The organism is Geobacillus zalihae (assembly GCF_030414215.1).
GTDB lineage: Bacteria > Bacillota > Bacilli > Bacillales > Anoxybacillaceae > Geobacillus > Geobacillus zalihae.
In genome coordinates this window covers 3,090,531-3,147,429 of sequence record NZ_CP129217.1, presented here as the reverse complement: position 1 = coordinate 3,147,429, position 56,899 = coordinate 3,090,531, and the positions used below count along the sequence as shown (strand labels likewise).

The following is a 56,899-nucleotide window of genomic DNA, read 5'->3' as shown; positions in this document are numbered from 1 at the left end:
TTTCGCAAAATGGTGCGTTCGGCTTTGTCCGAAGTGCGCCGCATCATTTACGATTTGCGGCCGATGGCGCTTGATGATTTAGGATTGGTTCCGACGCTAAAAAAATATTTGCAAACGACCGAAGAATATAATAACGGAGTCCATATTTCCTTTGTACATATCGGCGAAGAAATTCGGCTGCCGTCGCGGATGGAGGCGGCCGTGTTTCGGCTTGTCCAAGAATCGGTGCAAAACGCCTTGAAGCATGCCGAAGCGCGCCATATCGACGTCAAAATGGAAGTGACGTGCCACCATCTGCTTGTCAGTGTCAAAGACGATGGCAAAGGATTTGATCCATCGGTCAAAAAAGAAAATGCGTTCGGCTTGATTGGCATGCGGGAGCGGGTGGAGCTGCTCGGCGGCACGCTCGACATCCGCTCAAAGATTGGCAGCGGAACGACCGTGTTCATTCGCGTTCCGCTCGACCGTTCGACTGACAAAACGAACAAGGAGGAAAGGAAACGATGAAAACACGCATCGCGATTATCGACGATCACCAGCTGTTTCGCGAGGGCATCAAGCGCATTTTGGAATTTGAGGGCGATTTTGAAGTCGTGGCGGAAGGAAGCGACGGAAGCGAAGCGCTTTCGATCGTCGAAACATACCGCCCCGATTTGGTGCTGATGGACATCAATATGCCGGACATCAACGGCGTGGAGGCGACGAAACAGCTGATCGAAGCTTACCCTGATACGAAAGTCGTCGTGTTGTCGATCCATGACGATGAACACTATGTCATGCGCGCTTTGCAGACCGGGGCGACGGGGTATTTGCTGAAGGAGATGGATGCCGATACGCTCATTGAGGCGGTGAGAATCGTCGCGGAAGGCGGATCGTATTTGCATCCGAAAGTGACGCACAACTTGATTCGCGAATACCGCCGCTTGACGACAGAAAAAGGCGGCGCAGTGGTTAAGCAGGAGGTGCGCCGTCCGCTTCATTTGCTGACGCGGCGCGAGTGCGAAGTGCTGCAGCTGTTGGCCGACGGCAAAAGCAACCGCGCCATCGGCGAAGCGCTGTACATTAGCGAAAAAACGGTGAAAAACCACGTCAGCAGCATCTTGCAAAAATTAAACGTCAATGACCGGACGCAAGCCGTTGTGGTCGCGATCAAAAACGGTTGGGTGGAAGTGCGCTAATGGCAATGCCCCCTTCGTTTCCGCCTATTGTCAGCGGATTGGATGGGCGTCTGGCGGCTGGTGTTGAGGGGATCGAGGCAGCGATGCTTCGTTGTTGGTGTGTCCGTGGTGAGGACAAGCTGTTTTGTAGTTGGCGGCAAGCGGCTTTGTTTAGGTCCTTGCGGTGCGCTATCCCCCATTTGGATTCGTAGTGGTGGGCGGTTTGTCTTTTTGGTATAATGGAAGAAAATTTGAAATCAGGAAGGAATGGCGTTCGTGAAAACGGCAATTGTCACCGACAGCACGGCCTACTTGCCGAAAGAGGTGCGCGAGAGGTTGGGCATTCGCCTGATTCCGCTCAGCGTCATTTTCGGGAATGAGACGTACCGCGAAGAGATTGATATGACGGCCGATGAATTTTTTGCCAAAATCAAGCAGCATCCGACGTTGCCGACGACGTCCCAACCGTCGGTCGGTGAGTTTGTTGACTTGTTCACCGCCATTCGCGAGGAAGGATACGAGGCGGTCGTCAGCATCCACCTCTCAAGCGGCATCAGCGGCACGTACCAAGGGGCGGTCACGGCAGGGACGATGGTGGACGGATTGCGTGTTTACGCATACGACTCGGAAATCAGCTGCATGGCACAAGGGTTTTATGCGATCGAAGCGGCGGAAATGGCGCAGGCGGGGAGGTCTCCTGAGGATATCATCGCTCGCTTGGATGAAATGAAACAAACGCTGCGCGCCTACTTTATGGTCGATGACTTGGCCCATCTGCAGCGGGGCGGACGGCTGACCGGGGCGCAGGCGTTCATCGGCGGCCTCTTGCAAATCAAGCCGCTTCTTCGCTTTGAAAACAAAGTGATCGTGCCGTTTGAAAAAATCCGCACGCGCAAAAAAGCGATCCACCGCATCGAAGAGCTGTTCGCCGAAGATGCGGAAAAGGGTGTGCCGCTCAAAGCCGCCATCATCCACGCCAACCAGCCCGATGAAGCGCACCGCTGGCGCGATGAGCTGTCCGCCCGCTATCCGCACGTCGAATTTTCGATCAGCTATTTTGGCCCCGTCATCGCCACGCACGTCGGCGAAGGCGCGCTCGGGTTGACGTGGTATCAGCCTTAAGCCGAGGCCGCAAAGCGCCGTCTCGAGGCTCCACAGCCAAGCGCAAGGCGGAACGGTGCGCTCCGCCTTGCACGGCGGCGGATTCTCGTTTCCGCTGTATGGTCGATCAAGATGTTTCCGTCTTCCCGTTTGGCGTTCATGGGACGAAATGATCCGAATGAGTTTTGGGCCATGTTGATGCTATTCATAGTGGATGCTATTTCATATAATGTTTTTATCGATTTCCTCATCCAACTTCAATGCGCTTGCCATTCTCCTTCGGCGGTATTCTCTATAACTGCCCGCAGTTGACGAATTCATCCGTGACAAACATAAGAGCGAGAAAGCCTATTCCCTTTAGGTGTGGGGAATGTCAAATTCGTCAGCTGCATCGTCTTCCTCTCCTCTCTCCACTTTATGAAACGGGCGGAGATGTGGGGCTGGCCAAACTTGTCGAACCGTTTTCCTTTCCTGAAAAATTTGTCGCTATTTCCCTGGGAATGTTGTCGAAACACGTTATTGATCGGCTCCATGACTCTCCTGTGAATCTTCGCTGGCGTCATGTTTCGCCGCATCCATTTCTTTCGAAGGCCGATATGTCGTGAAAAAGACGGTCAAACCACATCCTTATTCCATTTGGAAAGGCCTTTTCATCTCCACTTTCTTTTCTAGCGGAATGTTGCTGTTTTGCGCATGACGCCCATTTTTCACCATCTTTCTAACTTTTTACGAAAAAGAACGCCGTCGATCGCTCTTCCTGTACCTTTATGCGCTTCAAGCCTCTCAACTTGGGGAGAGAGGGTTTTTGCCGCGTCATCTGCTCTTCTTGCCTCTCAGCTGGGGAACGTGCTTTTCATACGTTCAAAAGGAGTGATGCTTCTTGTGCATCCAACAACCATCTTGTGTTCCACACCTCGTTTCATGGTTGAACGGCCAGCGCCTCCCACGCGAACAACTGCCGTTTTCTGATGAAGAAATCAAAGCCGCGGTGCAAGCCGGTTGGGTTCACGAACATCCCGGCCTCATCAAAACATCAAGCGGCTGGCGCTGTGTGCGCTGCGGGAATGAAGACGCGCGTCTTTTTGCATCGTTTCCATGCGCCCGCTGCGGATCGGATTGCGCGTATTGCCGCAAGTGTCTTGTGATGGGGCGCATCAGCTCCTGCACTCACCTTGTGCACGTGACGATGCCGCTTCCGTCCGAGCGGCACGAGGCGCCGCTTGTTTGGGATGGGACGCTGTCCGCCGCTCAGGAGGATGCCGCTATGGCTGTCAAACAGGCCGTGCTCGATCGAAGCGAACTGCTCGTTTGGGCCGTATGCGGCGCAGGGAAAACCGAGATTTTGTTTCCCGCCATCGCCGCCGCGCTCGAGAAGGGCTGGCGCGTTGGCCTCGCCACGCCACGGACCGATGTCGTCCGCGAGCTTGCTCCCCGCTTTCGCCAAGCGTTCCCGCGCGTTCCGCTCGCTGTTTGGCACGGCGGAAGCGAAGAGCGCGGGCGGATCGCTTCCTTGGTCCTCTCAACCACCCACCAGTTGCTGCGGGCTTACCGCGTCTTTGACGTTATGATCGTGGATGAAGTCGATGCCTTTCCATATTCTGCTGAGCCGATGCTCCAATACGCCGTCAGTCAAGCGCGGAAAGAACAGTCGAGCCTCATTTATTTAACCGCCACCCCGTCCCGCGCTTGGCAGCTTGACATCACAAGAGGCAAACGGAAAGCTGTCGTCATCCCCGCCCGCTACCACGGCTTTCCTCTCCCTGTCCCGTCCTTCGAATGGTGCGGCAATTGGCGCAAACGGTTAGAGCGCGGCCGCTTGCCCGAAAACGTCCTTGCGTGGGTTCTCCATCGTTTGGCGCAGGGAAAACAAGCGTTTTTGTTCGTTCCCCATATCGATGAGCTTGAAGCTGTCACCCGCCTCTTGCAGCGCGTCGATCCCCGCATCGTCGGCGTTCATGCCGAAGCCCCAGACAGAGCCGAGCACGTTCAGGCATTTCGCGATGGGCGCGTGCCGCTGCTCGTCACAACGACGATCCTTGAACGGGGAGTGACGGTGCCGAACATCGATGTCGCCGTTCTCGGCGCCGAAGACCGCATCTTCACGGAAAGCGCTCTCGTGCAAATCGCCGGCCGTGTGGGCCGCCACGCCGTATTTCCGGATGGCGATGTCCGCTTTTTCCATCACGGGAAAACGAACGAGATGGTGCGGGCGCGCCGCCACATTGTACGCATGAATGAGACAGCAAAGAAAAGGGGGTTGCTGCATCGATGAACTGCCTCCTTTGCCATTCTCCGTACAACCCGATCGCGAGCTGGCGCCAGCTTCTTTTCCTCGAAGACCTTGACGTCCTTTGCCCACGCTGCCGCGGGTCGTTCAAACTCATTGACGGCCGCCTTTGCGAGATGTGCGGCCGCCCGCTCGAGGAGTCAGCGCCATCCGTGTGCGCCGACTGCCTTCGGTGGCAGGAAGATGAACAATGGGGGAGGGCGCTCGTGAAAAACCGATCCGTGTATATATACAACGACTGGATGAAAGACGTCGTCACCTTATGGAAATTCCGCGGCGACTATGTCATCGTCGAGGCATTCCGCCGTCCGTTTTCCCAAGCGTTTCGCCGACATTTCGGCCGCGATTGGCACATCGTCCCAATCCCGCTGAGCCCCGAACGGCTGTATGAGCGCGGCTTCAACCAAGCGGAAGCGCTCGCCCGCTTGCTTCCATCCCCGTATTTCCCTTGGCTGGCCCGCCGGCATTCCGAGAAGCAGTCGAAAAAATCGCGCCGCGAACGGCTGAAGACCGACAACCCATTTTTCCTTGCCGATCATCCCCCGCTTGACGGAAAACGAATCGTGCTGATCGACGACATTTACACAACGGGCATCACCATCCGCCACGCGGCCCGCGTGCTGCTTGAGGCGGGGGCGGCGGAGGTGTGGGCGTTGACGCTCATTCGCGCGTAACAGTGTAAACATTGGAAGCCTACGTGCCGATATAAAAAGTAGGAGAACAAAGAGCGAGGAAGAATAATGATGCGTATTCGTCACGATCAACTATCCAATGAGGTCGCCGCACCGGCTGTTTCATTGCAGCCGGGGAGCGTGCAGATGGCGGTAATGAAAGAAAGGTTCAACGATCAAGAGGCCGTGGTCGCCATCGGCCAACAGGATGTACGCGTCCACTTTGTGGATGGCGTCCCAAGCGACCGTTCGTTTATGGTGCGGCTTGTGAAGCAAGAAGGTGGAACTTGGATGGCGCAAGCGGTGCCACTATCGTCTATAGGGCGGTTTCTGCCATCTTCGTTGGACGATGGAATCGATTCATGGCTGTCGGCCCGTGGCATTCGCCTGACCGAAAAGGAAAAAGAAGCCGTTCGTCGTTTTTGGGAGACGGAAGGCGGCTCGATAAAGAAAAAACAGGAAACCGTCGCTGCTTTGGCGGCGAAACAGCTCGAGGTGACCGAGACGCATTTGCGCCTAGCGCATGAAGCGCTCCATGGCCCGCCGCTCGGAGACCTGTTGGCGCCGTTGTTGACGAAAACGGAACCGGAAGAAACCCATGAAGCAAAAGCGGCGCCTGTTCGTGAACAAACGGAGCGATTGGAAGGTTCGCGTGCGTATGCGGTTGCATCGGAGCTGGTTCTTTCGACGGCAGAGGCCCGGACGTTTGCCGTGACGGTAGTGACGGAAAAAATGGTGCAACTCGTGCACGATTTTCGTGTTTGGCAGCGTGATATGGTCCGTCAGCTCGAACAATTTGCGCATGCCGCTGCCCAACAGTCGACAGAGCGAGCCGCGCCGCTTGTTGAGTCGCTCATTCATTCACTCGACCGCATGCTGTTGCACGGGGAATGGTTGTTGTTTACTGACATGAAAACGGAAACGAAGTTGCTTGAGGCGGGGGCGAAATTGGCAGAAGCGAAACGCGGCCTTGCTGAAGGAAAGACGGACGAAGCGGCCAAGACGGCGCGTGAAGTGAAAGCGTTGTTGGAGTCGCTCCGCTTTCAGCCATCTGAACAAAAAGTACAGCGGTTTTTCATGGAATCGGAAGCGTGGCAGGGCACGAAGCCGCACGAGCAGCTGTCGCGCCTTCTGAAACATGTGGACCAAGCGCCCAACGATGGCGCATTATCGGCGAGAGGAGTCTTTGAATCGCTGCGCCGCCTCGGCTTTTTCCATGAACAAGAGACCGCCCGTGCGCTCTTGAGCGGAGAGCGATTACAGCCGGTCGAGAATTTGAAGGCGATGCTGCTGTCATGGGTTGAGGAAGGAACGGCTCCTGCGCAGGCGGAACGGCTGCTCATGAATCTTACCGGCCAACAGTTGCTCAACAAATTTACTGTTGACAGCCACACCCAAACTATGTTGTACCAGTGGCCACTCTCGCTTCATGGTGAGATGGCGACCGTACATGTGCACGTCAACGCTCGCAGCGGTGACGGACAGCTTGACTGGCAAAACTGCCGCCTCTACTTTTTGTTGGACACGAATCAAGGCAAAGTCGGCATTTCCTTGCAGTCGGTCGAACGGCAGCTGTCCGTGACGGTGGAAACAGAACATGAGCGGTTGGCGGCGGTGTTGCAGTCATGTGCGGCGACAGTCAAAGACCATTTGGAACAGATCGGTTATCGGGTGCAACGCCTCACTTTCCAACCGATGAACACCCAAGACCAAGAGCGGGCGGCGACAGACAGAGTGAAGACGGAAAACGAAACGAGCCAGTGGGAGTGGACGATATGAACAGACACCGTTACGCCCCTGCTTTCAAATCATATGAGCAACATCTTGGCCGACAGCCGCGGCAGCTCGCTGATGAGGTGGCCGACAAGGCGGGGCGGGCGGGCATTCCGCTGCCCCATGACCGGGAGTTGCTGAGACAGCTGGTCGATCCGGTGCCGCGCGTCCCGCCGCAGCTTTACGCGGTGATCGGGGAAGTTTTAAAATGGATTCAGAAGCTTGATGAACAAGGCGGTAGGAGCGAAGAAGATGGAGATCAATAAAATTGCCAACACCCCATCGGTTCCAATCGGCAAAAAAGCGGCGGCTTCTTTTTCGCCATCCGTGTCATTTGCCGAGCTGACCGCCAAGGAGCAGGAAAAGCTGCGAAACGAGCGGCTGAGGCAGCTGGCGGATGAAATCGAACAGCAAGGAAAAAAACTGGCCAAGTTGCGGACGGTTGACGATTTGCGGCGGTATAAACAGCTCGTCAGACAATTGCTCGATGAAGCGGTGAACCATGGCTTGAAACTGACGGAGCAGTATGGGTTCCATTGGAGCGGCCGTTCCCGCGTCTATCATATCGTCAAAACGATCGACCAAAAGCTGCTGGACGTCACAAACGCGGTGCTCGAGCAAGAACGGCCGAGGATTGATTTGCTGCAGACGTTGGGGGAAATTCAAGGGTTGATCGTCAATTTGTATACGTAATGGGCACATTGGGAGGGGAGAATGATGAACTTAGAAAATTGCCCGGTTTGCGGCCGTCTGTTTGTCCGCTCGCCGTTTCGCGATATTTGCCCGTCTTGTCATGAAGAAGAAGAACGGCAATTTCAAACCGTGGTCCAATTTTTGCGGCGCCGGGAAAACCGGTTGGCGACGATGGAGCAAATTGTCGATGCGACAGGGGTGCCTGAGACGCTGCTGGTCAAATTCATCAAAAGCGGCCGCTTAACGTTGGCGCAGCTGCCGAATTTAGGATATCCGTGCGACCGTTGCGGCAAGCTGATCCGCGAAGGCAGAATGTGCGCTGACTGTTCAAAAGATTTGCAAGGGCAGCTGGAAATGGTGAAAAAAGAAGAACAGAAGAAAAAACAGGTGTTTCGCACGTATTACACCGACAAAGAGCGAAATGGCCGCTAAACAAATGAATGGATTGACCGATAATAGTAGTAAGACAACAACGTGAGGAACGGATAGGAGGAATCGCAGTGAGAATCGATAACCGGTTTTCGATTGGCGTTCATCCCTACCGTCAGTACTCGGGCGCCCCACAAGGAAAAACAGGGCAAACCGGGCGGCGGGATCGCGTCGAAATTTCCGAGGCGGCAAAAGAGCTGCAGCAACGCTCCACTTGGGCCGCCGAGCGGGAAGAGAAAGTGCGCCGGTTGAAGGAACAAATCGACAACAGAACGTATGAGATCGATGCCCGCGCCATTGCGGAGAAACTATACAAGTTCTATAAGGGCGATGGCCAATGAACACAAGGGTAGAAAATCGCCGAACCGATGATGAACAGCGTGCGCCAGCGCTGCAGCTGATGGCGCTCCTTGACCGGCACTTGACGCTGCACCGGCATTTGCTTCAATTGGCCTATCAAAAAACGGACGTATTAAAACGAGGCGATATGGACGGATTAATGCAGCTGATCCAAAAAGAACAAACTGCTATCGCCGCCATCCAGCAGCTCGAGCGCGAGCGGGCACAACTCGTCGCCGCATGGTCCGATGGCGGGCATCCGCTGACATTGGCCGATTGCTTGCCGAAAATGGACGAGGAGGAGCGGCAAAAAGCCGAACAGTTGGCTAGCGAGTTGCTCGACGTGATCAACGAGCTCCAGGCAGTCAACGAGCTGAATGGGCAGCTCATCCGCCAGTCGCTGCAATGGGTGACGCTGATGTTGGACCAATTGATGCCGCAGCCGCCCAACGTGAACTATACCGCGCCAAACCAATCAACGAGACAATATGGACATGGACGAAGCCGTTCACTCTTTGATTCCAAAGCATAGCAGCACAAGTCACCGACGGAAAATAAGGAGAGATCGATCCATCCAACAGCCGTCAAAACGAAACAGAGCCGCTAGGCAGAAAACAGCGGACAATCATTAGAAGATGAAAAGGAGGGGCACGATGGGATCGACGTTTCACGGGCTTGAAGTCGCCAAGCGCGGCATGGCCGTGCAGCAAATGGCGCTATACACGACCAGCCATAACATTGCCAACGCCAATACGCTCGGCTATTCCCGTCAGCGTGTCAATTTTGTCCAAAGCGAGCCGTACCCGCCGGCGTCCCTCAACCGCCCGCAAATTCCGGGACAGATGGGGACGGGGGTCGAGGCGGGGTCGATTGAGCGGGTGCGCGACCGCTTTTTTGACTGGCAATACCGCGGCGAGAACAACAAGCTCGGCTATTGGCAAGCCCAAGCCGATGCATTAAAAAAAATGGAGGACATTATGAACGAACCGTCCGACAGCGGTTTATCCAAAACCATGGATCAATTTTGGCAGGCGCTCCAGGATTTAAGTGCAAACCCAGAAAATACAGGGGCCCGCTCGGTCGTGCGCCAGCGCGGACTGGCGGTGGTCGAGACGTTTCATTATTTGGCCGATTCGTTAACCTCTATTCAAAACGATCTCGCCAATGAAATTCAAGTGACCGTCAAATCGATCAACTCGATCGCGGAACAGCTGTATAAAATCAACCAACAAATCGCCGAAGTCGAACCGCACGGCTACTTGCCGAACGATTTGTACGATGAGCGCGACCGACTGCTCGATGAACTGTCTGCGCTCGTCAAAATCGAAGTCGAGCCGAAGCCAAGCGGCGGCAATGCGCTGAAAACGGCGGAGGGGTCTTATGATGTATATATTTTTGATGGCAACGGCCAGCGTCAGCTGCTGGTCAATGGCAACCAAGGATACCAGACGCTGTCCGTATCGCCGAGCGCCAGCTCCTCCCCGGAGATGCCGACCGGTCCGCTTACCGGACTTTCGCTTGGAGGCTCTTCCATCCCGTTTGTCGCCTCCGGCAAGTTGAAAGGGTTGATCGAGGCCTACGGATATGATGACGGAAGCGGTGTCAAAGGCATTTATCCCGATATGTTGAAAAAGCTCGATACGCTCGCGTATTCGTTCGCCAAACGGTTTAACGAAGTGCACCAAACAGGGTATACGCTCAGCCCGAGCAACCCGGGAGGGCTGTTTTTCAGCGATTTGACGCAAGTGGACGGGGCAGCGAAAGCGATCCAATTGTCATCCAATATTGATGATTTAAACAATATCGCCGCTTCATCAGCGCCGAACGAACCGGGGAACGGCTTAAACGCCATTCGTCTCGCCAATGTCAAAAACAGCAATTTTGCCAACCTGCAAGATCCGGCGCCGTCGGTCTCGTATCCGATCACAGCGGGCACGCTGCAGGCGTATTACGAAAGCATGATCGGCCAGCTGGCGGTCGACACCCAACAGGCGAACCGCCTCGTCAACAACTCCGAAGTGCTCCGCCAGTCGGTGGAGGAAAGGCGGCAGTCCGTCAGCGGGGTGTCGCTCGATGAAGAAATGACGAACATGATTCGGTTTCAGCACGCCTACAACGCGGCGGCGCGCACGATTACAACGATTGATGAAATGCTCGATAAAATCATTAACGGCATGGGAATTGTCGGAAGGTAGGTGAGCGATGATGCGCGTCACGCAATCGATGTTGACGCAAAATATGCTGCGCAACTTGAGCCAAAGCTATGAACGGCTCGGCAAAATTCAAGACCAGCTGTCCACCGGCAAAAAAATTGCCCGCCCGTCTGACGACCCGGTCGTGGCCATCAAAGGGATGGCGTACCGGACGAACTTAACTGAGGTGGAACAGTTTAAACGCAATTTCTCCGAAGCCCATAACTGGATCGATGCGTCCGACTCGGCGCTTAACGAAGCGACGCAAGTGCTCCAGCGCATTCGCGAGCTCGTCGTCCAGGCAAGCAACGATACGTATGAGCAATCGCAGCGTGAGCATATCGCGAAAGAGATCGATGAGCTAAAAAACCATTTAGTGTCCATTGCCAACACACAAATTGCGGGCAAATACATTTTCAATGGCACGGATACCCTTCGACCGCCGGTCAACTTGGACGACCCAGTGAACAAAGTGTCGACGAACACAGAACAAGTGAAAATCGAGCTGTTAAAAGGCATCCAGCTCCCGGTCAACGTCAATCCGACGCGCGTCTTTACGTACAGCGCGACTCCAGGACAAGGGCTGTTCAGCGATTTAGAAGCGCTTGTGAATGACTTGGAAGCTGGCAAGAGCGGCCAAGAGCTGAACGGTTATTTATCCTATATTGACAAGCACATCGACAACGTCTTGGCCGAGCGTGCCGAGCTTGGCGCGCGAAGCAACCGCCTTGAGCTGATGGAAGCGCGTGTCGATGAACAGGAAGTGATCGCCCAACAAATTTTGTCGGACAATGAAGACGCCGATATCGAACGGGTCATTACCGATTTGAAAACACAGGAAAGTGTGCACCGCGCCGCCCTTGGCGTCGGCGCCCGCATCATTCAGCCGACGCTGCTCGACTTTTTGCGCTAAGCGGATAAGGGGGAGATGACGATGCAGCTGCCGCAGATCCGCTTGCAGTCAACGATGGCGAAAATCGCCATCGAAACCGTTCCGGCGAAACTAGAAATCCAACAGCCGCCTGCCGAGTTGGAAATCGAGCAATCTCCGGCCCGACTCACGATCCGTACGACGCCGTCCAAGCTAACGATCGATCAGACAAAAGCGTGGGAAGACATGAACTTAGAACATATCTTCCGCCGCATCGAAAAGTTTGCTGAACAAGGATACAACGATTGGCTTGACGGGCTGGCCCGCGTCTCTCGCCAAGGCGACGAGCTCATGCGCATTGAGGACGGCGGCAACCCGATCGCCGAGCAGGCGAAAGAAAACAGCGAAACTCCGATGTACGAATTCAACATCGGCTGGGTGCCGTCCCCGTTCAGCGTTCACATATCCTATACTCCGGCGGATGTGGATATTCGCTTTGAGGCACGCAAACCGGTCATCCGCGCCCGCACGCATCCACCGGTCATTCGCTACATGCCGGGCGAGGTGGCGATCCGCCTCGCCCAGCGCCCGTCGCTTCACATTGACGTCGTCATTTGAGGAAACAGGAGGGACGATTCATGAATATCGACACCAAATACCACGGAACCGTGGCGGTGAAGGAAGAAGACATTATCCATTTCCCACATGGCTTGCCCGGATTCGCCGACGAAAAGCGGTTCGTCCTTCTTCCGCTCGCCGACACGCCGTTTGTCATCTTGCAGTCGGTCGAGACCCCTGCGCTCGGGTTTGTGCTGATTGAGCCGTTTTCGTACTTTCCAACATACGAATTTGAACTGGATGAAGCGACGGTCGAACAACTTAACATCGAAAGCGAACGCGACGTCGCGGTGTACGTGATCCTCACCGTCGCCGACCCGTTTCACGAGACGACGGCGAACTTGCAGGCACCCGTGGTCATTAACGTCCATAAGCGCCTCGGCAAGCAAGTGATCTTAACGAACCCCCCGTACAAAACGAAACATCGCCTCTTCCCGGAAAAAGTGGCGACGTAAAGGAGGCGGCTTATGCTTGTTCTAACGCGCAAACTGAAAGAAGCCATCCAAATCGGCGATGACATCGAAATCACCGTCCTTGCCATCCAAGGAGATCAAGTAAAGCTTGGCATCAACGCGCCAAAACATATCGAAATCCATCGCAAAGAAATTTATCTTGCCATCCAAGCTGAAAACAGCGCCGCCTCCCACGCCTCCAAAACATCGCTCGAGCAGCTGAACGAGCAATTAAAACATTGGAAAGGGGGGAAATAGTGATGAGCGTCAGCATCGGCGGAGTGCCAGTCCAGGGTATTGTCGCCCGCATTGTGCAAGATAATAAGGCCATTGCCGAACAAGCCTTAAACGAAATCATTAACAAACATAAAGACGATCCAGCACGCATCATCAAAGAAATCCAACAGCCTTCGCCATTTTCTCAATTTCTTGACATCAAAATCTAAAAAATTTGCGCCAACCTATTAAACTTCCAAAAAACAAACCGATATAAAAAATGAACGCGGCATAGCGAAGAAAGGCGGCCGACTTTCTTCCTATCCGCAAATCTATCATTCCACAAGGACGTGGAAGAAAAAATTTTCAAGGAGGAAGAGAATATGAGAATTAACCACAACATTGCAGCTCTTAACACGTATCGTCAATTAACGATGGGTACTAACGCTGCTTCAAAATCAATGGAAAAGCTATCTTCTGGTCTTCGCATTAACCGCGCAGGCGACGACGCTGCAGGTCTTGCGATTTCTGAAAAGATGCGCGGACAAATTCGTGGGTTGGAAATGGCTTCTAAGAATGCCCAGGACGGGATAAGTCTTATCCAGACGGCGGAAGGAGCTTTAAACGAAACTCATGCAATTCTACAACGTATGCGTGAACTTGCAGTTCAAGCTGCAAACGACACAAACACAGACGCTGACCGTGCAGAAATCCAAAAAGAGATTAACCAATTAACAGACGAAATCGACCGTATCGCAACAACAACAGAATTTAACACTAAGAAATTATTAAATGGTGATTTAAAAGGAGTTAGCGCTTCTACAACATCTACTTTAAAATTTGAACAGTCTAGCCAAGCAATTGGTTTTTCTGCTATTGCTTCAGCAGCTAAGGCATTCACTGTGAGTGATACAATTCGTATTCGCCGAATTGATACTACTGCTGCTACTAACTTCTCAATTTCGAATGCTTTAGGTAATATTACTTTAACACTAGATACTACTACTGGTGCATTAGACCATGCTACAGCAGGTACTTTAGCTAATTTAAATTTAAATAATTTCGAAGTCGGTCAAACTTTAACAATTACAATTACTGGCGGAGAAGCAAAACAAACTACTGACAAAGCTTTGCGTTTCCAAATCGGTGCAAATACTGCACAAGAAATGAGCGTAGATATTAACGATATGAGCGCTCAAGCTCTAAAAATTAAAAACGGTACAACTTACTTAGATGTATCTACTCAATTCGGAGCGGAAGCTTCAATTGCACAACTAGATGTAGCGATTGAAAAAGTTTCTGCTGAGCGTTCTAAACTTGGTGCGTTCCAAAACCGCCTAGAACATACGATTAACAACTTAGGTACATCTGCTGAAAACTTAACTGCAGCTGAATCTCGTATCCGTGACGTAGACATGGCGAAAGAAATGATGGAATTCACTAAGAACAACATCCTTTCTCAAGCTGCTCAAGCAATGCTTGCACAAGCAAACCAACAACCACAAGGTGTACTTCAATTACTCCGTTAAACAATAACATAATAAATATTGAGACAAAAGACCTTAGATCTTCTAAGGTCTTTTTTAAAATAATTAAATGGAAAGTTGTAGAATTTTGATAAGTATTTGGTTTGCTAGCGTAAAAAATGCTTATTTAGGTGAAAGGAAGAAAAGGCTGTGGTTGTATATAAAAATAGATTTGTCTTGTTTTTCTTTTTTCTAGTTTTAGTAGCTTCTTTTACGTTTGGATCTGATAAAAATGTAGCTAAGGCACAAGCGAGTGGAGGACCTATTATTTTAATGGGGATAGATGCTGAGGATGGTGGTATAGGAGGGCACGGTCCTATTTCCGTTTACCAAACAATTGTTAATTCAATGTTAGCTAAGGTAACAAACGGTGGATCAGGGATTTTAGTAATTGGAGCAAATTCTCAATGGGTCAAAGATTTTTGGAATGAAATTGGGAAAGGTACAGGTCAATCGATTACATTTGTAAATGGACAAAATATTGAAACTTACTCTTTCTCTGGATATGCTATGATTGCTATTTGCAGCGATGAATATAATACTTTTGGTGGTCTAAAGCAAGTAGAACATGATAGTTTAGTAAAACGTCAAAACGATATTGCTTCCTTTGTCAATAACGGAGGCGGCCTGTTAGGGTTTTCATCTGATTTTATAAATCCGTATGCCTATATTGGTGCAATTGGTAATGTTACAGTAAACATTAATCAAAGCTATATGGATATTACACCGAATGCTGAAGGTCAGGCAATTGGTATTACTGATGCACTTGATGTATGTTGTTGGCATGACGAATATATTTCTTATCCAAGTTTTCTAAAAGTATTGGCTACATCACCTACGGGGAAGGCAGCTGTTATAGGTGGTTTAGAAATTGCAGTACCGTCTAAATTAATTGTCAGTCCAAGCAATGTATCCATTGCACATGGGCAACAAATTCCCCTATCGGTTATTGTTGATGATGGTATAAATAAGCAAGATGTTACATCCACTTCAACTGGCACAGTGTATACAAGTAGTTCTCCTTATGTAGTTGTTGACGATAACGGTGTAATTACTCTTACGCCAGAGGCACAAATAGGAGATACGGCTATTATCACTGTTAAACATAATACTTTTTCAGCCTCTGTGAAGGTAACAGTTGATAAACCTGTTACGGAAGTATCATTAACGGAAATTAGTACAACTGACCAAGTAACATTAGGACCTGGAGAAAAACAGCAACTAAAAGTAATAGCTACATATTCGGATGGCACTCAAAAGGACGTAACATATGCAACTGCTGGTACTACCTATGAAAGCAGTATGCCAAACGATATTTTAGTAAGCCCAAATGGAATGATTACAATAAGCGAAAACGCCCCATTTGGTGAAGTTGGGACAATCACTGTAAAAAACCAAGACAAAACTACTACTGTACAAGTAAAAATTAGTGATCCACCTATTAAATTAACAGTTACCCCTACAAGTTCAACTAAAAAAGCCGGTAGCACACTGCAACTAAAGGTAGTGGCAGAGTTCTCGGATGGTACTCAAAAGGATGTAACAAAAAATACTAACTATATGAGTAGCGATACGGGATTAGCGATTGTCAACAATTTGGGTTTTGTTACCATTCCAAATACGGCACCAGATGGGGTTGTAACTATCCGAAGCAAGTATGCGGGATTAGAGGCTATGACAACCATTTCTATATCTTCTGTCCGAGAATTGGTAGATGTAAAAATTTCACCTAGTAACTTAACATTAAACCCAGGGGAAACAGAACATCTGCATGTAACAGCTGTTTATTCAGATGGAACGACAGAAGATGTTTCAAGTAAAGCGACATATAGCAGTAGCAATACAAATTTAGTAAGTGTGGATGCACATGGTATGCTAATGGTTCCTGACACATCTACCGGTGGAATTGTTTATGTATATGCTACCTATAATGGAAAAACAGTTTACTCAATTGTTAAAGTAGAGATACCGCAATTGTTGAGTTGGGAAATTAGCAACCCAAGTTCAACAACAATAACAATGAAGCCAGGGGATCAATTACAGTTGAGTGTAACGGGAAATATGTCGAATGGAACCACAGTGGATTTAACACCAGGGTCGACTGGAACGACATATGCAAGCAGCAATACGAGCCGCGCAACGGTCACAGCGGATGGATTGGTGCAAATCCCTGCCAATGCATCTAACGGTATTGTGTATGTAAGAGTAACACGTGGAAGTAATACAAAAGCGATTACCATTACAGTACAGTTGCCATCTACGCCAACTGTAAGTAGTTTGACGGTGAATCCAACTACGGTAAAACTAAAGCCAGGAGATAAACAGCAAATAGCGGTTACGGCAAAAATGTCAGACGGGAGTACGCAAGATGTGACAGCAGGCAGCAGTGGAACGGTATATACAAGCAGTGATGCGAACCGTGCGACAGTGACAGCGGATGGACTTATTGAGATTCCAGCAAACGCAACCAATGGGATTGTATATGTCCGTGCCACAAATGGGGGCAAGACAGTAGCGGTGACAGTAACGATTGAGGCACCGACACTAGTGAACTGGGACATTAGCAATCCAAGTTCGAAAACAATAACAATGAAGCCGGGGGATCAATTACAGTTGAGTGTAACGGGAAATATGTCGGATGGAACTACAGTGGATTTAACACCGGGATCGACTGGAACGACATATGCAAGCAGCAATACGAGCCGCGCGATGGTCACAGCGGATGGATTGGTGCAAATCCCAGCCAATGCATCCAATGGTATTGTTTATGTAAGGGTATATCGAGGTAGTGAGGTAAAAGCCATTACCATTACAGTCAGCTCTTCTTAGTTGTTAATGCAAATATTCTACAATACAATATGTAATAATGCAGTATGTATTGCTTATGATTTATAATAGAGACGTAGTAATTCTGCGTCTCTAAACTTTTTATTAAAAATAAACTTTAGGGTGATAAGTAAATGAACTTTCTAGAAACAAATATTGCTTCTTTAGCGAGAAACTCCAAAAATATGATTTCTGAAATTAAAGAGTCTGATTTGAAATTTTTGTATGTCAATAAGATAGGGGATTCAGAATTTTTTGTTGATAGAAATGAAAAGATTTACGAAATTCGAAACGAAATAATCGAGGAAGATAAGCCGAATAAGAAGATTAGACAACTTTATTTTATTATTGGGATATATAATGTTGATGAAATTAAATTTATGATTGAAAATGCGAACAAGAATACATTTTTCATTATTATAGAACCTGAATTATCTTTCTTATTAGCAGCGATGCAGAATAAAGATTTGACTTTTTTAGAAAAAGACAATGTAATGATTGTGGCGCAGCCTGTAAACCAATTACAAGCAATATTGGAGAAAATATTTACTACATTGATTGTTTTTTTAACAGCAAATGTAAAAATTTATGCGACTTATTATTATAGAACGTATGACTTAGCTACATATAAAGAAATAGTTAAGATTATATCAAATAGTATTAAATATAAACTTTTTACATTAGGAAATTCCGTAGAGGATTCTTTAATTGGATTAGCTCATAACCTTTTAAATATTCGTTATTTAAACGGTTCTTTAGATGTGAGGGAATTAAAGAATAAATTCAAAAATATTCCTGCTATTATTGTTTCAGCGGGGCCTTCACTTGATAAAAATATTCATCATTTAAAAAATGTAAAAGGTAAAGCTTTGATATTTGCAGTCGATACAATTCTTGAAAGGTTATTAAAAGAAGGTATTATCCCTGACTTTGTGTTATCGATTGAAAGGATTAACGAAGTGTACGAGTATTTTTATAAGAATAAGGAAATCCCACAAGATATAACTTTAATAGCTCCTCCAGTAATTAAACCAATAATTTTTCAAGAGTATAAAGGAAAGTATATTATCCCATTAAGAAACGAGGTTAGTGAGTATAGATGGCTTGATGGTATCTTGAACTTTGGGGAAAAAGCTTTTGTTACTATGGGGAGTTCTGTTGCTCATTTGGCGTTTGGTATGGCAGAACATTTCGGAGCTTCTCCGATTATATTAGTAGGTCAAGATTTGGCTTTTTCTGAAGATCTTAACAAAACCCACTCTTCCGGAACGATTTATGATAAAAATCAATTTACAATGCATGAAGAGCCTAAATATGAAATAGAAGGTTACTATGGCAATAAAGTTTTAACCCGTAAAATTTGGTTGGATTTTAAAAAATGGTTTGAAATACAAATATTAAACCGCGGTATCAAAGTAATAAATGCGACGGAAGGTGGAGCAAAAATAGAGCATACTGAATCTCTTCCTTTAAAAGAGGCAATAGAAACATATTGTACTCGAATTATTGATGTGCAAAAAGTTTTAGAGGAATGTCCAAAATATACAGTAAACATTAATGATGTTATAAAAAAGTTAGAAGAAGAAATAAAAAACATTAAGAAGATTAATCATCAAGCAAATGAACTGAATAGTAAGTTACGCAAAATATCATTACATGATAAGGCATCAACTGACGAATTGCTTAAAGTACTGAACGAAATGAAACAGGTTGATTTATTACTATCTGCTATATACAAACATAAATTAGTGGTCCATAATCTACAGTCACAAATTGTAAATTCTTTTCGGAAATTATATAGTTTGGAAGAAGTTTTATCAACAGAAGTTGTTCGACAAAATTTAAATATTCAATTGGAATTTACTGAAGTAGTTGCCAAGATAACAGAAAATATCATTAAAGTAATTGAAGATTGCAAATCACAATTAGCAACAAAATGATTTTAAAGGAATTGAGGTTGGAGATTATGCATTTGTCTGGAAAGGTGATATTAGTTACAGGCGGAACAGGTTCATTTGGAAGAAAATTTGTTAAAAGAGTTCTCGAGTATGATGTAAAAAAGGTTATTGTTTTTAGTCGTGATGAACTTAAACAATTTGAAATGGCTCAAGAATTTAACGATCCAAGGTTGAGGTTTTTCATTGGAGATGTACGCGATAAAGATCGTTTATGCCGTGCCTTTGATGGGGTGGATATTGTTATCCATGCAGCAGCAATGAAGCAAGTACCAGCTTGTGAATATAATCCGTTTGAAGCAGTTAAGACAAATATCTATGGTGCTCAAAATGTGATTGAAGCTGCTATTGATCGTGGGGTAAAACGAGTGATTGCTTTAAGTACTGATAAAGCTTGTAGCCCAGTAAATCTTTATGGAGCGACTAAATTAGCATCTGATAAACTATTTATTGCTGCTAACTCTTATGTCGGTGATAAAGATACGAGATTTTCGGTAGTTCGTTACGGAAATGTAGTTGGCAGCCGTGGAAGTGTTGTACCTTTCTTTAAAAAAATTCGTCATACAGGTAAATTACCGATTACAGATGAAAGAATGACACGTTTCTGGATTACTCTTGATCAAGGTGTTCAATTCGTTTTAGATAGTTTGCAACGGATGCGTGGCGGAGAAATCTTTGTTCCAAAAATTCCAAGTATGAGAGTAGTGGATCTAGCAAAAGCGATTGCTCCGGAATGCGAAATCGAGATTGTTGGAATTCGGCCAGGAGAAAAGTTACATGAAGCGATGATTACAGAGGATGACGCAAGACATACTGTTGAGTTTGACACATACTATGTTATCCAACCAGAATTTCCTTGGTGGTCAAAAGAGGCAGTTGAAGGAGGAAAACCTCTTCCAGAAGGATTTAAATATACAAGTGATACAAACACTCAATGGCTAACGGTAGAAGAGCTACGGGCATTAGTAGAAGAAATGTGAGTACATTTCTTCTACTGCTTTTTTAGGAGATGATAGAATGGAGAAAGAAATGATCTTTGAGCCAATCCGAGATTCATATTTGCCTTATGGAAGGCAATGGATTGATGATCAGGATATTGAAGCAGTTGTAGAAGTATTAAAAGGAGATTATTTAACAACTGGTCCGTATGTCTCAACATTTGAACAAGCGGTTGCGCAATATGTCGGTGCTAAATATGCCGTTGCTTTTTCGAATGGTACGGCAGCCCTCCATGGTGCTTGTTTTGCAGCTGGAATTGGTCAGGGAGATGAAGTGATTACAACTCCAATGACTTTTGCTGCGAGTGCGAATTGTGTGCTTTATCAAGGTGGAACGCCTATTTTTGCAGATATTGATGAAAAAACGTATAATATTGATCCAAATAAAATTGAGGAAAAAGTCACTGATCAAACGAAAGCAATTATTCCAGTTGATTTTACAGGTCAACCGGTTGATTTGGATCGCATTTTAGAAATTGCTAAAAAGTATAATCTTGTTGTCATTGAAGATGCGGCTCATGCCTTAGGAGCAACATATAAGGGAAGAAAAATCGGTTCCATTAGTGATATGACTATGTTCAGCTTTCACCCAGTAAAACATATTACATCGGGTGAAGGTGGTATTATTACAACGAATAATGAAGAGTATTATGAAAAATTATTGCAATTCCGCTCTCATGGAATTACACGTGAGAAAGACAAGCTAAATGAATATCACGGTCCTTGGTATTATGAAATGCAGTTTCTTGGTTATAATTATCGAATGACCGATATTCAAGCGGCGCTAGGCACAAGCCAGCTGAAGAAAATTGATAAATTTGTTGAACTGCGTCGGAAGTATGTTGCGATGTATAATGAAGCATTCAAAGATATGGATGAAATTATAACTCCATTCCAACATGAAGATGGAGAATCAAGCTGGCATTTATATATTATTCGATTAAAATTAGATAAATTAACAGTGTCAAGACGTGAAATTTTTGAAGCATTGCAACAACAAAATATTGGTGTCAATGTGCATTATATACCTGTTTATTTCCAACCTTATTATCAACGATTGGGTTACAAAAAAGGGATTTGTCCGAATGCTGAAAAACTATACGAAGAAATGATTACGTTACCTCTATTTCCTGCAATGAGTGAAGAAGATGTAAATGATGTAATCAAAGCAGTGAAGAGAACGATAGACTATTATAAAAAATAAGAAGGTGGAAGAGTGAAAGTTGCTGCTATTATTCAAGCACGGATGGGTTCAACAAGGTTTCCGGGGAAAGTGTTGAAAAAAGTACTGGGTAAAACGTTACTTGAATATCAAATTGAAAGGGTAAAAAGGGCGAAAACGATTGATGAAATTATTATTGCCACAACTACGAAAGAAAGTGATGACCCAATTGTTCAACTTTGTCAGCAACTTTCGATTCCTTATTATCGTGGTTCGGAAGAGGATGTGTTGTCACGCTATTATGAAGCTGCAACAGAATTCGGTGTGGATGTAGTTGTTCGTTTAACATCTGACTGTCCGATTATTGACCCAAATGTTATTGATAAAGTTGTTGAACATTATTTAGAAAACAAGGATCGATACGATTATGTTTCAAATACATTGACTCGTACATATCCGCGGGGATTGGATACAGAAGTGATGTCTTATGAAGTGTTAAAAAAAGCTCATGACGAAGCAAAAGAGTTGATATATCGGGAACATGTAACTGCCTATATATATCATCATCCTGATCAATTTAGACTTTGTAATGTTTCAAATGAAAAGGACGAAAGTAAGCATCGTTGGACGGTAGACACAGAGGAAGATTTTCTATTAATTAAAAACATATTAGAAACATTGTATCCACTCAACCCATTGTTTACTTTAGAAGACGTCATTCAGATTTTACGGGACAAGCCTGAATGGGTAGAGATTAATGCCCATATCCAACAAAAGAAACTATAGGTTGTGTTTTCAAAATGAATGTTGTATTTAGGGTTGACTCATCGGTAACGATTGGAACGGGTCACGTGATGAGATGTTTAACATTAGCAAGACAACTAAAACAAATGAATGCTAACGTTTCTTTTATATGTAGGGATCTTGAAGGAAATTTAATTAACTTTATTAAAGATCATGGTTTTACCGTTTATGTTCTACAAAAAATTAGGATAAATGAGACAGACAATAACGATACTTTTAAATGGTATAAAGAAAACTGGCAACAAGATGTGCGTGAAACTCTATACATAGTAGAATCATACATTCACTCAATAGATTTTTTCATTGTCGATCACTATGGTTTAGATGAAAAATGGGAATCTAAGCTTAAGCCCTTTACAAAGAAACTAATGGTGATTGATGATTTGGCAAATCGGAAGCATGTTTGTGATTTTCTTCTTGATCAAAACTTGTATTTAAATTATCAAGAGAGGTATAAAAATTTAGTTCCTCCTGAATGTAAGCAACTATTAGGACCCAATTATGTGTTGTTAAGGGAAGAATTTATCGAAGCTTCTCGTCAGAAACGCATTCGTGATGGGGAAATTCATAACATTCTTGTTTTCTTTGGTGGAACAGACCCTACAAATGAAACGATCAAGGCACTGAATGCATTAGCTTTATTAGAAAATAATATAAAAGTAAATGTTGTTGTTGGTTCATCTAATAACAGAAAAGCTGAAATTCGAGAATATTGTGATCGATATCCCAACTTCTTTTTTCATTGCCAAGTGTCAAATATGGCAGAATTGATGAATGAAGCGGATTTAGCAATTGGAGCTGGTGGAACAACAACATGGGAGAGATGTTATTTAGGGCTTCCATCCATTACAATTATTGTAGCGGATAACCAAATAGAGTTAACAGATGCTGTTAGCAAGTTTGGTGCGACTATTAATCTTGGATTTAGTCATGAAGTTACATCTGATCAAATATTTGAAGCTGTAAAGGATTTAATCGAGCATCCTAAAAAAGTTCAATTACTATCTGAATGTGCTTCTAAACTTGTCAATCACAAAATTGTAAATACTTATCCAGTTGCTAAGGCAATTATGGAGGAACTAAAATGAACTTATTAGAACGTGCAAGACTAGAAGATATGAATTCCTCACATTTAGAAATGGTATTAAACTGGCGGAATCAAGAACATATTCGGGCGGTAATGTTTCATGATCGGGTCATTTCGCTAGAAGAACATAGGAAATGGTTTGACAGAGTTAAAAGAGACAAACGAACCATTGTAAAGATTTTTTACTTAGAAAATGTTCCGGTTGGGGTTGTGAATTTTACTAATATAGATTTTGAAAATGGCAAATGTTCTTGGGGATTTTATATTGGTGATCAAAGCGCGCCAAAAGGTTCAGGAACTTTAATGGGATATTTAGCCCTAAATTTTATATTTGACGAGTTAAACATCCGTAAATTATGTGCCGAGATAATAGACTCCAATGAAAGGAGTATTCGTTATCATCAGCGGTTGGGGTTTAGAACAGAAGGTGTATTGAAAGAACATGTCCTTAAAAATAATCAATATGTAGATGTAATCTTAATGGCATTATTTAATAAACAATGGAAAGAACAAAAAAGTAAAATACGATATATGATAGAAGGAATGAGAGTATGAACGAAATTATTGTTGAAGGAAGAAAGATTGGACCAAATCATAAACCTTTTGTTATTGCAGAAATGTCTGGTAACCATAATCAATCTCTAGAGCGAGCTTTGGAAATTGTTGAAGCGGCCGCAGAAGCAGGGGTAGATGCATTAAAAATACAAACATATACGGCGGATACAATGACATTAAATATTGAAAATCCAGAGTTTAAAATTGAAGATCCGGATAGCTTGTGGAATGGAAACACTTTATACCAGCTTTATCAACAAGCTTATACTCCATGGGAATGGCATAAGCCGATTTTTGATAGATGTCGTGAGTTAGGAATAATTCCGTTTAGTACCCCATTTGATGAAACCGCAGTAGATTTTTTAGAGGAATTAGATGCACCGATGTACAAGATTGCATCTTTTGAAAATAACGATATTCCACTCATTAAGAAAGTAGCTTCTACAGGTAAGCCGATGATTATTTCAACTGGAATGGCGACTGTAGCTGAATTAGATGAAACAGTAAGAGCAGCGAGAGAAGCAGGCTGTAAGGATCTAGTTCTTTTAAAATGTACAAGCACCTATCCTGCCTCTCCTGAAAATACAAATATACTAACCATTCCGCATATGAGAGAATTATTTGACTGTCAGGTTGGATTATCAGATCATACAATGGGAATAGGTGTGGCTGTTGCCAGCGTTGCATTAGGAGCAACAGTCATTGAAAAACATTTCACGTTATCAAGAGCAGATGGTGGGGTAGACTCTGCATTCTCAATGGAGCCTGACGAAATGAGAGCATTAGTAATTGAAACAGAAAGGGCGTGGCAGGCATTAGGGGAAGTGAAATATGGACCAACTGAGAAAGAAAAGGCATCGTTGAAATTTAGAAGATCGATTTATGTTGCGAAAGATATTAAAGCTGGAGAAAAATTCACTAAAGAAAATATTCGAGTTATTCGACCGGGATATGGTTTAGAACCAAAGTATTTTGAAAGAATTATTGGATTAACAGCGAAGCGAGATTTAAAAGCTGGCACTCCTTTATCGTTTGATTTACTTTTTAAAGAATAAGGGGAATTTCCGTGTTATTGGACAAACAACATAAACATTCATGAGTGATTTTACTCCTCACTCAAGAATGAAAATCTATCCATCCTTCCCGTAATGATGCTTAAACACAAACAGGTGAGGAAGACGTGCTGTTTATTGCAAAATAAAAATGGCTCTTACGCATATTTGGTGAATAGCTTTCTCCCGCCTTATTGGAGATTTTTGTTGTTTTGTGAAATAACAATTAAATTCTATAGAGGCCCTTTTTTCTAACAAGTCTAGTCTATTCGGCCATACATCATTCGTTGAATGTTTTTTAACCGGTTTATTTGTCTTCCTAGTATCCCATTGATGTATGGGGAAGAAAAGCGTGTTCTACTGTCTGCAATTGCTGCGCAAGTTGATTATTGGTGCACAGGGGAGGATGGATATTTTTACGGATAAAGGCGATTTCATGCTTTTGAAAATGGAAAATAAGCATGAATGGATTTTGAATGAGAAGAAGCGAGTTGGATTGCATGAAAAGTGGGATGAAAAAACGTTTGTTGAAATGATGAGGCGGGCAGTCGCATGACGATGGCTTTATCCAAAGTCATGGATTGGTATGAAGCGATGGCAGAATTGCAAGCTCTTGCCAAAAACAATTATCAAAAGAAGTCATATAAAAAGATACAGTTTATAATCTCTTGAACCAATAGCATCAAGTCGATCTCCCCTCAACACTTTTACTATTATTTCCGTTCAGGGTGTTTAATAATGATGGATAGAAAATGGCTCTACCATATCACCCACTATAGCAACCTTTTATCTATCTTTTGCCACGGTGGATTAGTGGCAAATAACGTGGCGAAGGTGAAAAGTATATCATATGTCAATATTGCGCATACGCGTATACAAGCTAGGAGGTCAATCACATCAGTTCCGCTTCCTCCTTATGGCACCTTGCATGATTATGTTCCTTTTTACTTTGCACCTAGGTCACCAATGTTATATGCTATTAACAAAGGACGTGTAGACGGGTACACAAAAGGACAAGATGAGATTATTTATCTCGTGTCTAGGACAGATGTGATCCATCATAGAGGATTAGGTTATGTGTTTACGGATGGGCATGCCATTATGAAATTTACTGATTTTTATAATAATTTGAATGATTTGGATAAAATCGACTGGAACGTTATGCACTCTCAATTTTGGTTTGAAACGGAAGAGGACCCCGATCGGGAAAGAAGAGTCAGTCAAGACTTTGTGGAGAACATTTTTTCGGTTCACTACGGGCGTTGTCAATCACTAGTTAGCGAACCATTTTCAGGAATTGATATCGTAAGCGCTTTCGGACTCTCATCCCTCATCTTGAGGTGATGATATTGTATTCCATTTTTTTACACCCAACCAAAATCCCGAAGCGCCGACAACGCTTGATGGATCGGCGTCCCGGATGACCGCTGCAGACACGGTAGATTCTGACGCACCACATCTGCCCACAACCGTCCTGCCTTCCGTTTGGCCTGTTCAACCCGCTTGGACTTCGTCGAGGCCGAGGCTGCCGTTCGGGTCTCTTCTTCCTCCACCAACTGCCCATTTCTCCGCCAAATCCCGTCGATTCGGGCTGCCATCGCCCTCAGAAACGCCCGAAGCCCTTGGTCTTTCCAGCTGCGGCGGGATTTCACCCGATGCGCAAACCGGCTCATCACGCTCTCGGCGTGGCCCATCGGACGCATGCCGGTCGTCTCCACCCCTTGCTCCGACAGCCACTCCCGATAGTCCCGGATGCATCCCGGCATCGACTCGATCCGGCGGATCATGGCAGCCATCTGCTTCTCTTTCGCTTCGTCCTCCAACGTGCCGACCGCGCTGTTCAGCTCCACCAGAAGCCCCTCTTCGTCTTGTTTCGCCAGCTTCTTCCGCACCTCCCGCCAACGCGGATGGCCGGACAGACACTGACGCAGCTCCCGCGCCACATGAAATCGATCCAGCTGAAAGCACGCCCGCTTCCCAAAATACTCCCGGCAGGCCGTGATCCACGACGCCGCGTCGCCGTTGATGATCAAAAGGTCCCGGCACGGATCATAGGCATATTCGTTCATCAGCCACTCTTCAAACCGTTCCCACACGTCTCCCGCCCCTTCATGGAGGTAGTGGCGCCGGTTCACGAGCTCGAGCTGCGAACCGTTTCGTTTCCATCCCTCGTGAATCGCCAGGATTTTCTCTTCTTTCGCCCGTTTCCCTTTCCCCTGGCGGGAAATGAACAGCCCATCCGCCTCCACAAACAGCACTCGGCCGTGCCGTTTGGAAACAGGGTGGTGCAGCGAGACAGGGGCCTCCAGCACCAGTTGGCGAATCGCCTCGTGGCTCATGACCGCATACCCCACGATCGACTCCAACGTACGGGCCGCTTTGCGGTAGGAAGAGCACTCTACGGCCAACTCGACCGCCGTTTCCTCGAGGCAAGGGCTGATCGACTGCGCTCCATCAAAGCCCAGTTCGGCATCCAGCAAGAAGGTATACGCCCCCGCCTGCCGATCATAGTAGTAGTTCCGTCGAAACGTCACTTCTCCAAACAGCGTTTGGATCGTGGTCGGCCGTTTGTCTTTCAGCTGATACCGGCGCTTGTCCCGCGCTTCCGCCAGTTGTTGATCAATCTCCTCCAAAAGGGCCGCCAACAAGACAGCGAACACCTTTTGAAGAGTTCTGACTAATTGTTCCTCCAGCTCTTTTAATAAAGGCCATTCTGTGGTAAGATGTTTCATGGACTCTCTCCCTCCTGTTTTCGGTTGATGTTGACAATCACCATCATAGCAGGGAGAGAGTCCTTTTTGCATGACATTTGCTTTTTTCTACCGCGCTTCGCTTGGTGGCCCCGACGAGCGTCGCGAACAAAAGTTCGCAACCCTCGTCGGGGATCATTTCGGAATGTCACCCACAAATATTTTACTCACACGGGAAAGAAGAAGGCAAGCGGAGTTTTTAGTGTATCAATTTGTTCCTATTGATATGATTTCAGGCATTGGGGTTAAAAATGATAAAATGAAGCAAAAAGTTGAAGAGATTATGTACCAATGTCATTGCCATAAACCAATAGCTGTCCGGCCACATTGGTACTACTGAAGGAGGTGATGCAATGATCATCCTAAAACAAGGCAACCTCTTAGAAGATGAAGCAGAAGCTTTGGTGAACACGGTCAATTGTGTCGGAGTGATGGGGAAAGGAATTGCACTGCAATTTAAGCAAGCTTATCCAGAAATGTTTTCGGAGTATGAAAAGGCTTGCCGTCGCAAGGAAGTGCAGCCAGGCAAAATGCATGTCGTTTCCACTAAATCGTTGTTGAACCCAAAATATATTATTAATTTTCCTACAAAACGCCATTGGAAAAATAAATCCCGGATGGAAGATATTGAACTAGGGTTGGCGGATTTGATAAAGGTGGTTAAGGAGCTTAATATAAAATCGATTGCGCTTCCGCCGCTTGGCTGTGGAAATGGCGGGCTTAGATGGGATGAAGTACGTCCTAAAATTGAAGCGGCTTTTGAGCATTTAAAAGAGGTGGAAGTGCATTTGTATGAGCCTGCAGGGAGCCCTAACCCTGATCAAATCAAAATACGTACAAAACCTCCAAAGATGACAAGATCTCGAGCGTTATTGCTAATGTTAATGAATGATTATTCCATTCCGGGGTATAAGTTGTCATTGCTGGAAGTTCAGAAGTTGGCTTATTTTCTTCAGGTTGTCGGCGAGCCGATGAGATTGCGGTTTGAGAAAGGGAAATACGGTCCGTATGCGGACAACTTAAATCATGTGTTACTGCGTTTGGACGGTCATTTTATTCGAGGTTTTGGAGACCGCAATCGGGATGCGGAAATTTATTTGCTACCGAATGCGGTACAAGAAGCTGAACAGTATTTGCAGGGGGATTCCGAGGCTGACGAACATTTAGAAAAAGTGCGGAATGTCATTCAAGGGTTTGAAACTCCATATGGGCTGGAATTGCTTTCAACTGTACATTGGGTTGTGAAAGAAAATCCGAATATAAAAGACGATATTCATTCCATTATTAAAGAAATTCATAATTGGAACGAACGAAAGCGGAAGATATTTAAAGAAACGCATATCACAAAAGCTTGGCAACATTTGAAAGGAATAGGGATGCTTAATTAATAAAAAATGCTTGTTAGATTAAGCCTTGCTCGTTCGGGGAGTGAGGCTTTTATTATCAGTGTAAACCTTAATTAGATTCTTATCCCAATCAAATAAAGATACGTCCAGACCTTTTAAAGATGACAAAATCGAATGTGATATTATGCAATATTTGTAATTTTTTCATTATATCTTATTTGGCGGCTAACGGGTAGATGAGTCAGAAAATAACGATGAAACAAACGATATACGAAACATTTTCTGTAAATTGTATTCAGATGGTAGCAAGGACATGAAAATTTACTTATTACTGTGGGGATTAGTCAAAAATTTTTGTTCGATATCGAATAGGGTCCCGATTGAAAAAGCAGAGGACAAGCAAGCTCCCTTAGTGTCGTTTGTTTCTATCGATATGATGTTAGACGTTGGCATTAAATTGTACTCATACTGCTTGCCACGCTTAAATTTTAAAAATATTGCTTTATATATGTAAGGTGATTAGTGATAAAATGTAATAAAAAGAGATGGAGGCAAACAAATGAAATGGTCAGAGTTACGTAAGCAATGTCCGAATCAATTTGTTTTGGTGGAGGCTATTTCGGCTTATTCGCAAAATGGCAAACGGATCATTGAGGAAATGGAAGTGATCGATCGGTATCATAGTGCGTCCGATGCATGGAATGGTTATAAGCAACAGCACAAAACTTTTCCGGAGAAAGAATTATATATTTTTCATACAAGTAAAGAAGAAATAGAGGTAGAAGAACAATATTTTATAGGGATTCGGGGGAGAGTATGAATATAAGAATAGAAAATGGATTGCCTATTGTTTCCGTTGAAATAAAGCGTGGTGAAAAAGCGGTTCTTTTAACGGACGTGTTATTGGACACAGGTTGCGCTACGACCATTTTTGATACGGATGTACTCGCACAAATCGGTATAGAGTTAGATATTATTAATGGAAGAACAAAACGAATGTACGGAGTAGGTGGATACAGCGAACTTTGTTATGAACAAATAGTAAATAACTTCACAATTGATGGAAAGGAACTAGTATCATTTTTATTGCAATTAGGAATGATTAGGGAAATATATGGTTTTGACGGAATTTTAGGCGTAGACTTTATGGAGAGAACGGGAATGATTATTGATTTTAAAAATTTCATTATTAAATATGGATAAAAGCAATGTTTGAGTTTTGCCAAGAATGTTTTGTGCTTATATTCCTCATCTTGTTTTTTGTTTTAATGTGATTTTACTCTTTTATATTCCCCTTTTAAGTTTCTACTTCCCCCTCGTTAGTTTTTGCTTATGATACCCCCGCTATTTTCAACAATTGACAAGTATTATACACAAGAAATGAAATTATCATCATCCCCTGATTTTTATATGGATTGCATTTATTTTTCCTTCCCCCTTCACAACTCCCCATCTCCATCCGATATAAAACATAGATAGTGTTTATGCAAAGGAGCGAGCGTTTATGTCGGTGGAACGGGTCTCTTCCCATTCTCCTTCTTTTTTCTATGAAAGTATTCGCAATGAAAAGGAAAGCAGCATGATTGAACCACAGCAACAACATCACACGAACAATTCAGAAACAACAGCGCAAAACATCCCAAAAGAAAAATTGGAAGAAGTCGTAAAAGGTTTAAACGAATTCCTTCAGCCGAGCCATACGTCGTTAAAGTTTAAGCTACATGATGAGCTACAGGAATATTACGTGCAAGTAATCGATGAAAAGACGCATGAGGTGATCCGCGAAATTCCGCCGAAAAAGCTGTTGGATATGTACGCGGCGATGATGGAGTTTGTCGGGCTTTTGGTGGATAAAAAAATTTAACGGTGGTGAGTCGAAATGGCGAATACGTTGCGCATCAGCGGCCTCGCGAGCGGAATGGACATTGACAAAATCGTCAGCGATTTGATGAAAGCGGAGCGGATGCCGCTTGATAAATTGAAGCAGAAAAAGCAGCTGCTCGAGTGGCAGCGCGATGATTACCGAGCGATGAACACGTTGCTTCAGGGGCTTGACGACTATTTGTTCAGCAACATCACCCTCCAAAGCAGCATGCTCAAAAAAACCGTCTCGAGTTCGAACGAATCGGTCGTCACAGCGACGGCGGGCTCGAGTGCGGCGAACGTGGCGGCGGCGATTCAAGTCAATCAAGTGGCCACATCGGCCGTCTGGCTGTCCGATGCTACGAAAAGGGTGGATAAAGCGAGTTTCTCGGTAGACGCCGATGTCACGCTGACGATCAACGTGACAAACGGGGATGGGACGACGAAGCAGGCGGCGATCACAGTGAAGAAAGGAACGACGCTCGATGGGGTGATCGCCCAACTCAACAGCAACCTAGACCTTGGCGTCAGCGCGTTTTACGACGAGCAAACCGGGCGGGTTTCGATCATGAAAAAAGAGACGGGGGGGCGGGCGAGCCTTGTGCTCGCCGACCAGGCGACGGCTGACTTTTTTGCGCAAAAGCTTGGGTTTACGAATACCGTAGCGGGGCAAGAGCTCACGGGGAAAACGGCGGGGAAAGATGCGCAAGTGACGATTAATGGTCTAACGACGACCCGCTCGGCGAATACGTTTACGATCAATGGCGTGACGTACACGCTCAAAGGGACGGGCGCGGCGACGGTGTCGGTGGCGACGGATGTAGACGCGATGTTCAATGCGATTAAAGGGTTTGTCGACAAATACAACGACACAATCGCCAAAATCAACGCCGAGCTGAAAGAAGAGCGCTACCGCGACTATCCGCCGCTTACCGACGAGCAAAAGGAAGCGATGACGGAAAAGCAAATTGAGCTGTGGGAAGAAAAGGCGCGGAGCGGGATGCTTCGCGGTGATTCGATTTTGTCCAGCGCCCTCAGTAAAATGCGGATGAATGTGTACACGAAAGTGGAAGGGGCGAACATCCCAAGCGGGTTCTCGCAGCTCGCGCAAATCGGGATTACGACGTCGTCGAATTATCTAGACGGCGGGAAGCTGATCATTGACGAGACGAAGCTGCGGGAGAAAATCAAGGAAAATCCGGATGCCATCTATCAGTTGTTTAACCAAGACGGCGCGACCGATGCGGAGAAAGGCATCGCCCGCCGCCTGCGTGATACGATCAAAGCGACGATCGGGAAGATTGAGCAAAAGGCGGGGAAAACCGTTTGGACGAACCAGCAGTTTGCGATCGGGCGCGATTTAATCCAGATCAATGACCAAATTGACCGCTTCCAAGACCGTTTGAAACAAATTGAAGACCGCTACTATCGCCAATTCACCGCGATGGAAGAGGCGATTCAGCGCGCCAACCAGCAAAGCATGTATTTGATGAACGCCTTTGGCGGCGGGACGCAAGGGTAGGCGGATGAAGGGTCAGGCGCTGTCGCGGTGACGGTGGGGAAAAGCCCCCGCCCGCGGATGGCAACAGAGGAAAGGGGTTCGGCGCGGCCCGTTGAATCAGATGATGGCTTGGCGATGGGGTGGACATCATAGAAGAGGAGTGATCGGGATGGCAACGAACAATCCGTATCAACACTACCAAGCGAACGCCGTGCAGACGGCGTCGCCTGGCGAGCTGACGTTGATGCTGTATAACGGGTGCTTGAAGTTTATCAAGCTCGCACGCCAGGCGATCGAGAAGGGGGACATTGCGGCGCGCAATGAGAATTTGATTAAGGCGCAAAACATCATTTTGGAACTGATGAAGACGTTGAAGATGGAGTATGAGGTTGCGAAGTCGATGATGACGATGTACGACTACATCTACCGCCGCCTGGTTGAAGCGAATGTGAAAAGCGATGCGGCGATTTTGGATGAAGTGGAAGGGTATGTCGTCGAGTTTCGCGATACGTGGAAGCAGGTGATTCAGCTCCATCGGCAGCGCCAATACGCGGAAGGCGGGCAGGCGTAATGGGCGTGGTGCATGATGTATGGCGGGTGACGAAGGAGCTGCTGGAGGCGACGGCGCTGCCGTGGCCGTCTGAGGAGCGCGAAGAGCGGCTTCGGACGGTTGATCGATTGCTTCGGGAGCGCGAGGAGCTGCTTCGGGAGCTCCGTCCGCCGTACAGTGAGGAAGAGCAGCGGCTTGGCCGTGAGATCATCGCTTGGAATCAGGAGATTGAGAAGCGGCTTCATCAAGTGCGCGATGAGATTCGCGGCGACTTGCGGGTGGCAGGGGCGAAGCGGCAGGCGAACGCCCGCTACGTTCACCCGTATGAGCAGCCGCTTTCGTTTGACGGGATGTTTTACGATAAGCGACGATAGGTGGGATTTTTGGATGGCGAGGTTGACGGACGCGGCGCTCGACATCATCCGCCAGTATACCTCGCTGCTCGAGACGATCGAGGAAGGGCTCGACTATGTGGAGGCGAGCTTTTCCGATCCGCGGCGGATGCATGCCGATGTGTTGCTTAGGGATATTTTGCTTGCGCTTGGGAAAATCGGCGAGACGAACGTGTATTTATGCGAGCTGTTCGCTGGGGAGAGCGATTTGGTCGGCCATATCGAACGGTTTGCGGATGTGTTGGAAGCGGCCGCGGCGCTTGATGGACAGCTTTCCGATGCGGCGGCGAGGGAGCGCATTGTCTGCGGGCGGTTGTCGCCTGCGTTTCAGGCGTGGAAGCTCGCGGTTGAAGACGGCTTGCGGCGGTATGTCGTCCAATGAGGATGGATCCATTGGTGAGGTCATTGCTTAGGGGGAGATACAATCCATCGCCAGTCCATTCCAACGCAAGGTAGGGACGATCATCCGCCAGCCTTGTCTGTCGGAGGGAGGCATTGGGACCAGCGCAGCGCCACGCGACGGGAACGAATGACCGACGGGGTGGCAGCTGGCATGGAACGCGGGGCAGCGGCAGGGAACGTGCTGTCACGGTTTCGCTCGTTGTACGGGCGGCCACGGATGTTTAAGTAGAGAACGGAAAAAAAGCAAGGACAGCGCTGTGCTGTCCTTTTCGCTTCAAACCGCCTTCACAATCGTGATGTTCATCTCTTTCCGCAAGTCAATCTCATACGGACTTTTCAGCTCCTCGCCCGCGGGATTTTTGATGACGCGGACGATGGGGCGGAGCGGGAAACCCGGAAACACTTGCGAGACGACGCCGACTTCTCCGGTGTTGAGTTTGACGGTCGTGGCGACCGGGTAGACAGCGATGTAGGAAAGAAAGAGCTTAATGAGCTCGTAGTCCAAAATGCCGCCCGCCGCGGATAAGTATTCGGCTGCTTCGTGCGGCGAGTATTGTCTTCGGTGGTAGCGCGCTGACGTCAAGGCGTCAAAGACGTCGGCGATGGCGACGATGCGGGCGTATTCGTGAATTTCCTTGCCCGATAAGGCGCGCGGGTAGCCGCTGCCGTCGCACCGCTCGTGGTGCTGCAAGGCGCAGTGGGCGGAAAAGAGCGAGATGTTGCGCTGGCGACGCAGCAGTTCGAAGCCGAGATATGTATGGCGGCGGACGATTTCCTTTTCCTCTTCCGTCAAGGCTCCTTTTTTCCGCCAAAGACCGTCAGGCAGCTGGGTCATGCCGATGTCAAACAGCAGCGCGCCGATGCCGAGGTCAAGCAGCTGCTGGGGGCGATACCCTTTGGCGATGCCGATGACGCCGGCGATGGTGGCCACGTTGACCGAGTGGTGGAAAAAGTAGCCGTTCGAGATGACCAAATCCGACAAGTTGATGAGCAAGTTTTCTTGCTTCAATAAGTAGTCCAAAATGTCTTTGAACACTTTTTCATACTCTTTTCCCAAATCGAGCGAGGAGGCGCGGCTGAGCAGCTTTTTTTGCTCGATCAAGGCCGTCATCGTCTCGTACACTTTTTTCACCGCCTGCTGGCGCACGGTCGGGCTGATGAGCGGGCGCGGGCGGATGTCATATGTTTGTTTGTCGTCAATATAAATGTATTGAACCCCTTTTTGTGCTAAAGAACGGATGTAGCCGCTTGTCAGCCGCACGCCGCGCGACAAAAGGACGCTGCCGTTGGCGGCGAACAAGTCGACAGCGAGCACGTCACCGCTTTTCGCATGGGAAATATGGACCTTTCGCATCGTTCACACACTCCGTACCTTCCACATCATAAGAAAAAACACCTATGTCTATCTTACCATATTTTCCTGTGTTTTTCACAAAATCTTCAAAAATATTTTTGATTGAAACATGGATTGGATGGGTAATAAAAAAGTGTAGGGATTTACAGTTTTAAAGATAAGGAGTGGTCAGCGATGATGTATAACGTTCGCGGGGAAAACATCGAAGTCACGCCAGCGCTGCGCGAGTACGTGGAGAAAAAAATCGGCAAATTGGAGCGCTATTTCGATCGCACCGATGACGTGAATGTCCATGTCAATTTAAAAGTCTATAACGATGGACAAGGGAAAATCGAAGTGACCATTCCGATTCCGCATTTGTTGCTGCGCGCTGAAGAGCGCCATGAAGATATGTATGCGGCCATCGATTTAGTAACCGATAAGCTCGAGCGGCAAATCCGCAAACATAAAACGAAAGTCAATCGGAAGCTGCGCGACCGCGAGAAAGAAGCGAAGCTGGCTGCCCCTGTGCCAAGCGGCGCTTCCGCGGCGGAGAATAATGAAGAGGAGTTTGAAATCGTGCGCACGAAACATTTCAGCTTGAAGCCGATGGACAGCGAAGAAGCGATTTTGCAGATGAATTTGTTGGGGCACAACTTCTTCATTTTCACCAATGCGGAAACAAACCGGACGAACATCGTCTACCGCCGCAAAGACGGAAAATACGGATTGATCGAGGCGAATTAAACGGTTGCCTCTTGTGCGCATCCCCTGCTTTTTTTGGCAGGGGATGTTATAATATGCATGAGAAAAATCAAAATGGGGGAGAGCGATGGAGGAATTGTTGCGTCAAATTTTGTCCAAGTTGGACAACATGGAAAAAGGATTTTTGGTGTTCCAAGAAGAAACTCGCCAACGGTTTGAGCAGATGGATGGCCGTTTGACGGAGATGAACGGACGCCTCGTCGGCCTCGAACAGGAAATGGGCGCGGTGAAAGAGCGGTTAGACCGTGTGGAAACGCGGTTGGGCGGCGTAGAGACCCGGTTGGACGGCGTGGAAACGCGGTTGAATGGTGTAGAGACCCGGTTGGACGGCGTGGAAACGCGGTTGAATGGTGTGGAAACTGAATTGGAGGAAGTGAAAGAGACGCTTCATCGGGTCGAAACGCAGCTTGTGGATGATGTGCAAATATTGCTTCGCAAAATTCATGAAAAAGTTGAGGAGAAAAGTTTTGAAATTTATGCGCTGAACCGGCGGCTTCACCATGCGGAAGCGGCGATTGAGCAGCTTCCGTCCAAGGCGTGATTCCCTCTTTTGGACATGCCCCTCTCTAAGCCTGTGCAACAGTTGTCACCTATCCCTGTAAATGATATGATGAAGAAGTGAGTCCATGAAAAATAAGGAGCGTTTCCTATGCTTGGAGTCTTAAAAAAAGTATTTGACCCGAACAAGCGTCAGTTGGCAAGGCTCGAGAAAATTGCGGATCAAGTGGATGCGCTCGGTCCGGAGATGGCCCGACTGTCCGATGAACAGCTGCGGCAAAAAACCGAGGAATTCAAAGCCCGCTACCAACAAGGCGAATCGCTCGATGATTTGCTTGTTGAGGCGTTTGCCGTTGTGCGCGAAGGGGCGAAGCGCGTCCTTGGCTTGTACCCATATAAAGTGCAAATTATGGGCGGCGTCGTCTTGCATGAAGGCGACATCGCCGAGATGAAAACTGGGGAAGGGAAAACGTTGACGGCGACGATGCCCGTCTATTTGAATGCCTTGACGGGGCGCGGCGTGCATGTCGTGACAGTCAACGAATACTTGGCGACGCGCGATGCGACGGAAATGGGCAAATTGTATGAGTTTTTAGGCATGACCGTCGGCTTGAACTTAAGCGGCATGTCGCGCGAGGAGAAGCAGGCGGCGTACAACGCCGACATTACGTACGGGACGAACAACGAGTTTGGCTTTGACTATTTGCGCGACAACATGGTGCTCTATAAAGAGCACATTGTGCAGCGGCCGCTCTATTATGCGATCATCGACGAGGTTGACTCGATTTTGATCGATGAAGCGCGGACGCCGCTCATCATTTCCGGCACGGCGCAGAAGTCGACCAAGCTGTATGTGCAGGCGAATGCGTTTGTCCGCACGTTGCGCAAAGATGTCGATTACACATACGATGAAAAGACGAAAAGCGTCCAGCTGACGGAAGAAGGGATCAACAAAGCGGAGCGCGCGTTTGGCATCGACAACTTGTTCGATTTGAAACACGTCACGCTCAACCACCATATTCAGCTGGCGCTGCGGGCGCACGTGACGATGCAGCGCGATGTCGACTACGTCGTGCAAGACGGAAAAGTGATCATCGTCGACCCGTTCACCGGGCGCTTGATGCACGGCCGCCGCTACAGCGATGGGCTTCATCAAGCCATTGAGGCGAAAGAGGGGCTCGAGATTCAAAACGAGTCGATGACCTTAGCCACGATTACGTTCCAAAACTACTTCCGCATGTATGAAAAGTTGGCGGGGATGACGGGGACGGCGAAGACGGAAGAGGAAGAGTTCCGCAACATTTACAACATGCGCGTCGTCGTCATTCCGACGAATCGGCCGGTCATTCGTGAAGACCGTCCGGATTTGATTTATCGGACGATGGAAGGGAAGTTCCGCGCCGTGGTTGAGGACATCGCCGCCCGCCATGCGAAAGGGCAGCCGGTGCTCGTCGGCACGGTGGCGATCGAAACGTCCGAGATGTTGTCAGAGATGCTCAAAAAACGGGGCATCCCACACAACGTCTTAAACGCGAAAAACCATGCGAAAGAGGCGGAGATCATTGCCCAAGCGGGGCAAAAAGGCGCGGTGACGATTGCGACGAACATGGCCGGGCGCGGGACGGACATTAAGCTTGGCGAAGGGGTCAAGGAGCTTGGCGGGCTCGCGGTCATCGGCACGGAGCGTCACGAAAGCCGGAGGATCGATAACCAGCTGCGCGGCCGCTCGGGACGCCAAGGCGATCCTGGGGTGTCGCAGTTTTACTTGTCGCTTGAGGATGAGTTGATGCGCCGCTTTGGTTCCGAGAGCCTCATGGCCATGATGGACCGCCTTGGGATGGACGACTCGCAGCCGATTCAAAGCAAAATGGTGACAAGGGCCGTTGAGTCGGCGCAAAAACGGGTCGAAGGCAACAACTTCGACGCCCGCAAGCAACTGCTTCAATATGACGATGTCCTGCGCGAACAGCGGGAAATCATTTACCGCCAGCGCTATGAAGTGCTCGATTCCGACAACTTGCGCGGCATTATCGAAAAGATGATCCAATCGGTGATCGAGCGCGTCGTCAACGCTCATACGCCGAAAGAAGAGGTTCCCGAAGAATGGAATTTGAAAGGGCTCGTTGAGTATCTCAACGCCCATCTGCTTCCGGAAGGGGATGTAACGGAAGCTGACTTGCGTGGCAAAGAGCCCGAAGAGATGATCGAGCTCATTTGGGCGAAAGTGAAGGCGCGCTATGATGAGAAAGAAGCGCAAATCCCGCCGGAACAGATGCGCGAGTTTGAACGCGTCGTCGTCTTGCGCGCTGTCGATATGAAATGGATGAACCATATCGACGCGATGGAGCAGCTTCGCCAAGGCATCCATTTGCGCGCCTACGGGCAAGTCGACCCGCTGCGCGAATATCAGATGGAAGGCTACGCCATGTTTGAGGAGATGATTGCGGCGATTGAAGAGGAAGTCGCCACCTATATTATGAAGGCGGAAATTCACCATAACCTTGAGCGCCAAGAGGTGGCCAAAGGCGAAGCGGTTCACCCGAAAGAAGACGGCGAAGAACCGAAGAGAAAACCGGTCCGCAAGGCGGTGCGCGTCGGCCGAAACGACCCGTGCCCGTGCGGGAGCGGGAAAAAATATAAACATTGTTGCGGAAGAGTGGTATAACCGTTTATAAATAATAAAGGGAGGCTCGGCCTCCCTTTTGAATGGCAGACATTCATCGTTGGCATACTATATTGATGATGAGGTGAGGACAACATGATCGATTTGGTGGAAATCAAGCAAGAGCTTGAGAAAATGGCTAAGCGATTAGCGGAAATCAGGGGGTCTCTTTGACCTCGAAGCGAAGCAGGCGCGCATTCGCGAATTAGAAGAGCAAATGGCGGCGCCCAACTTTTGGGATGATCAAAAGGCGGCGCAGGCGGTCATTTCCGAAGTGAATGCGCTCAAAGATCTCGTCGAGGAATTTTCCTCGCTTGAAGAACGGTTTGACAACTTGGAAGTGACGTACGAACTGCTCAAGGAAGAGCCGGATGACGAGCTCCAAGCTGAGCTCGTCGAGGAAGCGAAAAAGCTGATGAAAGACTTCAGCGAGTTTGAGTTGCAGTTGCTGCTCAATGAGCCGTACGATCAAAACAACGCTATTTTGGAGCTCCACCCGGGTGCGGGCGGCACGGAGTCGCAAGACTGGGCGTCGATGCTGTTGCGCATGTACACGCGCTGGGCGGAGAAAAAAGGGTTTAAAGTCGAGACGCTCGATTACCTCCCGGGCGAGGAAGCCGGGATTAAAAGCGTCACGCTGCTCATTAAAGGGCACAACGCCTACGGCTATTTAAAAGCGGAAAAAGGGGTGCATCGGCTGGTTCGCATCTCGCCGTTTGACGCCTCAGGCCGCCGCCATACGTCGTTCGTGTCGTGCGAGGTTGTGCCGGAGATGGATGATAACATTGAAATTGAGATCCGGCCGGAAGAGCTGAAAATCGACACGTACCGCTCAAGCGGCGCGGGCGGGCAGCACGTCAACACGACCGACTCGGCCGTGCGCATCACCCACTTGCCGACCGGGATTGTCGTCACGTGCCAATCGGAGCGGTCGCAAATCAAAAACCGCGAAAAAGCGATGAATATGTTGAAGGCGAAATTGTACCAAAAGAAACTCGAGGAGCAACAAGCCGAACTCGCTGAGCTGCGCGGCGAGCAAAAAGAAATCGGCTGGGGCAACCAAATTCGTTCGTACGTCTTCCATCCGTATTCGCTTGTCAAAGACCATCGGACGAACGTCGAGGTCGGCAATGTGCAAGCGGTGATGGATGGGGAAATTGATGTGTTCATCGACGCGTATTTGCGTGCGAAGTTGAAGTAAAGGGCGATCATCGGATCGTCCTTTTTCGTGTGCGCCCGGCATGGGTGCAGTCTATAGGGTGAAAGTCCCGAACTGCGAAGGCAGAAGTAGCAGTTAGCTTAACGCAAGGGTGTCTGCGGCGACGCAGAATCTGAAGGAAGCGGGCGGCAAACTTCCGGTCTGAGGAACACGAACTTCATAGGAGGCTGGGTATCATTGGGTGAGTTTGCACGACAAAACGAAGCCCTTTCTGCCGAAGGTGATACCGAGTAAATGAAGCAGATGGATGGAAGGAAAGACTGCACTCTTACCCGGGGAGGTCTGTCCGGGAAGCCAAGTGCGCTTGGCAACCGTTGGAGCGATCCAACGCTGAACGGACAGAAGTCAGCAGAGGTCATAGTACCCGTCTAGCTTAAGATAGAAGGGGAAGGACCGAACCATGAAGGAGAACGGCCACTAGGCGTTCATCTTCTTTGATGAAGCAGATAACCCGAAAGGGCCTGCTTGAGGGGGAAATGGTGAAGTCCATGGGGAACCTCAAGAGGGTGGAGAAGAAGATGGCACAAATAGAACGGACCGTTCACGTAGAGAGGAAGAATCGGAATGTGGATGAAACAGGTATTGTCACGGGAGAATCTCCTGCGAGCACTCAAACAAGTGGAAAAGAATAAAGGGTCCCATGGAACCGATGGAATGTCCGTCAAAGACCTGCGAAGACACCTCGTGGAACATTGGGACGCGATACGGCACGCTTTAGAAGAAGGGACCTACGAACCTTGCCCGGTCCGACGGGTCGAAATCCCGAAACCGAACGGAGGAGTCAGGTTACTAGGAATCCCGACCGTGACAGACCGGTTCATCCAACAGGCCATCGCCCAAGTGCTCACGCCGATCTTTGACCCATCCTTTTCGGAACACAGCTACGGGTTTCGTCCCGGTCGAAGAGGACACGACGCGGTGAAAAAGGCGAAGCAGTATATTCAGGAAGGATATACATGGGTGGTAGATATCGACTTGGAAAAGTTCTTTGATCGAGTCAACCATGACAAACTGATGGGGATATTAGCGAAACGAATTCCAGACAAAATCCTCCTAAAGTTGATACGGAAGTATCTACAGGCAGGGGTCATGATCAACGGGGTGGTCATGGAAACACAAGAGGGGACTCCACAAGGAGGGCCGCTCAGTCCACTCCTGTCCAACATTCTCCTGGATGAGCTGGACAAAGAATTGGAAAAACGAGGGCACAAGTTTGTACGGTATGCGGATGACTGCAATATCTACGTAAGGACGAAGAAGGCCGGGGAACGGGTGATGAAATCGATCACGGCATTCATCGAAAAGAAACTTCGGCTGAAAGTCAACGAAACCAAATCGGCAGTGGATCGTCCGTGGAGGAGAAAATTCCTCGGTTTTAGCTTCACCCCAAGTAAGGAGCCAAAAATCCGAATTGCAAAGGAAAGCATTCGGCGCATGAAGCAAAGGATACGCACCATGACGAGCCGATCGAAACCGATTCCCATGCCCGAACGAATCGAACAGCTCAATCAATACATTCTGGGATGGTGTGGATACTTTTCGCTAGCAGAGACCCCAAGTGTGTTCAAAGAACTAGATGGATGGATTCGACGAAGGCTGCGCATGTGCCAATGGAAAGAGTGGAAACTTCCGAGAACCAGAGTCCGAAAACTGCAAAGTTTAGGAGTGCCCAAGCAGAAAGCATATGAATGGGGAAACACTCGGAAGAAATATTGGAGAGTGGCCGCCAGTCCCATCCTGCATAAAGCCCTTGGCAACTCCTATTGGGAGAGCCAAGGGCTGAAGAGTCTTTATCAACGATATGAATCTCTGCGTCAGACTTAATGGAACCGCCGTATACCGAACGGTACGTACGGTGGTGTGAGAGGACGAGGGTTAGTCACCCTCTCCTACTCGATTTCAAAAATCATTTTTCTGATTTTGACGCATCTGCATCCCGGTGGTATGCTGAAGGTAACGAAAGGCAAAAGGAGGGCGATGGCTTTGGCTGTGCGCAAACAATTGCTTTACGAACTGATTGACCGGTTGGATGAAACGGATCATCAAACAGTGTACGATTTTTTGATGTACTTGCTTGATCGGTCCAGAAAGGAACGAATGGTATGGGAGCGGATTGACGAAACAGATGAAGAAGAAGCGTTGACGGAAGAAGAGCGCCAGCAGCTGCAAAGCGATGAAGGATATATCACCGGGGGAGAAGCCAAGCGTGAATTCGGGCTACAAGTTGATTTACCGTAAGGCTGCAGTCAAATTCATCGCTCGTCAAGACAAAGATGTTCAAGAACGATTCGCTTTCGGGCTGCAAGGGTTGCTTGCGATCCCGCCGCAGGGGGATATAAAAAAGTTGAAGGGGCAGGATGGATTATATCGGCTGCGGGTCGGAACATATCGTGTTTTGTTTCGCATCGATCATGATGAACGAATCATCTATATTGAGGCGATCGGCAACCGCGGGGATGTGTATTGAGGCTTGTATTTTTTGGCTAGGGCGATCATCGGATCGTCCTTTTTTCCTTTAGCATAGCAGACCATTATCGCGTTAACCGGCTGTCATTTACTTGCCAAAACGGGCATGCTATACTCACAGAGGAGGGTGGGGAAGCATGCGGAAGCGAAGAGAGAAAGCGATGCCTCCGACGGTGGAGGGAGCTTTGGAGTATGTGTATGTTCTGGTCGGCGCGGCAGTTGTCGCGGTGGCGTTTAACGTGTTTTTGCTGCCGAATCGGATCGCCTCGGGCGGGGTAAGCGGCGTGAGCACGATTATGCACGCGCTGTTTGGCATTGAGCCTGCCTACGTCCAATGGGCGCTTAACATTCCGCTCTTTATCGCTGGCGTTGTGCTGCTAGGCCGTCAGTTTGGCGTCAAGACGTTTGTCGGGACGGTGTTTTTGCCGCTGGTCGTCTACATGACGAAAGGGATGGAGCCGGCGACGACGAATCCGCTTCTTGGCGCGATCTTTGGCGGCATCGGCGTGGGGCTTGGCCTCGGCGTCGTCTTCCGCGGACGGGCGTCGACCGGCGGCACCGATTTGGCCGCGCAAATCATCCATAAATATACCGGGCTGTCGCTTGGCATGTGCGTCATTTTGATCGATGGCTTGATCGTGTTGACCGCGGCGTTTGTGTTTGATATTGAACGGGCGCTCTATGCGTTGATCGCGTTGTATGTGACGAGCAAAACGATCGACCTCGTCCAAGTCGGGCTTGGGTATTCGAAAATCGCTCTTATTATTACGAATGAAGAAGAAAAAGTGCGCCGCGCCATTTTGCACGAAATCGACCGCGGAGTGACACGCTTGCCCGCGTATGGCGGTTACACGGAACATGAGCGGCCGGTGTTGATGTGCGTCGTCGCGCAATCGGAGTTCACGAAATTGAAACAATTGGTCCGAACCATTGATCCGACAGCGTTTGTCATCGTTGCGAACGCCGCTGAGGTGCTCGGCGAAGGATTTCAACGTACGTAAAGCGGAAGAAATCGGTTATAATAAAGGAGAATGAAATTTTTGTTTTCTGGGGGGAGTTCGCCATGAAATGGAAATTGGCTGCGATGTTCCTTGGCGTTTCGCTCGCGCTTGCCGCGTGCGGCGGTGGCGGGGACAATGCCGGGGAGAAAAACGGCGGCAGCAACGGCGGAGGGGATACAGCAGCGGCTGCCGAGCAAATTTTTAAACAAAACTGTGCGTCCTGTCATGGACAAGACCTGTCGGGCGGGGTCGGCCCGAACTTGCAAAAGGTTGGAAGCAAGTATTCCAAAGATGAAATTAAAAACATTATCGCCAACGGCCGCGGCGCGATGCCGGCAGGAATCATTAAAGGGGAAGACGCCGACAAAGTGGCGGAATGGCTGGCTGCGAAAAAATAATGGACGGATGTTTCTGACTCTTTGAAAGGAAAAGATCGCTTCATTCAAGGAAGGTGCACCGCCTTGTTCGCTTAAGAACGGGGCGGTGTTTTCTGTTTTTGCATCTTTTGTCCTAGTTTCTCCATTGTTCCCCATTTGAAATATAAATGTAAAATTCGACAATAGAAAATCGTGTTATAATAATCCTTGCGGAATTTTGCAAGATTCATTCGAAACAGCTCGAGAAATGGCAACAGGGAAGTCGAAAATAGGTGATGATGATGATTGAAATGCAAGATGTATACAAAACGTATCCAAACGGCGTTGTGGCGTTAAACGGCATCAACGTCCGCATCAAGCAAGGAGAATTCGTCTATGTCGTTGGACCCAGCGGAGCTGGGAAGTCGACGTTTATTAAGATGATGTACCGCGAGGAAAAGCCGACGAGCGGGACCATTATGGTCAACGGCGTCAACCTTGCCAAACTCAAAGACAGCAAAGTCCCTCTTTTGCGCCGCCATATCGGTGTTGTGTTCCAAGATTTCAAGTTGCTTCCGAAGCTCAACGTTTACGAAAACGTTGCCTTTGCCTTGGAAGTCATTGAAGAATCGCCGAAAGTGATCCGCAAAAAAGTGATGGAAGTACTCGACTTAGTCGGCCTCAAGCATAAAATCCGCTCTTATCCGAACGAACTGTCCGGGGGCGAACAGCAGCGCGTCTCCATCGCCCGCTCAATCGTCAACTCCCCGAAGATCGTGATTGCCGACGAACCAACAGGAAACTTGGACCCGGAAACCTCATGGGGCATTGTGGAGCTGTTTGAAAAAATCAACGACCGGGGAACGACGATTGTGATGGCGACCCACAACAAAGAGATTGTCAACGCGACCCGGCGGCGCGTCATCGCCATCGAAAACGGGAAAATCGTCCGCGACGAGGCGAAGGGGGAATACGGCTATGACGCTTCATACGTTTAAGCGCCACGTCCGGGAAAGCATCAAAAGCCTTGGCCGCAACGGTTGGATGACGTTTGCCTCCGCGAGCGCCGTCACGGTGACGCTTTTGCTTGTCGGCGTCTTTTTTGTCGTCATGTTCAACATCAACCATTTTGCCCAAAAAGTCGAAAACGATGTCGAAATTCGCGTCCATATCGAGCTGACGGCCGACAGCCGGCAAAAAGACGCCTTGCGCCGGCAAATTGAAGCCATTCCAAACGTGAAGGAAGTGCGCTATTCATCAAAGGACGAAGAGCTGAAGCGGCTGATCAAAAGCATGGGGGAGGAAGGCTCGTCGTTCCGCTTATTTGAACAGGACAACCCACTAAGCGATGTATACGTCGTGAAAGCGGCCCATCCGCAAGATACAGTGAAAATCGCCAAACAAATCGAAACATTGCCGTTCGTCCATAAAGTCAATTATGGCCAAGGGACGGTCGAGAAGCTGTTTGACGCACTGAAAGTGGCGCGCAACGTCGGGCTCGTGCTCATTCTCGGATTGTTGTTTACGGCAATGTTTCTCATCTCCAACACGATCAAAATTACGATTTTCGCCCGCCGCCGCGAAATCGAAATTATGCGGCTCGTGGGTGCGACGAACGGGTTTATCCGCTGGCCGTTCTTTTTGGAAGGGCTATGGCTTGGAATGCTCGGCGCTCTCTTCCCGATCGCGGCGCTTTCGATCGTGTACTACAACGTGTATCAGGTGTATGAACAGTGGGTTTCCTTGCCGTTTTTTGAACTTCTTCCGTTTTCGCCGTTTATGTGGCAGTTAAGCGGGCTGCTGCTAGTGATTGGCGCCGGCATCGGCATTTGGGGAAGCGTCATGTCCGTGCGTAAGTTTTTGAAAGTATAAGAATCATAGGGAGAGGGGAAAGCGATGAAAAAGAAAAACATGATGGCGCTCGCGGTCGCCGCGGCGCTCGGCCTTGGCGTTCTGCCGCCGGCGGCGGATGCGGTCAGCACTCGTGATATCGAACAAAAGCGAGGCGAGATCGACGCGCTTCGTTCGAAACGGTCAGAGGTGCAGGAACAAATCAGCGAGGCGCAAAAAAACATCGAAGCCCTTCAGTCGCAGCAAAAACAAGTCGCCAACGATATGGAAAAGCTGAACATGGCCATTGAGGAAACGAGCGGCAAAATCCGTAGCGTCAGCGCCGATATTGACCAAACGGAGCAGGCCATTGACCAATTGAAACAAGAAATTGCCGAAATTCAAGAACGGATTGAAAAGCGGAATGAAATTTTGAAGGAGCGGCTTCGTTCCTTGCAGGAAAGCGGCGGGGCGATCAGCTACTTGGAAGTGTTGCTCGGCGCGCAAAGCTTCAGCGACTTCATCGACCGGATGAGCGCCGTAACGACGATCATGGAAGCGGACCAACAAATCATCCGCGAACAGGAAGCCGATAAAACGTTAAAAGAGAAAAAGGAAGCCGAATTGACGGAGAAGCGGAACAAGCTGCAAGCGGATTTGCAAGAATTGAAGCAGCTGCAGGCCGAGCTGGCCGGCCAGCTCGAACAAAAAAATCGCCTGATGGCCGATTTGAAGCAAAAAGAGGAAGAAGAGCATGATCATAAGATGGCGCTTGAAGAAGAAAAAGAACTGATCGCCAAGCAAGAAGCGGCGGTGAAAGAGCAGATTGCCGAACTCGAACGGCAAAAACGGGCCGAAGAAGAAGCGAAACAGAGAGGACGTACATATGCCTCGCCAAACGGTGGAGGAGCGTCATCAGGAGAAACGCCATCCGGCGGCAGCACGCCGCCTGTATCGAGCGGGGCGTTTACCCGTCCAGCCAACGGACCGATCACCTCGGGCTTTGGCTACCGGTTTGGCGGCACGGACTTCCATCCGGGGGTCGACATCGGCAAGCGAGCTCCCGTTGTGCCGGTTGTCGCTGCAGCGGACGGCATTGTGTTCCGCTCCTACTATTCTAGCAGCTACGGCAACGTCATTTTCATCAGCCATGTGATGAATGGGCAAACCTATACGACCGTGTACGCTCATTTAGAAGCGCGTCTTGTTGGCGAAGGGCAGCACGTCCGTAAAGGACAAATGATTGGCTACATGGGCAATACCGGTCATTCGACCGGTCCGCATCTTCATTTTGAACTGCATCGCGGCGGCTGGAACGAGGCGAAAACGAATGCGGTCAATCCGCTTGACTATATTCCTTTCTAATTTCGAACGGTAGGTGGCATGGCGCAACTTGTCTGTCTTTTGGCGGGACAAGTTGCGTATTTTTTTGATTGATTTGACATCAAGGAAAATGGTTTGGCTGCACCACATCCCCCCTTGACTCTGTACCTTAGTACACTGTTTATAATGGTACACAACAATGGAAATCTTCCCGTTGTCGAAAGGAGGATGAGTGATATAGGTTTCATGAGCGAGGATCTGAACAAATTAAGAAAGAGACATTTCTGGATAGGAGTGATTTTTACCATGAAAACATACCGAATGACCGTCCGAGGCATGACATGCACCGGCTGTGAACAACATGTCGCCAGAGCGCTGGGGGCGATTGGGGCCAAGCTGATGGATGTCAGCTTCCAGCGCGGTGAAGCGGTATTCGCGTTGCCTGAGGACACGGACGTTGACATGGCGAGACAAGCGGTCCAAAATGCCCATTACGAGCCGGGGGACATTTTTCGCCTGTTTTTAGGTTGACAGGCGAACGGAAGTTTTATATAATTATCTCGAATTCAAGATTTATTGAATGAAGAGAAATGGTTGCGCCTAACGAGGATGAGACAAGAAAAAAACGGGAATCAATAGCGTAGGCGGTGGTGGTTATGGCGCTTGCGGATTCGGAACAGCAAGCGCTTGATGGCCCATCATTTCTTGCAATGAAGGAGTGGAAAAGATGATCCGCATCGACCGGGCGTCGTCCCGATATCATGCCGATTACGGCTGGCTGAAAACATACCATAGCTTCTCATTTGGCGAGTATTATGATCCGAACAACATCCAGTTTGGCCCGCTAAGGGTGTTAAACGACGATTTCGTTGCGCCGCTCTCCGGTTTTGGCGCTCACCCGCACCGGGAGATGGAAATTGTGTCGATCGTGCTTAAAGGCTATTTGCAACATGAAGACAGCACCGGACATAAGGCGGTGACAACGTTCGGCGGCGTGCAGCGGATGTCGGCCGGCACCGGCATCGTCCATTCGGAAGTGAACCCGTCGGCGACGGAAGAGGTGAACTTTTTGCAACTTTGGTTTTTGCCGGAACAATACGGATTGCCGCCGTCGTACGAGCGGACCGAGTTTCCGGTCGACAAGATGAAAAACGCCTTGCTGCCGATTGTCACGAAACACCCGTCTTCCCCGGGGATTGCTCACATTCATCAAGATTTGACGATTTATCTTTCCGATTTGGAAGCCGGGCATGAGGTGACGTTTACCCAGCCGGAAGGGCGGAACATCTTTGTCTTTGTCATTGAGGGGGATCTGACGTTAAACGGCGAGGCCCATCTCGAGCGGCGCGATGCGGCCCGCATCACGGAAACGCCGGTTCTTCGCCTCGCAACGAACGAAGGATCGCGGTTGATGCTCATCGACTTGCCAAAAGAGGGGTGAAAGCGTTTCGTTTTTGTGCGGCTCATTGGTTTGGCTTCCATTCTAGATCGTGCCAAGAAGACGAATCAAGAAGAGGCACCGTTCGCCGCCAAGGGCGAGGGGTGCCTCTTTTTTCCGCCCTGTGTGAGTTGAGAAATCAACAAGGAGCGTGTAAACTAGTAAAGGATGGGCAACGCACTAGCATACTCGGTACAAGCCCAACATATGATGAAGATAAAGGCATGGCACGGCGTGAGGCGGTGCTTTTCCTTTTCGTGTTTTGCAAAAGCCGTCAGCGTTGAGGCGGAAGGGATGTTCATTTGCTTCACTGACGGAGGAGCGAGGAGAAAGCCCCCTTCCCGCACCGCAGCAAGCGGTGGGGAAGGTCAAGCATAGGGTGAGGAGGAAGCAACGTGAAAAAATCGACGACGGCCGCATTGATGGCCATATCGATGCTCATTGGGGCGGGAGGGACGTACGCTGGCCTTCAGTTGGCGGACCGCCCGATGGAAGGCTCGCTTTCGACGATTGTTTCGAATGAGCCGTCCAAGTCGACGAACGACAGCGAAGAGATGAAAAAAATCCGGCAAGCGTATGAGCTCATTAAGAATCGGTACGTGGAGAAAGTGGATGAAGAAAAACTGACGGAAGGCGCCATTCAAGGTATGATCAACACGCTCCATGACCCGTATTCCGTCTACATGGATGCGGAAACGACGGAGCAGTTCAACGAGTCGCTCGACTCGTCGTTTGAGGGGATCGGCGCCGAAGTGAGCATGATCGATGGCAAGGTGACGATCGTGGCTCCGATCAAAAACTCGCCGGCGGAAAAAGCGGGTCTGAAGCCGAACGATCAAATTTTGCGCGTCAACGGAGAAAGCCTGGAAGGGCTTGATTTATATGAAGCGGTATTGAAAATCCGCGGCAAGAAAGGAACAACGGTGGAGCTTGACATTTTGCGCCCCGGCGTCAAAAACGTGATGAAAGTCAAAGTCGTCCGCGACGAAATTCCGATTCAGACGGTGTATGACTCGATCAAAACATACAACGGCAAAAAGGCGGGCTATTTGCAAATTACGTCGTTTTCGGAAAACACGGCCGCCGATTTTAAAAAGAAATTGGCGAAGCTTGAGGCCGAACATATTGATGGCTTGATCATCGATGTGCGCGGCAATCCGGGCGGCTATTTGCAAAGCGTTGAGGAAATTTTGAAACAGCTCATCCCGAAAGGCAAACCATATGTACAAATTGAAGAACGCGATGGCGATCGGCAAAAGTTTTATTCCGATTTAACGGCGAAAAAGCCATACCCGATCGTTGTGCTCATCGACAAAGGAAGCGCATCCGCGTCGGAAATTTTGGCGGGAGCGATGAAGGAAGCGGGCGGCTACAAGCTGGTCGGCGAGGCAACGTTCGGCAAAGGGACGGTGCAGCAGGCGATCCCGATGGGCGACGGCAGCAACATCAAATTGACGCTGTACAAATGGCTGACGCCGGACGGGCATTGGATCCATAAAAAAGGGATCAAGCCGGATGTCGCGGTGGCGCAGCCGGATTATTTCCACGTCGCTCCGCTTCATGTGGAAAAACCGCTTCGGTATGACATGAACGACGAGCAAATCGCCAATGCGCAAAAAATGCTCAAAGGGCTTGGCTTCAACCCGGGCCGCACGGACGGCTACTTCAGCAAAGAAACCGAACAAGCCGTTCAAGCGTTCCAAAAAGCGAATCAGCTGCCGGTTACGGGACGAATCGATGAGACGACGGCGGATGTGCTGCAAACGAAAATCATGGAAGCCGTCCGCGATCCGAACCATGATGTGCAGCTGAAAAAAGCGCTTGGCGTGTTGTTTCCGTCGTGAGCGGGCCAATGATGACGGATAAAAAGAAAAGGGCGCCTCGGCTTTTAGCCCGAGGCGTCCTTTTTATCTTTATATTGGCCCGTGAATCATCTATGACGTTCTATAAGCGGGCCGGCGTTTTCTCCCTTTCTGATGGAAGCGGCAGCTGCACGGTTTTTTCGACCGCAAACCGCGGCCGCCGTTTCACCTCTTGATACATTTTGCCGATGTATTCCCCGATGAGGCCGAGGCTCATCAGCACCAGCCCGCCGATGAACCAAACGGAAATCATGAGCGACGTCCAGCCTGATTCGGCGTGCCCGAGAAGTTTGCTGATGAGGGCGTACAGCCCGGCCGCACCGCTCGCGAGAAAGGCCAAAAAACCGATGAGCGTAATGGCGCGAATCGGTGCGACGCTTAAGGACGTGATGCCGTCAAAGGCGAAGGCGAGCATCTTTTTGAGCGGGTATTTCGACTGTCCAGCCCACCGCTCATGCCGGTCGTAAAAGACGCACGTCGAGCGGAAGCCGACGAGCGGAACCAACCCGCGCAAAAAGAGATTGACTTCCGTGTAACGGCTCAGTTCATCGAGCGCCCGCTTGCTCATCAGACGGAAATCGGCGTGGTTGTAAATCAGCTCGATTCCGATGGCCCTCATGAACCGATAAAAGGCTTGGGCGGTCGTACGCTTGAACCACGTGTCTGTCTTTCGGCTCCGCCGCACGCCATACACGACGTCATACCCTTCGCGGTATTTTTGCACAAATTCGCGGATTGCCTCCACATCATCTTGCAAATCGGCGTCAATGGACACGGCACAATCGGCGTATGCCCGAACGGTTTCGAGCCCAGCGAGCAGCGCCCGCTGATGGCCGACGTTGCGAGCGAGTTTCACACCGGAGACAAACGGGTTGCGCTCGCTTTCTTCTTCAATGAGCGCCCATGTCCGGTCGCGGCTGCCGTCGTCGACAAACACGATATGGCTGCCGATGGCGACCGCTCCTTCTTCGAGCAGCTGCTCAAGCAAAGCGGTCAGCCGCCGGGCCGTTTCCGGCAACACTTCTTCTTCGTTGTAGCATGGGACGACGATGGCTAACAATGGTTTGTCCACCATGTTTCTTGCCTCCCTTTCACTCCACTTCGTATACATAAATTTTCCAGACTGACTGTCGATCGGTGAACGCCCGCAAGAAGCGGAGATGGATGTCGCGGGCGTTTTCGATCGGGACGGAGGAAAAAATGTACTTGCCGCCAAGCTGTTTGAACGCCTTTGTGTCGATCTCGAAATGACGAATGACTTTATGCGAGCGTTTCGTGAACATGTAATGTTTCCCGAGCTCTGCCGAAAACAAATAGACGCGGTTGCCCCAATGGTCGAAATAGTCTTTCAGCACTGGGCTTTTGTCCAATTCTTTGGCAATGATGCGGCGAAACTTCCGCTTATACGATAACGGGTAAAAATTGTTGTACGTATCGAGCGTATAAAACCCGTTGTATTGAGCGATGGCCGGGTGAAGCCCAACGCTGGCGACGCGGTAGGACGATACCGGCTTGCCGATGTATTGCTTGATTTTGGTAAATAAATGTTCGGAATAAAACTGCTCGAACGACGGCGTGCCAGCGAGGCGATAGCGGATTTCCTCGTTAAACCCGCCAAGCAAAAGCAGCTGCAGCGCCAAGGCGATCGGCACGAGGCGCCGCCATGCGGTCCGTTCCTTGGCTAAGATTTGCAAGGCCAAGGCAAAATCGACGTAAATGACCATCGGCCGCAAAAAATGGAAGCGGGCGAAATTGAACGTATTCAAAAGGGAAATCCGTTCTTTCAGCGGCTGCCACCCTTTGTAAAACCAAAACGCATACCAAGCCGATAAGGCGATGTTCAACCAAAACAGCAAAAGGAAGCGCCGCTCCAATGGCCCGCGCTGACGGCGGCGCAAAACGAGAAAAAACGCCGCCCAAAGCACCGGCAAGATGATCGGCCCATGGACGGTCATCACATGCGTATGGCCGAGCACATAGTTTTTCAACGTCAACCGAAGGCAGTGGACGAAGCTGAGCCGCGAGGAGAGGAACTCGTTCCGGCTCGTCGGTTCGCCGCTGAAGACAAGCGAGTACACGAGGCGGTACTCGATGGCCAAAAAGATGCCGGTCATGAGGGCGATGGCAGAGAAAAACGGCTTATTCCACCGCTTGCGGACAACGCCGTCAAACAGCCAAAGCGCCGCCATCGCAGCTAAGAAAAAGAAAAACCCAAGCACAAAGCTGGAGTAAAACGGAAGCAAGACAATGACAAGCCATTCCTTCCATGTCGCTTCTCCGTTGCGGATTGACAGGAACGCCCAAAGCGCCAGCGGCATGCCAAGCGTGCTTAACATGCCGGACGGCCAAAACGGCGTCAACGCAAAAGCAAGCGCCACCCCGACGCGAATGAGCCATGATTCACGGTCAGGCAAAAAATGGCGCTTAAGCAGCCAATACATACCCAAAAAGGCGAATACCCTCGTGATCGTCTGGCTGAGGGCGTATGCCACCATGGAGGGGAACAAAGCGTGCAGCCACACGATGCCGCTGAATTCGGTGCCGAAGGCGTTGCGCGGCAAGCCGTTGATCACTTGCGGAATGACGGCATCGATTGGGCCGAACAGTTGGCCGCTGCGAACGAGCACGCGATACCAAGCGATGTTCGAATCCATATTGTCGTGCACGCGAATATGGGCGTGTTCGCCTAACATGTACAGCGGAGAAAGGTAGAGAGCCAATACGATGAACGCGATGGCGAACGCTTTTCGTTCCCTTTGTTCCATTTCGCACGCCCTCCTTTCTTGTACCAGAAGATTGAACAACGTGACCCATTATAAGCCGCTGCGATTAAAAGAGAATAAGAAAATCGTAAAGAAATCGTAAAAGAAGTAGTGAAGATGACAAACAAAAAAGCTCATCATCACAACATGGCTTGACAGGCAAGACGTTTTCTTGAGCCGCCATATAGTAGAATCATTGATTTACTGATTTTTCCTTATGCATGTGAGTCAGACATGATCTGAAACAGTCAAGTACAACGTTTGGTGAAGAGCCACAAAAAAAGAAAGTGTTCCAACGCCCAATGGTGCACCGTTTATGACCACCATCATATACGCGTGAAACACCTTCACAAAATGATCGATCATCTTTTCTTGAAAGGGCGACGATCTTTTCGGTCCAACCTGCATGAAACCCGTCAGGCAAACAGCCCCATCACGCGCCTAAAGCCGCGCCGTTTTCGTTTCGCTTCTTTCGGCGGTTCATGCGGGGATGGGGGCCGGGTGTTCAACTGCTGTTCAAGACGGGCGACCGTTTGCTCCAGCACGGCGAGGCGGGCGGCGATTTCCTCCATTTCTTGACGGTGATGCAACAGTTGAATGGAGACAACATCATCCGCTTTTTGTTCCAATTGTTGCTCGAGTTCATCCAAACGCGAGGAGACGCGGTCCATTTCCGGTTCGATATATTCTTGGAACAGAGCGTGAATGGGAACGTTTGGCGGCGTTGTGGAAGAACGGCTAGAGGCCGGCGGTGCTTCGGGTGTTGCTTCTGGCGGCGCTTCCATGGCGGCGCCTTGTTCAAATTTGACACGTTCGAGCAAGGCGACCGTTTTTTCATCAAACAAGTAGTGGCCGGCCTCGTTTCTCCGCAACGGAATGTCGTATTTGCGCACCCAGCGCTGGATCGTTTTCGGCGATACACCAAGGCGAGCAGCGACGTCGGACGTTTTCAATTCCATCGTTTCACTCCTCCTTGTTTCGTCTTGTTTATCCTTTTTCCTCTGCATCTTTGAAAATCCTTCCCAGCCGACAAAACTAGTGTTGATTCGGCAAAGAAAGTGGAAAACAGCGAAGATTCGCCATTGGCGAAAAAAGATGGCTGTGGGCATGGGAATTGGTCATGCCATTTGGTAGAATAGAAGATAAAGAATGATGAACGACGCAAGGGGTGAAGCGGATGGCAACATGGTGGCTGGAATGGCTTGAGGGCGTCGCGTCGGTTTGGCGGCAGCCGCTTCTTTATTATGGCGCCGCGCTCGCTTTGGCCGTCGGTTGGCGGCGGGTGAAGCGGGAGCGCCGCGATTTTCATGTGCGCGTCTACAGCCTATGGCAAGAGTGGCGCGGGCTTTGGACAAAAGGATGGACGGTTGGGCTGGTGTTGTCGGCGGCGGCCGTCGGCATCGGGATCGCGGTGCCGCAGGAAGCGGTTTGGGCGGTGACGGTGCTGACGGTGCTCTTGAGTTTGACGATGGAAGCGCGGTTGTTGTCAGCGGCGTATACGGCAGGCGGCGCACTTCTCGCGTTCGGCTTGGCGGAGCGAAGCGGCGCGTTGTCCCGCTGGCTTCCCGATGGCATGACGGCGGCGCCGGCTTTGGCGGTGTGGCTTGCGTTGCTTTTGTTTTCGGAAGGATGGCTCATCATTCGCACGCGAAACGAGGCGGCCTCGCCGCAGCTTGCGAAAAGCAAGCGAGGGATGACGGTCGGCTTGCAATGGACGCAGCGTCTTTGGTTTGTGCCGGTTGTGCTGCCCGTATCAGGCGGCGCGCTGCCTCCGGCTTCCTGGTGGCCGCTCGTTTCGCCGGGAGACGGCTATTCATTTTGGCTCGTGCCGTTTCTTCTCGGCTTTTCCCAGCGCCGCCAGCACATGCTGCCGGCGGAAGCGGCGCGCGCGGAGGGGCGGCTTGTTGTTCGGCTGGCGTTCGTTGTCGCCCTATTGGCTGCTTCCGGCCTATGGTATCCACCGTTGGCGGTGGCGGCGGGGGCTATGGCCATCATCGGCCGTGAATGGATCGCGTTTTCCGGGCATCGCGCCGACCGCGCCCGTCCGCCCCGCTTTGCCCGCCATCCGCACGGCTTAGTGATTGTCGGCGTGCTTCCTGGCTCGAAAGCGGAAAAAATGGGGCTTTCGATCGGAGAAGTCATCATCAAAACAAACGGCGCCCCGGTGCGGACCGAAACCGAGTTTTACGAGGCGCTCCAACGCAACCGCGCGTTCTGCAAGTTGGATGTCGTCGGACATAACGGCGAAGTCCGTTTCGTCCAAGGGGCGCTCTATGAGGATGAGCATCATGAACTCGGGCTGCTGTTCGTCCGTGATCGGAACGCATCAGCGTCTGAAGCTGTTTCGTAAAGGAGAATGGATCATGTGGTTTTTGGCGGCACTCATCATTCCGTGCCTATTGGTGCTGTTGTTTGCGCGGGTGACGTACAATCGGTACATTGCTGTGCTGTTGACGACGGCGCTGCTTGTCGCTTCCTACTTGAAAGGCTATACGGATGAGCTGCATGAAATCGTCGCTGACATTGCATCGACGATCGCCGGCTTTCTTTGGGCCGGCCGCATGCTCGACCATCTGAAGCAAAAATGAAGCGGCGTTGTCGGTTCAACCGTCTGTTTTTGGAAAAAGGCATCGTCGGCTGAACCTCGGATTGTCGAAACGGAACGGAGCGAAGACGCGGACCTTGGGCATGAATGGGTCCGCTTTTTCGCGTTAGGGGAATGGAAAATGCTGTGCAGAATGGTGCGAATATGAGTTCGCATTTTTGATGCATGGATCATCACGATGTGATACAATGGGGAAAGATGGTACGAAGGAGGAGGCGAAACGGTGGAGGGCCGTTTTCAATTAGTGTCGCCATACGAACCGCAAGGCGATCAGCCGCAGGCGATCGCCAAGCTTGTGGACGGCTTGCAGCGGGGTGTGAAACATCAAACGCTGCTTGGGGCGACGGGGACGGGCAAAACGTTTACGATCTCGAACGTGATCGCCCAAGTCAACAAACCGACGCTTGTCATCGCCCACAACAAAACGCTCGCCGGTCAATTGTACAGCGAGCTGAAAGAGTTTTTCCCGCACAACGCCGTCGAATATTTTGTCAGCTATTACGATTACTATCAGCCGGAAGCGTATGTGCCGCAGACGGATACGTACATTGAAAAAGACGCGAAAATCAACGATGAAATCGACAAATTGCGGCACTCGGCGACATCAGCCTTGTTTGAGCGCCGGGACGTGATTATCGTTGCGAGCGTGTCGTGCATTTACGGTTTAGGGTCGCCGGAAGAATACCGGGAGCTCGTCGTTTCATTGCGCGTCGGGATGGAAATCGAGCGCAACGCGTTGCTGCGGCGGCTCGTTGACATCCAATACGACCGCAATGACATCGATTTTCGCCGCGGCACGTTCCGCGTCCGCGGCGATGTCGTCGAAATTTTCCCCGCGTCGCGCGATGAACATTGCATTCGCGTCGAATTTTTCGGCGATGAAATCGACCGCATCCGCGAGGTGGACGCCTTGACCGGCGAGGTGCTCGGCGAGCGGGAGCACGTCGCCATTTTTCCGGCGTCGCACTTCGTGACGCGCGAGGAGAAAATGCGGCTCGCCATTCAAAACATCGAACAAGAGCTCGAGGAGCGGCTCGCCGAACTGCGTGCGCAAGGGAAGCTTTTGGAGGCGCAGCGGCTCGAGCAGCGGACGCGCTATGATCTTGAAATGATGCGCGAGATGGGCTTTTGTTCCGGCATCGAAAACTACTCGCGCCATTTGGCGCTGCGGCCGCCGGGCTCGACGCCGTACACCTTGCTTGACTATTTTC

At 49.1% G+C, this 56,899-nt stretch carries 61 protein-coding genes (2 of these 61 only partly in view); 55 read left to right on the top strand and 6 right to left on the bottom strand.

Annotated elements, in window-relative coordinates:
- The 3 genes from QWV57_RS15975 to QWV57_RS15965 all read left to right on the top strand — a co-directional run.
- A protein-coding gene (locus tag QWV57_RS15975) for a sensor histidine kinase (RefSeq protein WP_301100083.1) crosses the window boundary here: on the top strand, positions 1-507 show its 3' portion. The gene continues 675 nt to the left of window position 1, outside the view; the window shows 507 of its 1,182 coding nt (coding positions 676-1,182); its start codon lies off the left edge, out of view; the stop codon is at positions 505-507.
- Positions 504-1,178 (top strand): response regulator, encoded by a 675-nt coding sequence (locus QWV57_RS15970; RefSeq protein WP_011232620.1) that lies wholly within the window; start codon positions 504-506, stop codon positions 1,176-1,178. Before QWV57_RS15975 ends, QWV57_RS15970 begins: the two co-directional genes overlap by 4 nt.
- 255 nt (positions 1,179-1,433) lie before the next feature.
- The gene (locus QWV57_RS15965) at positions 1,434-2,279 is read left to right on the top strand and encodes a DegV family protein (RefSeq protein ID WP_011232619.1); all 846 of its coding nucleotides are present in this window, start codon (positions 1,434-1,436) and stop codon (positions 2,277-2,279) included.
- On the opposite strand, the gene QWV57_RS15960 is transcribed toward QWV57_RS15965, so the two are convergent.
- Complete coding sequence (locus QWV57_RS15960) at positions 2,276-2,419, bottom strand: hypothetical protein (RefSeq protein WP_157832561.1); 144 nt, start codon at positions 2,417-2,419, stop codon at positions 2,276-2,278. The two genes, QWV57_RS15965 and QWV57_RS15960, sit on opposite strands and share 4 nt — an antisense overlap.
- A gap of 719 nt (positions 2,420-3,138) precedes the next feature.
- Between QWV57_RS15960 and QWV57_RS15955 the strand changes: the two genes are divergently transcribed.
- The 25 genes from QWV57_RS15955 (at position 3,139) to darT (ending at position 26,108) form a co-directional block, all read left to right on the top strand.
- Positions 3,139-4,530: an ATP-dependent helicase ComFA gene (locus QWV57_RS15955; protein ID WP_033026327.1), complete on the top strand. Its 1,392-nt coding sequence runs from the start codon at positions 3,139-3,141 to the stop codon at positions 4,528-4,530.
- The gene (locus tag QWV57_RS15950) at positions 4,527-5,219 is read left to right on the top strand and encodes a ComF family protein (protein ID WP_301100082.1); all 693 of its coding nucleotides are present in this window, start codon (positions 4,527-4,529) and stop codon (positions 5,217-5,219) included. Before QWV57_RS15955 ends, QWV57_RS15950 begins: the two co-directional genes overlap by 4 nt.
- A 69-nt stretch (positions 5,220-5,288) precedes the next feature.
- Positions 5,289-6,995 carry a hypothetical protein gene (locus tag QWV57_RS15945; protein ID WP_133051531.1) on the top strand — a complete coding sequence of 569 codons (1,707 nt, stop codon included), beginning with the start codon at positions 5,289-5,291 and terminating at the stop codon, positions 6,993-6,995.
- Positions 6,992-7,255: a hypothetical protein gene (locus tag QWV57_RS15940; RefSeq protein ID WP_023633638.1), complete on the top strand. Its 264-nt coding sequence runs from the start codon at positions 6,992-6,994 to the stop codon at positions 7,253-7,255. Before QWV57_RS15945 ends, QWV57_RS15940 begins: the two co-directional genes overlap by 4 nt.
- A complete protein-coding gene (locus QWV57_RS15935; RefSeq protein WP_020756448.1) occupies positions 7,242-7,682 on the top strand; it encodes a YaaR family protein in 441 nt (146 codons plus the stop codon). The genes QWV57_RS15940 and QWV57_RS15935 overlap by 14 nt, the downstream gene beginning before the upstream one ends.
- Positions 7,683-7,706: 24 nt before the next feature.
- Positions 7,707-8,114 (top strand): TIGR03826 family flagellar region protein, encoded by a 408-nt coding sequence (locus QWV57_RS15930; protein WP_044744237.1) that lies wholly within the window; start codon positions 7,707-7,709, stop codon positions 8,112-8,114.
- 68 nt (positions 8,115-8,182) lie between these two features.
- Positions 8,183-8,452, top strand: coding sequence for a flagellar biosynthesis anti-sigma factor FlgM (flgM, locus tag QWV57_RS15925; protein WP_023633640.1), 270 nt, complete (start codon positions 8,183-8,185; stop codon positions 8,450-8,452).
- Complete coding sequence (locus QWV57_RS15920) at positions 8,449-8,982, top strand: flagellar protein FlgN (protein WP_023633641.1); 534 nt, start codon at positions 8,449-8,451, stop codon at positions 8,980-8,982. Before flgM ends, QWV57_RS15920 begins: the two co-directional genes overlap by 4 nt.
- A gap of 121 nt (positions 8,983-9,103) precedes the next feature.
- Positions 9,104-10,645, top strand: coding sequence for a flagellar hook-associated protein FlgK (gene flgK / locus QWV57_RS15915; RefSeq protein WP_023633642.1), 1,542 nt, complete (start codon positions 9,104-9,106; stop codon positions 10,643-10,645).
- A gap of 10 nt (positions 10,646-10,655) precedes the next feature.
- Complete coding sequence (gene flgL / locus QWV57_RS15910; protein ID WP_031212447.1) at positions 10,656-11,555, top strand: flagellar hook-associated protein FlgL; 900 nt, start codon at positions 10,656-10,658, stop codon at positions 11,553-11,555.
- Positions 11,556-11,576: 21 nt separating this feature from the next.
- Positions 11,577-12,131, top strand: a complete 555-nt coding sequence (locus QWV57_RS15905) for a DUF6470 family protein (protein WP_033006521.1) — start codon at positions 11,577-11,579, stop codon at positions 12,129-12,131.
- A gap of 20 nt (positions 12,132-12,151) precedes the next feature.
- Positions 12,152-12,586, top strand: a complete 435-nt coding sequence (fliW, locus tag QWV57_RS15900; protein ID WP_023633644.1) for a flagellar assembly protein FliW — start codon at positions 12,152-12,154, stop codon at positions 12,584-12,586.
- Between the two features lie 12 nt (positions 12,587-12,598).
- The gene (gene csrA, locus QWV57_RS15895; RefSeq protein ID WP_301100081.1) at positions 12,599-12,841 is read left to right on the top strand and encodes a carbon storage regulator CsrA; all 243 of its coding nucleotides are present in this window, start codon (positions 12,599-12,601) and stop codon (positions 12,839-12,841) included.
- Positions 12,842-12,843: 2 nt separating this feature from the next.
- Positions 12,844-13,029 carry a hypothetical protein gene (locus tag QWV57_RS15890; protein WP_081132561.1) on the top strand — a complete coding sequence of 62 codons (186 nt, stop codon included), beginning with the start codon at positions 12,844-12,846 and terminating at the stop codon, positions 13,027-13,029.
- Between the two features lie 153 nt (positions 13,030-13,182).
- Positions 13,183-14,328 carry a flagellin N-terminal helical domain-containing protein gene (locus tag QWV57_RS15885; protein ID WP_301100080.1) on the top strand — a complete coding sequence of 382 codons (1,146 nt, stop codon included), beginning with the start codon at positions 13,183-13,185 and terminating at the stop codon, positions 14,326-14,328.
- Between the two features lie 147 nt (positions 14,329-14,475).
- Positions 14,476-17,154: an Ig-like domain-containing protein gene (locus QWV57_RS15880; RefSeq protein ID WP_301100079.1), complete on the top strand. Its 2,679-nt coding sequence runs from the start codon at positions 14,476-14,478 to the stop codon at positions 17,152-17,154.
- A 131-nt stretch (positions 17,155-17,285) separates the two neighbouring features.
- A complete protein-coding gene (locus QWV57_RS15875) occupies positions 17,286-19,091 on the top strand; it encodes a motility associated factor glycosyltransferase family protein (RefSeq protein WP_301100078.1) in 1,806 nt (601 codons plus the stop codon).
- A gap of 26 nt (positions 19,092-19,117) precedes the next feature.
- Entirely contained in the window at positions 19,118-20,086 is a 969-nt protein-coding gene (gene pseB, locus QWV57_RS15870; RefSeq protein WP_301102127.1) for a UDP-N-acetylglucosamine 4,6-dehydratase (inverting), read from the top strand.
- Positions 20,087-20,123: 37 nt separating this feature from the next.
- Positions 20,124-21,308, top strand: coding sequence for a UDP-4-amino-4,6-dideoxy-N-acetyl-beta-L-altrosamine transaminase (gene pseC / locus QWV57_RS15865; RefSeq protein ID WP_301100077.1), 1,185 nt, complete (start codon positions 20,124-20,126; stop codon positions 21,306-21,308).
- A gap of 12 nt (positions 21,309-21,320) precedes the next feature.
- Positions 21,321-22,052: a glycosyltransferase family protein gene (locus QWV57_RS15860; RefSeq protein ID WP_301100076.1), complete on the top strand. Its 732-nt coding sequence runs from the start codon at positions 21,321-21,323 to the stop codon at positions 22,050-22,052.
- A gap of 14 nt (positions 22,053-22,066) precedes the next feature.
- Positions 22,067-23,158 carry a UDP-2,4-diacetamido-2,4,6-trideoxy-beta-L-altropyranose hydrolase gene (gene pseG / locus QWV57_RS15855; protein ID WP_301100075.1) on the top strand — a complete coding sequence of 364 codons (1,092 nt, stop codon included), beginning with the start codon at positions 22,067-22,069 and terminating at the stop codon, positions 23,156-23,158.
- Positions 23,155-23,712, top strand: coding sequence for a UDP-4-amino-4,6-dideoxy-N-acetyl-beta-L-altrosamine N-acetyltransferase (gene pseH, locus QWV57_RS15850; RefSeq protein WP_064552176.1), 558 nt, complete (start codon positions 23,155-23,157; stop codon positions 23,710-23,712). Before pseG ends, pseH begins: the two co-directional genes overlap by 4 nt.
- Entirely contained in the window at positions 23,709-24,767 is a 1,059-nt protein-coding gene (gene pseI / locus QWV57_RS15845; RefSeq protein ID WP_301100074.1) for a pseudaminic acid synthase, read from the top strand. Before pseH ends, pseI begins: the two co-directional genes overlap by 4 nt.
- A gap of 403 nt (positions 24,768-25,170) precedes the next feature.
- Positions 25,171-25,320, top strand: a complete 150-nt coding sequence (locus tag QWV57_RS15840) for a hypothetical protein (protein ID WP_301100073.1) — start codon at positions 25,171-25,173, stop codon at positions 25,318-25,320.
- A 182-nt stretch (positions 25,321-25,502) separates the two neighbouring features.
- Positions 25,503-26,108, top strand: coding sequence for a type II toxin-antitoxin system toxin DNA ADP-ribosyl transferase DarT (darT, locus tag QWV57_RS15835; RefSeq protein WP_301100072.1), 606 nt, complete (start codon positions 25,503-25,505; stop codon positions 26,106-26,108).
- A 20-nt stretch (positions 26,109-26,128) separates the two neighbouring features.
- Here darT and QWV57_RS15830 read toward each other — a convergent pair whose 3' ends face one another.
- A complete protein-coding gene (locus QWV57_RS15830; RefSeq protein WP_015373741.1) occupies positions 26,129-27,496 on the bottom strand; it encodes an ISLre2-like element ISGsp3 family transposase in 1,368 nt (455 codons plus the stop codon).
- A gap of 70 nt (positions 27,497-27,566) precedes the next feature.
- Here QWV57_RS15830 and QWV57_RS15825 point away from each other — a divergent pair, with 70 nt between their 5' ends.
- From QWV57_RS15825 to QWV57_RS15785, 9 genes are all read left to right on the top strand, one after another.
- Positions 27,567-27,854 (top strand): DarT ssDNA thymidine ADP-ribosyltransferase family protein, encoded by a 288-nt coding sequence (locus QWV57_RS15825; protein ID WP_301100071.1) that lies wholly within the window; start codon positions 27,567-27,569, stop codon positions 27,852-27,854.
- 13 nt (positions 27,855-27,867) lie between these two features.
- Entirely contained in the window at positions 27,868-28,902 is a 1,035-nt protein-coding gene (darG, locus tag QWV57_RS15820) for a type II toxin-antitoxin system antitoxin DNA ADP-ribosyl glycohydrolase DarG (RefSeq protein WP_087960235.1), read from the top strand.
- A gap of 517 nt (positions 28,903-29,419) precedes the next feature.
- Positions 29,420-29,680: a hypothetical protein gene (locus QWV57_RS15815; protein ID WP_090948488.1), complete on the top strand. Its 261-nt coding sequence runs from the start codon at positions 29,420-29,422 to the stop codon at positions 29,678-29,680.
- A complete protein-coding gene (locus tag QWV57_RS15810) occupies positions 29,677-30,063 on the top strand; it encodes a pepsin/retropepsin-like aspartic protease family protein (RefSeq protein WP_301100070.1) in 387 nt (128 codons plus the stop codon). The genes QWV57_RS15815 and QWV57_RS15810 overlap by 4 nt, the downstream gene beginning before the upstream one ends.
- 301 nt (positions 30,064-30,364) lie before the next feature.
- Positions 30,365-30,724, top strand: a complete 360-nt coding sequence (flaG, locus tag QWV57_RS15805; protein WP_301100069.1) for a flagellar protein FlaG — start codon at positions 30,365-30,367, stop codon at positions 30,722-30,724.
- A 15-nt stretch (positions 30,725-30,739) separates the two neighbouring features.
- Entirely contained in the window at positions 30,740-32,245 is a 1,506-nt protein-coding gene (locus QWV57_RS15800; protein ID WP_301100068.1) for a flagellar hook-associated protein 2, read from the top strand.
- Between the two features lie 148 nt (positions 32,246-32,393).
- The gene (gene fliS, locus QWV57_RS15795; protein WP_049624805.1) at positions 32,394-32,795 is read left to right on the top strand and encodes a flagellar export chaperone FliS; all 402 of its coding nucleotides are present in this window, start codon (positions 32,394-32,396) and stop codon (positions 32,793-32,795) included.
- Positions 32,795-33,148 carry a flagellar protein FliT gene (gene fliT / locus QWV57_RS15790; protein ID WP_063193313.1) on the top strand — a complete coding sequence of 118 codons (354 nt, stop codon included), beginning with the start codon at positions 32,795-32,797 and terminating at the stop codon, positions 33,146-33,148. Before fliS ends, fliT begins: the two co-directional genes overlap by 1 nt.
- 13 nt (positions 33,149-33,161) lie before the next feature.
- The gene (locus QWV57_RS15785; protein ID WP_138187683.1) at positions 33,162-33,548 is read left to right on the top strand and encodes a DUF8042 domain-containing protein; all 387 of its coding nucleotides are present in this window, start codon (positions 33,162-33,164) and stop codon (positions 33,546-33,548) included.
- Between the two features lie 294 nt (positions 33,549-33,842).
- Here QWV57_RS15785 and QWV57_RS15780 read toward each other — a convergent pair whose 3' ends face one another.
- On the bottom strand, positions 33,843-34,922 hold the full coding sequence (locus QWV57_RS15780) for an HD-GYP domain-containing protein (RefSeq protein WP_015375821.1): 1,080 nt from the start codon (positions 34,920-34,922) through the stop codon (positions 33,843-33,845).
- Between the two features lie 174 nt (positions 34,923-35,096).
- Between QWV57_RS15780 and hpf the strand changes: the two genes are divergently transcribed.
- The 15 genes from hpf to QWV57_RS15705 all read left to right on the top strand — a co-directional run bounded on the left by hpf (position 35,097) and on the right by QWV57_RS15705 (position 50,303).
- Positions 35,097-35,648: a ribosome hibernation-promoting factor, HPF/YfiA family gene (hpf, locus tag QWV57_RS15775; protein ID WP_129447542.1), complete on the top strand. Its 552-nt coding sequence runs from the start codon at positions 35,097-35,099 to the stop codon at positions 35,646-35,648.
- 85 nt (positions 35,649-35,733) lie between these two features.
- Positions 35,734-36,207: a hypothetical protein gene (locus QWV57_RS15770; protein ID WP_129447541.1), complete on the top strand. Its 474-nt coding sequence runs from the start codon at positions 35,734-35,736 to the stop codon at positions 36,205-36,207.
- A 108-nt stretch (positions 36,208-36,315) separates the two neighbouring features.
- Positions 36,316-38,829 carry a preprotein translocase subunit SecA gene (secA, locus tag QWV57_RS15765; RefSeq protein ID WP_060788269.1) on the top strand — a complete coding sequence of 838 codons (2,514 nt, stop codon included), beginning with the start codon at positions 36,316-36,318 and terminating at the stop codon, positions 38,827-38,829.
- A 93-nt stretch (positions 38,830-38,922) separates the two neighbouring features.
- Positions 38,923-40,027, top strand: a protein-coding gene (prfB, locus tag QWV57_RS15760; protein ID WP_122983794.1) for a peptide chain release factor 2 whose coding sequence is annotated in 2 segments (ribosomal slippage) — positions 38,923-38,997 and positions 38,999-40,027 — 1,104 coding nt in all. Because the reading frame shifts where the segments join, the coding sequence is not laid out codon by codon here.
- Positions 40,028-40,609: 582 nt separating this feature from the next.
- Positions 40,610-41,869: a group II intron reverse transcriptase/maturase gene (gene ltrA, locus QWV57_RS15755; protein ID WP_020754699.1), complete on the top strand. Its 1,260-nt coding sequence runs from the start codon at positions 40,610-40,612 to the stop codon at positions 41,867-41,869.
- A gap of 153 nt (positions 41,870-42,022) precedes the next feature.
- Positions 42,023-42,283 (top strand): hypothetical protein, encoded by a 261-nt coding sequence (locus tag QWV57_RS15750; protein ID WP_014196753.1) that lies wholly within the window; start codon positions 42,023-42,025, stop codon positions 42,281-42,283.
- Positions 42,252-42,512, top strand: a complete 261-nt coding sequence (locus QWV57_RS15745; RefSeq protein WP_060788268.1) for a type II toxin-antitoxin system RelE family toxin — start codon at positions 42,252-42,254, stop codon at positions 42,510-42,512. The genes QWV57_RS15750 and QWV57_RS15745 overlap by 32 nt, the downstream gene beginning before the upstream one ends.
- A 136-nt stretch (positions 42,513-42,648) precedes the next feature.
- On the top strand, positions 42,649-43,512 hold the full coding sequence (locus QWV57_RS15740) for a YitT family protein (RefSeq protein ID WP_033004914.1): 864 nt from the start codon (positions 42,649-42,651) through the stop codon (positions 43,510-43,512).
- Positions 43,513-43,574: 62 nt separating this feature from the next.
- A complete protein-coding gene (gene cccB, locus QWV57_RS15735; protein ID WP_013146412.1) occupies positions 43,575-43,910 on the top strand; it encodes a cytochrome c551 in 336 nt (111 codons plus the stop codon).
- A 260-nt stretch (positions 43,911-44,170) separates the two neighbouring features.
- Positions 44,171-44,866 carry a cell division ATP-binding protein FtsE gene (ftsE, locus tag QWV57_RS15730; protein ID WP_011232571.1) on the top strand — a complete coding sequence of 232 codons (696 nt, stop codon included), beginning with the start codon at positions 44,171-44,173 and terminating at the stop codon, positions 44,864-44,866.
- Positions 44,847-45,740 carry a permease-like cell division protein FtsX gene (gene ftsX / locus QWV57_RS15725; RefSeq protein WP_301100067.1) on the top strand — a complete coding sequence of 298 codons (894 nt, stop codon included), beginning with the start codon at positions 44,847-44,849 and terminating at the stop codon, positions 45,738-45,740. Before ftsE ends, ftsX begins: the two co-directional genes overlap by 20 nt.
- A gap of 24 nt (positions 45,741-45,764) precedes the next feature.
- On the top strand, positions 45,765-47,063 hold the full coding sequence (locus tag QWV57_RS15720; RefSeq protein WP_301100066.1) for a murein hydrolase activator EnvC family protein: 1,299 nt from the start codon (positions 45,765-45,767) through the stop codon (positions 47,061-47,063).
- A 264-nt stretch (positions 47,064-47,327) separates the two neighbouring features.
- Positions 47,328-47,552, top strand: coding sequence for a heavy-metal-associated domain-containing protein (locus tag QWV57_RS15715; RefSeq protein WP_015375813.1), 225 nt, complete (start codon positions 47,328-47,330; stop codon positions 47,550-47,552).
- A gap of 196 nt (positions 47,553-47,748) precedes the next feature.
- Complete coding sequence (locus QWV57_RS15710) at positions 47,749-48,462, top strand: pirin family protein (RefSeq protein ID WP_023633674.1); 714 nt, start codon at positions 47,749-47,751, stop codon at positions 48,460-48,462.
- Between the two features lie 392 nt (positions 48,463-48,854).
- Entirely contained in the window at positions 48,855-50,303 is a 1,449-nt protein-coding gene (locus QWV57_RS15705) for a S41 family peptidase (protein WP_013146403.1), read from the top strand.
- Between the two features lie 100 nt (positions 50,304-50,403).
- Here the strand turns inward: QWV57_RS15705 and QWV57_RS15700 are convergent, their stop codons facing one another.
- The 3 genes from QWV57_RS15700 to QWV57_RS15690 all read right to left on the bottom strand — a co-directional run bounded on the left by QWV57_RS15700 (position 50,404) and on the right by QWV57_RS15690 (position 54,042).
- Positions 50,404-51,396 (bottom strand): glycosyltransferase family 2 protein, encoded by a 993-nt coding sequence (locus QWV57_RS15700; protein WP_301100064.1) that lies wholly within the window; start codon positions 51,394-51,396, stop codon positions 50,404-50,406.
- A gap of 16 nt (positions 51,397-51,412) precedes the next feature.
- Positions 51,413-53,086 (bottom strand): DUF6044 family protein, encoded by a 1,674-nt coding sequence (locus tag QWV57_RS15695; protein WP_301100063.1) that lies wholly within the window; start codon positions 53,084-53,086, stop codon positions 51,413-51,415.
- A 413-nt stretch (positions 53,087-53,499) separates the two neighbouring features.
- Positions 53,500-54,042: a MerR family transcriptional regulator gene (locus QWV57_RS15690; RefSeq protein WP_015375808.1), complete on the bottom strand. Its 543-nt coding sequence runs from the start codon at positions 54,040-54,042 to the stop codon at positions 53,500-53,502.
- Positions 54,043-54,260: 218 nt separating this feature from the next.
- Here QWV57_RS15690 and QWV57_RS15685 point away from each other — a divergent pair, with 218 nt between their 5' ends.
- From QWV57_RS15685 to uvrB, 3 genes are all read left to right on the top strand, one after another.
- Entirely contained in the window at positions 54,261-55,433 is a 1,173-nt protein-coding gene (locus tag QWV57_RS15685; RefSeq protein WP_033004903.1) for a PDZ domain-containing protein, read from the top strand.
- Positions 55,434-55,446: 13 nt separating this feature from the next.
- On the top strand, positions 55,447-55,671 hold the full coding sequence (locus QWV57_RS15680) for a CsbA family protein (RefSeq protein WP_013146398.1): 225 nt from the start codon (positions 55,447-55,449) through the stop codon (positions 55,669-55,671).
- 240 nt (positions 55,672-55,911) lie between these two features.
- Positions 55,912-56,899, top strand: the 5' portion of a protein-coding gene (uvrB, locus tag QWV57_RS15675; protein WP_129447457.1) for an excinuclease ABC subunit UvrB. It continues 989 nt past the right edge of the window; only the first 988 of its 1,977 coding nucleotides appear in the window; it begins with the start codon at positions 55,912-55,914; its stop codon lies beyond the right edge, outside the window.

What these genes read in the sequence shown, in the direction of transcription:
- QWV57_RS15830 (WP_015373741.1), bottom strand. Translation starts at nt 27,496, where the DNA reads ATGAAACATCTTACCACAGAATGGCCTTTATTAAAAGAGCTGGAGGAA.
- QWV57_RS15840 (WP_301100073.1), top strand. Translation starts at nt 25,171, where the DNA reads ATGGATATTTTTACGGATAAAGGCGATTTCATGCTTTTGAAAATGGAA.
- QWV57_RS15920 (WP_023633641.1), top strand. Translation starts at nt 8,449, where the DNA reads ATGAACACAAGGGTAGAAAATCGCCGAACCGATGATGAACAGCGTGCG.
- QWV57_RS15715 (WP_015375813.1), top strand. Translation starts at nt 47,328, where the DNA reads ATGAAAACATACCGAATGACCGTCCGAGGCATGACATGCACCGGCTGT.
- QWV57_RS15930 (WP_044744237.1), top strand. Translation starts at nt 7,707, where the DNA reads ATGAACTTAGAAAATTGCCCGGTTTGCGGCCGTCTGTTTGTCCGCTCG.
- pseG (WP_301100075.1), top strand. Translation starts at nt 22,067, where the DNA reads ATGAATGTTGTATTTAGGGTTGACTCATCGGTAACGATTGGAACGGGT.
- ftsE (WP_011232571.1), top strand. Translation starts at nt 44,171, where the DNA reads ATGATTGAAATGCAAGATGTATACAAAACGTATCCAAACGGCGTTGTG.
- QWV57_RS15945 (WP_133051531.1), top strand. Translation starts at nt 5,289, where the DNA reads ATGCGTATTCGTCACGATCAACTATCCAATGAGGTCGCCGCACCGGCT.
- QWV57_RS15940 (WP_023633638.1), top strand. Translation starts at nt 6,992, where the DNA reads ATGAACAGACACCGTTACGCCCCTGCTTTCAAATCATATGAGCAACAT.
- QWV57_RS15800 (WP_301100068.1), top strand. Translation starts at nt 30,740, where the DNA reads ATGGCGAATACGTTGCGCATCAGCGGCCTCGCGAGCGGAATGGACATT.
- QWV57_RS15740 (WP_033004914.1), top strand. Translation starts at nt 42,649, where the DNA reads ATGCGGAAGCGAAGAGAGAAAGCGATGCCTCCGACGGTGGAGGGAGCT.
- QWV57_RS15970 (WP_011232620.1), top strand. Translation starts at nt 504, where the DNA reads ATGAAAACACGCATCGCGATTATCGACGATCACCAGCTGTTTCGCGAG.
- QWV57_RS15690 (WP_015375808.1), bottom strand. Translation starts at nt 54,042, where the DNA reads ATGGAATTGAAAACGTCCGACGTCGCTGCTCGCCTTGGTGTATCGCCG.
- QWV57_RS15780 (WP_015375821.1), bottom strand. Translation starts at nt 34,922, where the DNA reads ATGCGAAAGGTCCATATTTCCCATGCGAAAAGCGGTGACGTGCTCGCT.
- QWV57_RS15770 (WP_129447541.1), top strand. Translation starts at nt 35,734, where the DNA reads ATGGAGGAATTGTTGCGTCAAATTTTGTCCAAGTTGGACAACATGGAA.
- fliW (WP_023633644.1), top strand. Translation starts at nt 12,152, where the DNA reads ATGAATATCGACACCAAATACCACGGAACCGTGGCGGTGAAGGAAGAA.
- flgK (WP_023633642.1), top strand. Translation starts at nt 9,104, where the DNA reads ATGGGATCGACGTTTCACGGGCTTGAAGTCGCCAAGCGCGGCATGGCC.
- QWV57_RS15875 (WP_301100078.1), top strand. Translation starts at nt 17,286, where the DNA reads ATGAACTTTCTAGAAACAAATATTGCTTCTTTAGCGAGAAACTCCAAA.
- QWV57_RS15950 (WP_301100082.1), top strand. Translation starts at nt 4,527, where the DNA reads ATGAACTGCCTCCTTTGCCATTCTCCGTACAACCCGATCGCGAGCTGG.
- QWV57_RS15695 (WP_301100063.1), bottom strand. Translation starts at nt 53,086, where the DNA reads ATGGAACAAAGGGAACGAAAAGCGTTCGCCATCGCGTTCATCGTATTG.
- QWV57_RS15935 (WP_020756448.1), top strand. Translation starts at nt 7,242, where the DNA reads ATGGAGATCAATAAAATTGCCAACACCCCATCGGTTCCAATCGGCAAA.
- QWV57_RS15750 (WP_014196753.1), top strand. Translation starts at nt 42,023, where the DNA reads ATGGCTTTGGCTGTGCGCAAACAATTGCTTTACGAACTGATTGACCGG.
- darT (WP_301100072.1), top strand. Translation starts at nt 25,503, where the DNA reads ATGATGGATAGAAAATGGCTCTACCATATCACCCACTATAGCAACCTT.
- QWV57_RS15700 (WP_301100064.1), bottom strand. Translation starts at nt 51,396, where the DNA reads ATGGTGGACAAACCATTGTTAGCCATCGTCGTCCCATGCTACAACGAA.
- fliS (WP_049624805.1), top strand. Translation starts at nt 32,394, where the DNA reads ATGGCAACGAACAATCCGTATCAACACTACCAAGCGAACGCCGTGCAG.
- secA (WP_060788269.1), top strand. Translation starts at nt 36,316, where the DNA reads ATGCTTGGAGTCTTAAAAAAAGTATTTGACCCGAACAAGCGTCAGTTG.
- QWV57_RS15825 (WP_301100071.1), top strand. Translation starts at nt 27,567, where the DNA reads ATGACATTTGCTTTTTTCTACCGCGCTTCGCTTGGTGGCCCCGACGAG.
- flgL (WP_031212447.1), top strand. Translation starts at nt 10,656, where the DNA reads ATGCGCGTCACGCAATCGATGTTGACGCAAAATATGCTGCGCAACTTG.
- QWV57_RS15905 (WP_033006521.1), top strand. Translation starts at nt 11,577, where the DNA reads ATGCAGCTGCCGCAGATCCGCTTGCAGTCAACGATGGCGAAAATCGCC.
- csrA (WP_301100081.1), top strand. Translation starts at nt 12,599, where the DNA reads ATGCTTGTTCTAACGCGCAAACTGAAAGAAGCCATCCAAATCGGCGAT.
- QWV57_RS15885 (WP_301100080.1), top strand. Translation starts at nt 13,183, where the DNA reads ATGAGAATTAACCACAACATTGCAGCTCTTAACACGTATCGTCAATTA.
- QWV57_RS15890 (WP_081132561.1), top strand. Translation starts at nt 12,844, where the DNA reads ATGAGCGTCAGCATCGGCGGAGTGCCAGTCCAGGGTATTGTCGCCCGC.
- QWV57_RS15720 (WP_301100066.1), top strand. Translation starts at nt 45,765, where the DNA reads ATGAAAAAGAAAAACATGATGGCGCTCGCGGTCGCCGCGGCGCTCGGC.
- darG (WP_087960235.1), top strand. Translation starts at nt 27,868, where the DNA reads ATGATCATCCTAAAACAAGGCAACCTCTTAGAAGATGAAGCAGAAGCT.
- QWV57_RS15685 (WP_033004903.1), top strand. Translation starts at nt 54,261, where the DNA reads ATGGCAACATGGTGGCTGGAATGGCTTGAGGGCGTCGCGTCGGTTTGG.
- flaG (WP_301100069.1), top strand. Translation starts at nt 30,365, where the DNA reads ATGTCGGTGGAACGGGTCTCTTCCCATTCTCCTTCTTTTTTCTATGAA.
- pseH (WP_064552176.1), top strand. Translation starts at nt 23,155, where the DNA reads ATGAACTTATTAGAACGTGCAAGACTAGAAGATATGAATTCCTCACAT.
- QWV57_RS15680 (WP_013146398.1), top strand. Translation starts at nt 55,447, where the DNA reads ATGTGGTTTTTGGCGGCACTCATCATTCCGTGCCTATTGGTGCTGTTG.
- QWV57_RS15810 (WP_301100070.1), top strand. Translation starts at nt 29,677, where the DNA reads ATGAATATAAGAATAGAAAATGGATTGCCTATTGTTTCCGTTGAAATA.
- pseB (WP_301102127.1), top strand. Translation starts at nt 19,118, where the DNA reads ATGCATTTGTCTGGAAAGGTGATATTAGTTACAGGCGGAACAGGTTCA.
- fliT (WP_063193313.1), top strand. Translation starts at nt 32,795, where the DNA reads ATGGGCGTGGTGCATGATGTATGGCGGGTGACGAAGGAGCTGCTGGAG.
- pseC (WP_301100077.1), top strand. Translation starts at nt 20,124, where the DNA reads ATGGAGAAAGAAATGATCTTTGAGCCAATCCGAGATTCATATTTGCCT.
- ftsX (WP_301100067.1), top strand. Translation starts at nt 44,847, where the DNA reads ATGACGCTTCATACGTTTAAGCGCCACGTCCGGGAAAGCATCAAAAGC.
- pseI (WP_301100074.1), top strand. Translation starts at nt 23,709, where the DNA reads ATGAACGAAATTATTGTTGAAGGAAGAAAGATTGGACCAAATCATAAA.
- QWV57_RS15710 (WP_023633674.1), top strand. Translation starts at nt 47,749, where the DNA reads ATGATCCGCATCGACCGGGCGTCGTCCCGATATCATGCCGATTACGGC.
- QWV57_RS15815 (WP_090948488.1), top strand. Translation starts at nt 29,420, where the DNA reads ATGAAATGGTCAGAGTTACGTAAGCAATGTCCGAATCAATTTGTTTTG.
- QWV57_RS15785 (WP_138187683.1), top strand. Translation starts at nt 33,162, where the DNA reads ATGGCGAGGTTGACGGACGCGGCGCTCGACATCATCCGCCAGTATACC.
- ltrA (WP_020754699.1), top strand. Translation starts at nt 40,610, where the DNA reads ATGTGGATGAAACAGGTATTGTCACGGGAGAATCTCCTGCGAGCACTC.
- QWV57_RS15960 (WP_157832561.1), bottom strand. Translation starts at nt 2,419, where the DNA reads ATGAACGCCAAACGGGAAGACGGAAACATCTTGATCGACCATACAGCG.
- hpf (WP_129447542.1), top strand. Translation starts at nt 35,097, where the DNA reads ATGATGTATAACGTTCGCGGGGAAAACATCGAAGTCACGCCAGCGCTG.
- cccB (WP_013146412.1), top strand. Translation starts at nt 43,575, where the DNA reads ATGAAATGGAAATTGGCTGCGATGTTCCTTGGCGTTTCGCTCGCGCTT.